45 protein-coding genes, 1 tRNA gene and 6 pseudogenes (2 of these 52 cut by a window edge) are annotated in these 57,671 nt (G+C 64.2%); 22 read left to right on the forward strand and 30 right to left on the reverse strand.

The window, feature by feature from the left end; genetic code table 11:
• From RGUI_RS18195 to RGUI_RS18210, 4 genes are all read right to left on the reverse strand, one after another.
• A protein-coding gene (locus RGUI_RS18195) for a DegT/DnrJ/EryC1/StrS aminotransferase family protein (RefSeq protein ID WP_081535485.1) crosses the window boundary here: on the reverse strand, nt 1-992 show its 5' portion. Its footprint begins 208 nt before the window's first position; only the first 992 of its 1,200 coding nucleotides appear in the window; its start codon is at nt 990-992; its stop codon lies beyond the left edge, outside the window.
• Nucleotides 993-1,079: 87 nt separating this feature from the next.
• Nucleotides 1,080-2,384, reverse strand: coding sequence for an FAD-binding oxidoreductase (locus tag RGUI_RS18200; protein WP_081535486.1), 1,305 nt, complete (start codon nt 2,382-2,384; stop codon nt 1,080-1,082).
• Nucleotides 2,381-3,736 (reverse strand): glutamine synthetase family protein, encoded by a 1,356-nt coding sequence (locus tag RGUI_RS18205; protein WP_081535488.1) that lies wholly within the window; start codon nt 3,734-3,736, stop codon nt 2,381-2,383. Before RGUI_RS18205 ends, RGUI_RS18200 begins: the two co-directional genes overlap by 4 nt.
• Before the next feature lie 4 nt (nt 3,737-3,740).
• On the reverse strand, nt 3,741-4,418 hold the full coding sequence (locus tag RGUI_RS18210; RefSeq protein ID WP_081535490.1) for a type 1 glutamine amidotransferase: 678 nt from the start codon (nt 4,416-4,418) through the stop codon (nt 3,741-3,743).
• Between the two features lie 375 nt (nt 4,419-4,793).
• Here RGUI_RS18210 and RGUI_RS18215 point away from each other — a divergent pair, with 375 nt between their 5' ends.
• Nucleotides 4,794-5,546: a hypothetical protein gene (locus RGUI_RS18215; protein WP_081535492.1), complete on the forward strand. Its 753-nt coding sequence runs from the start codon at nt 4,794-4,796 to the stop codon at nt 5,544-5,546.
• Nucleotides 5,547-5,582: 36 nt separating this feature from the next.
• On the opposite strand, the pseudogene istB reads toward RGUI_RS18215, so the two are convergent.
• The 3 genes and pseudogenes from istB to RGUI_RS18230 all read right to left on the reverse strand — a co-directional run bounded on the left by istB (nt 5,583) and on the right by RGUI_RS18230 (nt 8,856).
• A pseudogene (istB, locus tag RGUI_RS22245) lies at nt 5,583-6,409 on the reverse strand (IS21-like element helper ATPase IstB).
• A pseudogene (locus RGUI_RS18225) lies at nt 6,342-7,130 on the reverse strand (hypothetical protein); the annotation flags it as partial. The pseudogenes RGUI_RS18225 and istB, both read right to left, overlap by 68 nt.
• A gap of 79 nt (nt 7,131-7,209) precedes the next feature.
• A complete protein-coding gene (locus RGUI_RS18230; protein WP_081532493.1) occupies nt 7,210-8,856 on the reverse strand; it encodes an IS1634 family transposase in 1,647 nt (548 codons plus the stop codon).
• A gap of 178 nt (nt 8,857-9,034) precedes the next feature.
• Between RGUI_RS18230 and RGUI_RS21950 the strand changes: the two genes are divergently transcribed.
• Complete coding sequence (locus RGUI_RS21950) at nt 9,035-9,520, forward strand: hypothetical protein (RefSeq protein ID WP_216640144.1); 486 nt, start codon at nt 9,035-9,037, stop codon at nt 9,518-9,520.
• An 11-nt stretch (nt 9,521-9,531) separates the two neighbouring features.
• Here the strand turns inward: RGUI_RS21950 and RGUI_RS18240 are convergent, their stop codons facing one another.
• The 4 genes from RGUI_RS18240 to RGUI_RS18250 form a co-directional block, all read right to left on the reverse strand.
• Nucleotides 9,532-10,005: a HEPN domain-containing protein gene (locus tag RGUI_RS18240; RefSeq protein ID WP_081535494.1), complete on the reverse strand. Its 474-nt coding sequence runs from the start codon at nt 10,003-10,005 to the stop codon at nt 9,532-9,534.
• Nucleotides 9,980-11,083, reverse strand: coding sequence for a DUF262 domain-containing protein (locus tag RGUI_RS18245; protein WP_081535496.1), 1,104 nt, complete (start codon nt 11,081-11,083; stop codon nt 9,980-9,982). The genes RGUI_RS18240 and RGUI_RS18245 overlap by 26 nt, the downstream gene beginning before the upstream one ends.
• 129 nt (nt 11,084-11,212) lie before the next feature.
• The gene (locus tag RGUI_RS21565) at nt 11,213-11,380 is read right to left on the reverse strand and encodes a hypothetical protein (protein WP_156883025.1); all 168 of its coding nucleotides are present in this window, start codon (nt 11,378-11,380) and stop codon (nt 11,213-11,215) included.
• 238 nt (nt 11,381-11,618) lie between these two features.
• A tRNA-Ser gene (locus tag RGUI_RS18250) sits at nt 11,619-11,708 on the reverse strand.
• A 554-nt stretch (nt 11,709-12,262) separates the two neighbouring features.
• Here RGUI_RS18250 and RGUI_RS18255 point away from each other — a divergent pair.
• Entirely contained in the window at nt 12,263-12,520 is a 258-nt protein-coding gene (locus RGUI_RS18255) for a hypothetical protein (RefSeq protein ID WP_081535498.1), read from the forward strand.
• A gap of 17 nt (nt 12,521-12,537) precedes the next feature.
• Here the strand turns inward: RGUI_RS18255 and RGUI_RS18260 are convergent.
• Nucleotides 12,538-12,759: pseudogene (locus tag RGUI_RS18260) on the reverse strand (ATP-binding protein); the annotation flags it as partial.
• 92 nt (nt 12,760-12,851) lie between these two features.
• Between RGUI_RS18260 and RGUI_RS18265 the strand changes: the two are divergent.
• Nucleotides 12,852-13,868 carry an IS110 family transposase gene (locus RGUI_RS18265; protein ID WP_081535500.1) on the forward strand — a complete coding sequence of 339 codons (1,017 nt, stop codon included), beginning with the start codon at nt 12,852-12,854 and terminating at the stop codon, nt 13,866-13,868.
• A 251-nt stretch (nt 13,869-14,119) separates the two neighbouring features.
• Here RGUI_RS18265 and RGUI_RS22555 read toward each other — a convergent pair whose 3' ends face one another.
• Both RGUI_RS22555 and istA read right to left on the reverse strand, forming a co-directional pair.
• Nucleotides 14,120-14,779, reverse strand: coding sequence for a hypothetical protein (locus RGUI_RS22555; protein ID WP_371587439.1), 660 nt, complete (start codon nt 14,777-14,779; stop codon nt 14,120-14,122).
• Nucleotides 14,759-15,178 (reverse strand): annotated as a pseudogene (gene istA / locus RGUI_RS22560) (IS21 family transposase); the annotation flags it as partial. The gene RGUI_RS22555 and the pseudogene istA, both read right to left, overlap by 21 nt.
• Before the next feature lie 105 nt (nt 15,179-15,283).
• Between istA and RGUI_RS18275 the strand changes: the two are divergent.
• The 9 genes and pseudogenes from RGUI_RS18275 to RGUI_RS18315 all read left to right on the forward strand — a co-directional run bounded on the left by RGUI_RS18275 (nt 15,284) and on the right by RGUI_RS18315 (nt 22,218).
• Entirely contained in the window at nt 15,284-15,655 is a 372-nt protein-coding gene (locus RGUI_RS18275) for a transposase (RefSeq protein ID WP_156883026.1), read from the forward strand.
• A 90-nt stretch (nt 15,656-15,745) separates the two neighbouring features.
• Entirely contained in the window at nt 15,746-15,928 is a 183-nt protein-coding gene (locus tag RGUI_RS22250) for a hypothetical protein (RefSeq protein WP_253799270.1), read from the forward strand.
• 292 nt (nt 15,929-16,220) lie between these two features.
• Nucleotides 16,221-16,845 (forward strand): annotated as a pseudogene (locus tag RGUI_RS18285) (IS66 family transposase zinc-finger binding domain-containing protein); the annotation flags it as partial.
• Nucleotides 16,846-17,383: 538 nt separating this feature from the next.
• Nucleotides 17,384-17,776 (forward strand): hypothetical protein, encoded by a 393-nt coding sequence (locus RGUI_RS21955; RefSeq protein ID WP_216640085.1) that lies wholly within the window; start codon nt 17,384-17,386, stop codon nt 17,774-17,776.
• 89 nt (nt 17,777-17,865) lie between these two features.
• Nucleotides 17,866-17,988 (forward strand): annotated as a pseudogene (locus RGUI_RS21570) (transposase); the annotation flags it as partial.
• A gap of 112 nt (nt 17,989-18,100) precedes the next feature.
• Nucleotides 18,101-18,526, forward strand: a complete 426-nt coding sequence (locus tag RGUI_RS18300; RefSeq protein WP_081535508.1) for a hypothetical protein — start codon at nt 18,101-18,103, stop codon at nt 18,524-18,526.
• 62 nt (nt 18,527-18,588) lie between these two features.
• Nucleotides 18,589-19,059 (forward strand): DUF2271 domain-containing protein, encoded by a 471-nt coding sequence (locus RGUI_RS18305; RefSeq protein ID WP_081535510.1) that lies wholly within the window; start codon nt 18,589-18,591, stop codon nt 19,057-19,059.
• Nucleotides 19,060-19,070: 11 nt separating this feature from the next.
• A complete protein-coding gene (locus RGUI_RS18310; RefSeq protein ID WP_081535512.1) occupies nt 19,071-21,272 on the forward strand; it encodes a PepSY domain-containing protein in 2,202 nt (733 codons plus the stop codon).
• Complete coding sequence (locus RGUI_RS18315; protein WP_081535514.1) at nt 21,253-22,218, forward strand: FAD:protein FMN transferase; 966 nt, start codon at nt 21,253-21,255, stop codon at nt 22,216-22,218. The genes RGUI_RS18310 and RGUI_RS18315 overlap by 20 nt, the downstream gene beginning before the upstream one ends.
• An 84-nt stretch (nt 22,219-22,302) precedes the next feature.
• Here RGUI_RS18315 and RGUI_RS18320 read toward each other — a convergent pair whose 3' ends face one another.
• From RGUI_RS18320 to RGUI_RS18335, 4 genes are all read right to left on the reverse strand, one after another.
• A complete protein-coding gene (locus RGUI_RS18320; protein ID WP_081535516.1) occupies nt 22,303-22,800 on the reverse strand; it encodes a DUF4405 domain-containing protein in 498 nt (165 codons plus the stop codon).
• Nucleotides 22,801-23,068: 268 nt separating this feature from the next.
• Nucleotides 23,069-23,515, reverse strand: coding sequence for a DsrE family protein (locus tag RGUI_RS18325; RefSeq protein WP_253798615.1), 447 nt, complete (start codon nt 23,513-23,515; stop codon nt 23,069-23,071).
• A 63-nt stretch (nt 23,516-23,578) separates the two neighbouring features.
• Nucleotides 23,579-26,722 carry an efflux RND transporter permease subunit gene (locus RGUI_RS18330; RefSeq protein WP_081535520.1) on the reverse strand — a complete coding sequence of 1,048 codons (3,144 nt, stop codon included), beginning with the start codon at nt 26,720-26,722 and terminating at the stop codon, nt 23,579-23,581.
• Nucleotides 26,719-28,065 carry an efflux RND transporter periplasmic adaptor subunit gene (locus tag RGUI_RS18335; RefSeq protein ID WP_081535522.1) on the reverse strand — a complete coding sequence of 449 codons (1,347 nt, stop codon included), beginning with the start codon at nt 28,063-28,065 and terminating at the stop codon, nt 26,719-26,721. Before RGUI_RS18335 ends, RGUI_RS18330 begins: the two co-directional genes overlap by 4 nt.
• A gap of 582 nt (nt 28,066-28,647) precedes the next feature.
• On the opposite strand from RGUI_RS18335, the gene RGUI_RS18340 reads away from it, so the two are divergent.
• Nucleotides 28,648-31,146 (forward strand): EAL domain-containing protein, encoded by a 2,499-nt coding sequence (locus tag RGUI_RS18340; protein WP_172841193.1) that lies wholly within the window; start codon nt 28,648-28,650, stop codon nt 31,144-31,146.
• A gap of 32 nt (nt 31,147-31,178) precedes the next feature.
• Here RGUI_RS18340 and RGUI_RS18345 read toward each other — a convergent pair whose 3' ends face one another.
• The 4 genes from RGUI_RS18345 to RGUI_RS18360 form a co-directional block, all read right to left on the reverse strand.
• Nucleotides 31,179-31,733 carry a hypothetical protein gene (locus RGUI_RS18345; RefSeq protein WP_156883027.1) on the reverse strand — a complete coding sequence of 185 codons (555 nt, stop codon included), beginning with the start codon at nt 31,731-31,733 and terminating at the stop codon, nt 31,179-31,181.
• On the reverse strand, nt 31,730-34,372 hold the full coding sequence (locus tag RGUI_RS18350) for an HWE histidine kinase domain-containing protein (protein WP_081535528.1): 2,643 nt from the start codon (nt 34,370-34,372) through the stop codon (nt 31,730-31,732). Before RGUI_RS18350 ends, RGUI_RS18345 begins: the two co-directional genes overlap by 4 nt.
• A 286-nt stretch (nt 34,373-34,658) precedes the next feature.
• A complete protein-coding gene (locus RGUI_RS18355; RefSeq protein WP_081535530.1) occupies nt 34,659-35,039 on the reverse strand; it encodes a response regulator in 381 nt (126 codons plus the stop codon).
• A 61-nt stretch (nt 35,040-35,100) separates the two neighbouring features.
• Nucleotides 35,101-35,478, reverse strand: coding sequence for a response regulator (locus RGUI_RS18360; RefSeq protein WP_172841194.1), 378 nt, complete (start codon nt 35,476-35,478; stop codon nt 35,101-35,103).
• A gap of 375 nt (nt 35,479-35,853) precedes the next feature.
• On the opposite strand from RGUI_RS18360, the gene ugpB reads away from it, so the two are divergent.
• The 5 genes from ugpB (at nt 35,854) to amt (ending at nt 42,874) form a co-directional block, all read left to right on the forward strand.
• Entirely contained in the window at nt 35,854-37,164 is a 1,311-nt protein-coding gene (ugpB, locus tag RGUI_RS18365; protein WP_081536169.1) for a sn-glycerol-3-phosphate ABC transporter substrate-binding protein UgpB, read from the forward strand.
• A gap of 42 nt (nt 37,165-37,206) precedes the next feature.
• Nucleotides 37,207-38,088: a sn-glycerol-3-phosphate ABC transporter permease UgpA gene (gene ugpA / locus RGUI_RS18370; protein WP_081535534.1), complete on the forward strand. Its 882-nt coding sequence runs from the start codon at nt 37,207-37,209 to the stop codon at nt 38,086-38,088.
• Nucleotides 38,089-38,111: 23 nt separating this feature from the next.
• Entirely contained in the window at nt 38,112-38,948 is an 837-nt protein-coding gene (ugpE, locus tag RGUI_RS18375; protein ID WP_081535536.1) for a sn-glycerol-3-phosphate ABC transporter permease UgpE, read from the forward strand.
• The gene (gene ugpC, locus RGUI_RS18380; protein ID WP_081535538.1) at nt 38,949-39,956 is read left to right on the forward strand and encodes a sn-glycerol-3-phosphate ABC transporter ATP-binding protein UgpC; all 1,008 of its coding nucleotides are present in this window, start codon (nt 38,949-38,951) and stop codon (nt 39,954-39,956) included. It abuts the gene before it with no gap.
• 176 nt (nt 39,957-40,132) lie between these two features.
• On the forward strand, nt 40,133-42,874 hold the full coding sequence (gene amt / locus RGUI_RS18385; RefSeq protein ID WP_081535540.1) for an ammonium transporter: 2,742 nt from the start codon (nt 40,133-40,135) through the stop codon (nt 42,872-42,874).
• A gap of 60 nt (nt 42,875-42,934) precedes the next feature.
• Here amt and RGUI_RS18390 read toward each other — a convergent pair whose 3' ends face one another.
• The 6 genes from RGUI_RS18390 to RGUI_RS18415 all read right to left on the reverse strand — a co-directional run bounded on the left by RGUI_RS18390 (nt 42,935) and on the right by RGUI_RS18415 (nt 52,464).
• Nucleotides 42,935-43,624 carry an ABC transporter ATP-binding protein gene (locus RGUI_RS18390; RefSeq protein ID WP_081535542.1) on the reverse strand — a complete coding sequence of 230 codons (690 nt, stop codon included), beginning with the start codon at nt 43,622-43,624 and terminating at the stop codon, nt 42,935-42,937.
• On the reverse strand, nt 43,621-44,397 hold the full coding sequence (locus RGUI_RS18395) for an ABC transporter permease (protein ID WP_081535544.1): 777 nt from the start codon (nt 44,395-44,397) through the stop codon (nt 43,621-43,623). The genes RGUI_RS18390 and RGUI_RS18395 overlap by 4 nt, the downstream gene beginning before the upstream one ends.
• A 6-nt stretch (nt 44,398-44,403) precedes the next feature.
• Nucleotides 44,404-45,390 (reverse strand): ABC transporter substrate-binding protein, encoded by a 987-nt coding sequence (locus RGUI_RS18400; RefSeq protein WP_081535546.1) that lies wholly within the window; start codon nt 45,388-45,390, stop codon nt 44,404-44,406.
• A gap of 34 nt (nt 45,391-45,424) precedes the next feature.
• Complete coding sequence (locus tag RGUI_RS18405; RefSeq protein ID WP_081535548.1) at nt 45,425-47,275, reverse strand: [FeFe] hydrogenase, group A; 1,851 nt, start codon at nt 47,273-47,275, stop codon at nt 45,425-45,427.
• Nucleotides 47,275-49,266 (reverse strand): FAD-dependent oxidoreductase, encoded by a 1,992-nt coding sequence (locus tag RGUI_RS18410; RefSeq protein ID WP_081535550.1) that lies wholly within the window; start codon nt 49,264-49,266, stop codon nt 47,275-47,277. Before RGUI_RS18410 ends, RGUI_RS18405 begins: the two co-directional genes overlap by 1 nt.
• A gap of 144 nt (nt 49,267-49,410) precedes the next feature.
• Nucleotides 49,411-52,464, reverse strand: coding sequence for an EAL domain-containing protein (locus RGUI_RS18415; protein WP_081535552.1), 3,054 nt, complete (start codon nt 52,462-52,464; stop codon nt 49,411-49,413).
• A 366-nt stretch (nt 52,465-52,830) separates the two neighbouring features.
• On the opposite strand from RGUI_RS18415, the gene RGUI_RS18420 reads away from it, so the two are divergent.
• Nucleotides 52,831-53,067, forward strand: coding sequence for an EF-hand domain-containing protein (locus tag RGUI_RS18420; protein WP_172841195.1), 237 nt, complete (start codon nt 52,831-52,833; stop codon nt 53,065-53,067).
• Between the two features lie 122 nt (nt 53,068-53,189).
• On the opposite strand, the gene ilvN is transcribed toward RGUI_RS18420, so the two are convergent.
• Nucleotides 53,190-53,753: an acetolactate synthase small subunit gene (gene ilvN, locus RGUI_RS18425; RefSeq protein WP_081535556.1), complete on the reverse strand. Its 564-nt coding sequence runs from the start codon at nt 53,751-53,753 to the stop codon at nt 53,190-53,192.
• Between the two features lie 80 nt (nt 53,754-53,833).
• Nucleotides 53,834-55,588, reverse strand: coding sequence for an acetolactate synthase 3 large subunit (locus tag RGUI_RS18430; protein ID WP_081535558.1), 1,755 nt, complete (start codon nt 55,586-55,588; stop codon nt 53,834-53,836).
• Nucleotides 55,589-56,218: 630 nt separating this feature from the next.
• On the opposite strand from RGUI_RS18430, the gene RGUI_RS18435 reads away from it, so the two are divergent.
• Both RGUI_RS18435 and RGUI_RS18440 read left to right on the forward strand, forming a co-directional pair.
• Nucleotides 56,219-57,304: a TRAP transporter substrate-binding protein gene (locus RGUI_RS18435; RefSeq protein WP_081535560.1), complete on the forward strand. Its 1,086-nt coding sequence runs from the start codon at nt 56,219-56,221 to the stop codon at nt 57,302-57,304.
• A 175-nt stretch (nt 57,305-57,479) separates the two neighbouring features.
• Nucleotides 57,480-57,671 carry the start of a TRAP transporter small permease subunit gene (locus RGUI_RS18440; RefSeq protein ID WP_081535562.1) on the forward strand. It continues 702 nt past the right edge of the window, so the window shows 192 of its 894 coding nt (coding positions 1-192); the start codon lies at nt 57,480-57,482; its stop codon lies off the right edge, out of view.

A 57,671-nucleotide genomic window follows, 5' to 3' on the forward strand; every position in this document is an offset into this window, starting at 1 on the left:
AGGCCGAAGACCTGCACGGAAACACCCCGGGCCTTGGCCTCTGCCTGAAAGGCGATGGCCTCTTCATCCGTATCGAAACCGACCAGGTTGAACTGCAGCGAATCGGGGGCCCGTTCTTCCGGGCCCAGCGGCGGGGGCACATCCATCCACGGCGAGGTGTTCAGCCGGTCCGCGACATAGTCGTGATTGGCCAGACCATCGCGCACACGGCGCTCCACCTCGGCCAATTGCGGGCGGATGACGACGGCAGAGAGGTTCTGCATGCGCAGATTGTAAAGCGGCAGCTTGTTCTGCCAGCGGGCAAAGCTGTTTTGCAGCCCGTCATGTTTCTTCCAGTTATGTTCGTACGCGCCGGACATGATGACGGCCCGGGCCGCCAGATCGGCGTCATCGGTGATCAGCACGCCGCCTTCGCCGGCATTGACCATCTTGTAGGACTGGAAGGAAAAGCAGCCGATCTTGCCCAGCGTGCCGATATTACGGCCGTGCCAGCGGGTGCCGAGCGAATGTGCGGCATCCTCGATCACCGGAACATCGCGCTCGGCACACAACGCCATGATCGCGTCCATGTCGGAGGTATGGCCGCGCATGTGGCTGATGATGACGGCGGAAATATCCTGATCCAGCTTGGCGGCGAAATCGTCCATATCCAGCCGGTAATTCGTGCCGACCTCTGCCAGCACGGGGTGGCAATCGGCATGCACAACGGCCGAAGGCACCGCGGCGAACGTGAAGGCCGGGATCAGAACGCGCGCGCCCCGCGGCAGGTCCAGCGCCTTCAGCGACAGAAACAACGCGGCCGAACAGGAAGAGACGCAGACCGCGTAACGGGCGCCCATGAATTCGGCAAACTCCCGCTCCAGCACGGTCACCGGCGCGTCCTTGGGGGCGGTATAGCGGAACAGATCGCCCGACTGCAGCAGGCGTTCGATTTCCGCGCAGGCGGCCTCGGGGATCGGCTCGGCATCGTAGACATTGGGGGCGAGGGGCATGCTTTCACCTTTCCTGCAGGCGGCTTTCAGAAAACCTGTAGGGCAGGCGCATAGCGAAAGGCCATGACAAAAACATGACAGCGACGATCAGACGCCCAATCTGTCGCGCAGGGCGTACCAAGTCATGGCCAGGGCCATCAGTGGCGTGCGCAACGCGTTGCCACCGGGGAAGGGCGGGCAGGGCAGTTTCGCGAAGGTTTCGAAATCCGCGCTGTCGCCGCGGCAGGCGTCGGCCAGAACGCGGCCGGCGAGCGTCGCAAGCGCAACCCCATGCCCCGAATAGCCCGCGGCCGAGAAGACACCCGGCATCGGGGCCGCGATATGGGGCAGGCGATTGCGCGTGATGGCCAGCGTGCCGCCCCAGGCATGGGTCAGGGCAACATCGGCCAGATGCGGGAAGACCTGCGCCAGCGGCTTGCGCACCACCGCGCGGATGTCGGAGGGGAAGGCGTAGCCGTAATTCTCCCCCCCGCCGAACAGCAGGCGACCATCGGGGGACAGGCGGAAATAGTTGATGACGAACTTGCTGTCTGCGACGGCGACGTCTTTTGCAAGGACAGCGGCAGCCCGGTCGCCCAACGGTTCCGTTGCGACGATGAAATTGTTGATCGGCATCACCCGGGCCGCGACCTTGGGCGACAAGTCGCCAAGATAGCCGTTGGCGGCAAGGATCACCCGGTCGGCGGTCACCCGGCCCCGGTCGGTTGTCACAACGGGCAGGGCGCCCGGTTCCATCCGCTCGACAAGGGTGGTTTCATGGATATGGGCCCCCGCCGCGCGGGCGGCCTGCGCAAGGCCGAAGGCGAAGGACAGCGGGTTCAGATGCCCCGCGCCCCAGTCGACTGCACCGCCCTGATAGACCGGGGAGCCCACCAGCGCCTGCATCTCGTCCCGGGTCAGCGGCTCCATCAGGTCGTATTCATAGTCGCGGAGAAGTTTTTCGACATAGGCATGTACGGCCTTGGTGCCCCGCGCGCTCCATTCGGCGTGGACGACGCCGGGGCGATAGTCGCAGGCGATGCCGTGGGTCGCGATCAGGTTGGCGACCAGGGCCTTGGAATCTTCTGCCAGATGCCAGAGCCGCGCGGCATTTGCATCGCCCAGCATGCGTTCCAGCGCCCATTGGTCCAGCCGCTGGCCGCTGCCCACCTGCCCGCCGTTCCGCCCCGAGGCGCCGAAACCAACCCGGTGCGCCTCGACCAGAACGACATCGGCCCCCGCCTGCGCCAAGTGAAGCGCGGCCGACAGCCCCGTATATCCACCGCCGATGACGCAGACATCGGCGCGTGTATCGCCCGACAGCGGCGGGAAGGGATCGAGCGGCGGCGTGACCTCCGCATACCAGCTTGCGGGATAGGACCCGCGTTCATCATTCGCGAAAAGCAGGTTCATACGTTCAACAGCAGATGTTCGCGCTCCCACGGGCTGATGACCTGAAGGAACTCTTTATACTCCAGCGCTTTCAGGGCGGAGTAGACGACGCAGAACTCCTCTCCCAGAACCTGACGGATGGCGGTGGACCGGTCGAAGACATCCAGCGCCTCGCCTACGTTGCGGGGAATGGATTCATCCCCCGAATAGGCATCGCCGGTGAATTCGGCCTTTGGCTGGGCGGCCTCGACCAGACCAAGATAGCCGCAGGCCAGCGATGCGGCGATGCCCAGATAGGGGTTGCAATCCATGCCGGCCAGACGGTTTTCCACCCGTCGCGCCTCTGCCCCAGAAACCGGGACCCGCAGGCCGGTGGTGCGGTTGTCGCGGCCCCATTCAAGGTTGATCGGCGCGGCGAAGTCGGGAACGTAGCGGCGATAGCTGTTCACGTAAGGCGCCAGAAGTGCCACGACCGATGGCATATGGGTCTGAAGCCCGGCAATGAAATGCATGAAGGTCGGAGTTTCCGCGCCGTCGGGGGCCGAGAAGATGTTCTGCCCGGTCTCAATTTCCACCACCGAGTGATGGATGTGCATCGCCGATCCGGGCTCGTTCTCGATGGGCTTGGCCATGAAGGTGGCATAGCATTCGTGGCGGAGCGCGGCTTCCCGGATCAATCGTTTGAAGAAAAATATCTCGTCGGCGAGTTTCACCGGGTCGCCATGGCGCAGGTTCATCTCGATCTGCCCGGCGCCACCTTCGTGCAGGATGCCGTCGATTTCCAACCCCTGCGCCTCGGCGAAATCGTAGATGTCGTCGATGACCGGGCCGTATTCGTCGACCGCGCTCATCGAATAGGCTTGCCGTGCGGCAGCCTTGCGCCCCGACCGGCCGATCGGCGGCTCCACCGGCTGGGCGGGGTCGGTGTTGCGGGCGACAAGGAAGAACTCCATCTCCGGCGCCACGATCGGTTGCCAGCCGCGGTCGTTGTAAAGCTGCACGACGCGTCTCAGCACATTGCGCGGCGCGATGGGGATCGGGTTGCCCTGCTGGTCGGAGATGTCGTGGATCACCTGAATCGTCCAGTCACCTGTCCAGGGGGCCGCCGTGGCGGTCGAGAAATCCGGCGTCAGAATCATGTCGGGTTCGGTAAAGGCCTGATCCTCCAGCACGGCCCAGTCGCCGGTGATGGTCTGAAGGAAGATCGAATTCGGCAGGTAGAACTGCGTCTGCTGGGCGAACTTGGTGGCGGGCATCGCCTTGCCGCGGGCGATCCCGGCGATGTCGGACACGATGCACTCGACCTCGTCCAGCCTGTGGCCGGCAAGATAGGTGCGGGTTCCCTCCGGAATCTGATCCATCCAGTTGGACATGGGGCTAGTGCCTTTCGGTCAGGAAACGTGCGATCCGCGCGGCGATGGACGCACTGTCAAGCGGGGTGCCCTGCCGGGTGCGCGACGCTGCCAGCACGGTATCGGGGACAAGCCCCGGCCCGCGGATCGTCAGCATGTCGTCCAGAAAGGCGCGGTCGAATTCCGGATGCGGCTGGACGGAATAGGCCTGCCGGCCATAACGCAGCGCCGCATGGGCGCAGAAGGGGCTGTGCCCCACGGTTTCGGCCCCCTCGGGCGGGCGGACAACCTGATCCCGGTGCCACGCGTTCAGCGTGATCGTCTCGCCCTCGATCTCGTATGCGGTCGCACCGACAGACCAGCCGCCCGCGAATTTCTCGACAGCGCCGCCCAGCGCCTGGGCCATGATCTGGTGTCCGAAACAGATGCCGACCATCGGAACATCTGCCGCAAGGGCGTCGCGGATGAACGCCTCCAGCGGGGGGATGAAGGCGTGATCCTCATACGCGCCGTGGCGTGATCCGGAAATCAGCCAGCCTTCAGCGTCGTGGACACTGGCGGGAAATTCCATGCCTTCCACGTCGTAGATGCGAAAGCTCAGCCCGTGACCGCGGAACAGCCGTTCGAACATGTCGCCATAATCGCCATGGGTCGGCCGCAGCGCATCATGGGCATGTCCGGTTTGCAGGATTCCGATTTTCATTCAGTCGCCCGTGGATTCGAGCTTCACCCTAGGCGTGCGTCTCGCGCGCGGCAAGCCTGTCCCGCAGCCCATGGGCGGCGTGTGGCGACGCGGCATGGAAGGCCCCGTTCGAACGGATGAAGCACGTCGATCCGATGGATGTCGGATGGTCGGGTGCGTGCGGGCCGCGCACGGTCTTGGCCTGAGTAGCCAACCGGAGACGTACATGATGACGCGGTCTTGCAAAGACGACTCGAGCGGACGCCTTGGCCGAATGGCCAGCGACGACGGCCTGTCGAACGGTGATGAACAGGCCGGGCAACCCGCCCTCACGCGGGCGGCAGACGGCCGGGCCGTGCAGGCCATGGCAGGATGGTCTTGTCCGGGCGGTTCGCAATGAACGTGCTGCAGGGCGGACTTGCCGCGCGGGAGGATTTCGCGACCTGCTCGCTTGCCGGCAGCGGTCTGGCGCGCCGTTCGCGCATCGCGGAACGGTACCGCCCCGAGGGCTACGACCGCGATTTCGACGCCGACACCCTTTGGGTCGATGCGATCCATGTGCCGCCGCGGGTCGTGCTTGTCTGTCCGCGCCTGAACAATCTGCGCGGCGTGTTGGAGGCGGCGCAATTCACGGCCGACGGCAGGCCGGTGACCCCGCGGTTTCGCGAGTACAAGCGTCACGCGATCATCGAATTCGATGCGCCCGTCGCGACGGCCCGCCTGTCGATCCGGATCGGTGAGTGGAGCGCTGAAACCCCCGTGCACGCGATGGACCGGGACACGTTTCGCGACCGCGATGTCCTCGTCACCGTCTCAAGGGATAATGACTTGCGCTGGATCCACGACTTCGCACGCTTTCATGTCCGGCATCAGGGGATCGATGCGATGTTGTTCATCGACAACGGGTCGGCCGCCTATGGGCCGCTTGAGATACAGGCGACGTTGCGGCGGGCCGGGGTTGCGCAGCCTGTCGTCCTGTCTACCACGCTCAAATACGGCCCGCGTGGCCGCAAACCCCACGCCAACAGCGAATTGTTCCTGCAGACCTGCCCAGTTTGTCAATCGGCATTGGATCGTGACCCCCTATCGGCGCCGAAAATTGACCCCCTTGGAGCTGAGCTGGCCCGGCGCTGCGTAGTCCCCATGTAACGCAGCGGCGGCGGGCCAGCGTGGTGGGCCATTTCGCTATGCTCGGTTCTTGAAGCGCCAGCTTTCGTTTCCGGTCTCGACGATCTCGCAGTGGTGGGTCAGGCGGTCGAGCAGAGCGGTGGTCATCTTCGCGTCGCCGAAGACGGTGGGCCATTCGCCGAACGCGAGGTTGGTTGTCACGATGATCGAGGTCCGCTCGTAGAGCTTGCTGATCAGGTGGAACAGGAGCTGGCCGCCGGTCTGGGCGAAGGGGAGATAGCCGAGTTCGTCCAGGAGTGAGCCATCGCGTCGCCATGCGTTCGAGACCGATGGCGAACAAGTCCAGACGAGAGATCAGGTCCGCTGTCCGGCCCTGTCGTTCGGCCCGGGCTTCGGCGTCGAGCTTGTTCACCAGATCGACGACGTTGAAGAACCGGCCCCGGCGGCCGCGTCGGATACAGGCGCGTGCAATGCCGACCGCGAGATGGGTCTTTCCTGTGCCGGTGCCGCCGATCAGCACGAGGTTGCGTTGATGATCGAGGAAGTCTCCGGCGGCGAGATCACGGATCAGGGTCTCGTTGACCTCGGCGGTCTCGAAGTCGAACTCGTCGATTTCCTTGGCCAGCGGCAGCTTGGCGATGGTCATCTGGTATTTGATCGAGCGCGCGCTCGCCATTGTTCTTGAACCAATGGCGCTCAATGGCTCGCTCTCACTGATCTCGGCGGTCAGGAGGTCGCCAATGATCTGATGCGGCTCGTGCTGTCGCTTGACCGTCACGCTGGAAGCGTGCCTCCGGCGCGACGGCGATGATCTCGTCGTAGGCTGTCCTCATGCCGTAAAGCTTCAGTTGGCCCATGGCGGCCAGCACCTGTGATCGTTCCATTCGTTGTTCTCCTGAGACTGTCATAGCGATCGCAATTGGCGGCAGGCTCGCAGGCCAGCTTCAGCGCATCCGGCGTCGTGATTGTCAGCGGCGGTGGCGGTTCGCGGTGACGGGCCAGGCTGTTCAGCACCACCCCTGCGGAGTGGACATTGTGAGACAGGGCCTCGGCGCAGGCGGCTTCGACAGCTTCCAGCCCATCGGTGAGCACGGCACCGAGGATATCGACCATTTGCCGGTCGCCGCCGGGCTGACGTTCGAGCTTGCGCTGCACACGGCGCAGGGCTGGCGGCAGGTCCCAGTCCTTGAAGGGCGCGTTCGCCATTGGTCTCGAACACATGGCGACACAATGGCTCACTGCGCAAGGCGCCTGGCTTGCGCGCCAGAACCGGGATGTAATGGAGTGGATCGTAGATCGTCTTGCCGCGACCGAAAGTCCGTTCATGCCGCCCCACGACCTGACCGTCCTGCCAGCATTCCAGGCGATCGGCATAGGCGCGGATCTCGACGGGCCGCCCGACCGCGCGGGCATCGACCGAGTAGCGGTTCTTGTCGAACCGCACGAGGCAGGGTGAAGGGTGTCTCGGAATTGGTCCGGTGGACCAATTCAGCCCTGAACGGGCGGAGCCCCGGACTTGGATACCGCGGCCGGGACGGCGTGGAATCCATCGAACGCACCGACATAGGGCACCAGGCTCGACCGTTCCTCTTCGAACACTTCCCACTCAAGTTCACCAGTAAAACGCGTAAGTGATTGATATCGTTATGGCGAGATTGGCCAAAATGTAACTACGCGAGGGTGATCAGGCGGGTTTTGGCAGGTTCAGGGTGTCGAAGAGGTCCAGTTGTTCGGGGGTCGGGGTGGTGAGGCCGTCGAGCTTTCGGTCGGCGATCCGGGCTTCGTGGCGGTGGATGCGCGCGAGCATGTCGAGGGCGGTTCGTGGGCTGGCGTCATGTCCTTTTGCCTTCAGCCGCATGCGCATGACGCGGTAGAGGACGAGGGCGAGAAAGCAGATCAGCGCGTGGGCGCGGATGCGGTCGGGCAGCCGATGGTGGACGGGGGCGATCTCGATATCGGATTTCAGGACGCGGAAGCCGCGTTCGATATCGGCCAGCGACTTGTAGCGGGTCACGGTTGCGGTCGGCGTCAGGTCGGGGGCATTGGTCAGCAGGGCGAGCTTGCCGTCGAAGAGTTCGGCTCGGGCGACGGCGTCTTCGTCGATGCTGTAGCTGAACCGGTCGGCCTGCAGGTCTGCCTTGAGGAACCGGGTCAGTTCGGCCTCGGCCACGGCGCGCGTGAAGCGGCTATAGGCGCCGCGGTCGGAGGCGCGGCGGCCCCGCGCCGTCTGGCCGTCGTCTTGCGCATCGAGCTTGGCGACCATCTTTTCGGCCTGGGCTTCAAGTTCGGCGATGCGGGCGCGACGTCGTTCGGATTGGTCGGCGGCTCGAACGGGATCATGGGCGACGATCAGGCGATGGCCGGCAAAATTGCTTTCCGCCAGGCCGCCTTCGTCGAAGGCAAGGCCCCGAAAGGTCTCGACCAGATCGGCATAGCGACGGGCGGGGACGGCGAGGATGAACTCCAGCTTGCGGTCGTCCTGATCGGCCAGGGCGGTCAGTTCGTCGATGTTTTCAAGGCTGAGCAGGCCACGGTCGGCGACCAGGATGACACGCTGCACGGGAAACCGCTGCAACACCGTCTGCAGCATGCCCTGCAGGGTTTTCGTCTCCCCGACATTGCCGGGGTGGACCGTGTGCATGAGCGGCAGGCCGTCGGCGGTTTGCACGACGCCGAGCACGAATTGCCGGGCGATGCCACCGGTTTCCTTGTTCATGCCATAGGCGCGGAGGTCGTCGTCAACCTCTCCGTCGCCATGGATGCGCACCGTGGTCAGGTCGTAGAAGACCACGGCCAGGTCCCGATCGACCAGCGGACGGATTTGTCTGGCCAGTTCCATCTCGACCCGCTCGGCATGGTCCATCAGCGCATCCATGGCGCGGAGCAGATGTTGATGCGTGACGGTGTCCGGCATCGCGGGCATCGCGACCGTTTCCAGCCAGCGCAGGCAGCCAAGCTTGCTTGTGGGGTCGCACAACCGATTGAACACCATGGCGCGGACCAGCGCCTCCACGTCGACTTTCCGCTTGCCGGAACGCAGCGCACGGCCGAGGGCATGATCGAAACCAAGGTCCTTCCACAACTCGTGCAGGGCAAAGACGTCGCCATAGCTGCGCGCCGCCTCGTAGGTGATCTCGGCCTTCTCGGGCTCGACCCGACCCGCGGCGCGACTGAGCCCCCGGATCAGCGCATCGAGCTGGCCATCCTTCATCCCGTCCACGCGCCCCAGATTGGCCACGACGCGCAGCCGGGGCTTGCCCGCCTCGTTACGGAAGGACTCGACAATCTGCAGATAGCGACGCCCGCCGCTCTCGGTGATGCGCGTGAACATGGCATGCAGGATATCGCACGTTTGGGCGCATTCATAGGGTCTTAAACATCATAACGTGTAACTACACGACTTCGGCCGAACTGCCCACCTCGCGCGCCTTAAGCTATTGAAATCCCATACCTGCGCTGAACGCGCTCACGCAGATTCCCCCGGATTTTGTCGAAGTTCGGCGTGGCGCATGTCGATCATCGCGGTGAGCCGCGGGCGCAGCAGATCGTCCTGTTCGGGAGCGCGGGACTTCGGCTTCATGGGGCATCCGGGATTGCAGGGTTCTGACCAGAATCGTAGCAAACCCTGCAGTTCAGAAATAGCTCGAACGCCCTCTCAGCCAGCCAAATCAGAGGCTTGGGGGTTGTTCAGGACCGACTACTTCGCCGTTCACTTCAAGATTGACTATGTGAACGCCGATGGAAGCATCTCGAATTATTACCCGGATTTCATCGTCAAACTGAAAGATGGCCGCGTTTCCATCGTTGAAACCAAGGGCCAGGAAGACCTGGATGTACCATTAAAGATGGAGCGCCTGCGGCAGTGGTGCGAAGACACAAACTCTGCGCAATCTGAAACTACCTTCGATTTCGTGTATGTCCACGAAGAGAGCTTCGACCGGTACAAACCCAGCACCTTCACTCAACTTGAAGGGGGGGTTCTTGAATGCAAGTGAGGTGATTATTTTCAGTCCCCAAGCACCACGGCACTAAATGCGCGAACAAATGACTTCGAGCTTTTGTAATAGCCTTCAACGATGGAAAAGCCTGTTCCGTTCTTCTTGCCGTGGGCAATCTGGTCCCTCAGGGTTTTCAAACTATCTACCGCGTCCCGGTCAACCTCTGAGGTAGCAGCTTCAATATGAGGCCACCAGTCTGAGTCAAATTGGTCGGTAACGGTTTTTATCTTTTCACAATTCAAAGAATTATTGCGCGCTATGGTTTTCTCTATAAATCGGCTAATCTTTGGGTTGCCGTTGCGGCGGCCATATTCCGACAAGATATTGATAACGGAACGCTCCACATGACCAGCGCCAGCTAGGACCAGGTGGCTCGAAAACACATGCTGTAACGCCAGGTCGGCATCATCGACGGCTCCGCGCAAATCAGCCGACAGTTTATCCAATCGCTGTTCTTCACGCGTTATTAGCAACGGCGGCATCCAACACTTCCTTTGCCTTCTCTATCCTTCCTAGCACGTTGGATTCGTTCGATGTCGCTTCTCCGGCGAGTTGAATGAAGCTATCATCCTTGGCAAGTGCTTCGCTTGCCGTGGCAATCGCGTCAGCGTCAGCATCTGGGTTTTCCGAAATTGCCACCATAAGCGCATCAAAGAAAGCAACGTTCATTGAGCGGGTGAGGCGAAATGCTTGCTTGCCAAGAGCTTGATAGCTTCTTTCAATAGCGCTGGAAAATGCCGAAATAAATTCTCCCAGTTCATCCTCGGGTTTATTGCGGTTACTGGCCATGAAAGTGTTCAAAAAACCTTTCATTGGGCGAGAGTAGGTGTCTCGGGAGAACCTCAGGGCCAAGAAACGAAGAATTAGTTCTTGGTCTTTTGCACGCTTGTGCTTAGGTCCAAAAATCTCACGCCAAGCCTTGTTTCCATTCGCGGTGCCGAGCATCGTTTGAAAGCTGCCATGATACACGGCGGCTCGCATTTCTTGCGGCTGCAATGGCGTCCCGTTGGAGTTAAGTCTTTCGAAAATATGGAAAACCGAACTATTGCTATCGTCCGGGGCCATCTGCTGAATTATCATTGCATGGATGATTGAATCCTCGAAACGCCGCTGGTCTTCCTCTTCCAAGTCTTCCAGCGTTTTGCCCTCAAAACGCGGCTTCACATCTTTGAGCTTGAAAACTCTATCGTTGTGCGGGAGCCTCCCCTTCTTGAAGGCATGGAGCGTTGTTAGCCGCTGCAAACCATCCACAATTAGGAGCTTCTGAGTTTCTTCCTCTCGAAAAAGAAACACACTGGGGATAGGCAAGCCCAAAAGAATTGACTCAATAAACTTTGATGCCTGTGGCCAGGTCCACACGAAGTTTCTTTGAAATTCCGGGCGATAAATTGACCCTCGGTCGAAGCGCTTGACCAGGCCATCAACATCAAAGTCAGCGCCAGATGTGGTTATCTGATATACGACATCGTCGTCATCAAGTTCCTCATCATTCTCATCTCCATCTAATGACGGTTCTGAATATTCGACTTCAATATCGGCATCTGCCTCGTCTTGTGTCATTCTTGACCTCTGTTCCGCGCGAATTTACTCTTTCAGATAGCCAAGGAACTCACGGAGTTCACGAAAGAGTCTCAAAGATTCTTACAAAAGCCGGACAAGAGCACGATTCTTTTCCAGACGGCACATGACTCACTCACCCTTAATATTCTTGTAAAACTCAAGAATAGATGGGTCGAGCGGCGGACGCTCATAGAATTTCACTTCAAACACATCCCTGTCAAAGTGGATGATGATGCCGTCATCAAGTTCTTCTGCCCTGGTGCTCACTGGGTCGCGCATAAGACCGCGCTGTGCCATGTGCCTTGGAGCTCAACAAACACGGCGTAGTCCTCAACAAACGCTCGCCTGTCGCCCAGAAACTTACCCATGCCAGCGTCGCGGACGGCTTCTTCAAGTGTGACTTGTTGTGGCATGACAGCTCCGATTCCGTGCAAATGCCGAGCAAAAATAGAGCAGATTTTCGCTTGTGTCCACCGACCTGCACGCCCAACTTATTGAAAAGCTTCGATAAGTTTCACTTAACGGGCACCAAAAATGGCGGAGACGAAGGGATTCGAACCCTCGAGACGGTTTCCCGCCTACTCCCTTAGCAGGGGAGCGCCTTCGACCACTCGGCCACGTCTCCACCGATGCGTATAGCTGCCCAAATGGCTGGAAACAAGGCCATTATCCAGATGTTTCCAGAAAACCGCGATCTGGGGTGTCTTGCCCCACAAGGCTGAACAAAGCAGGAAGACGCGGTTGGAAGTGGCGAGAATCTGGCAACATTTGTTCCCGCTGTGTTCGAAACAACCGACGATGCCAGACCACCAAAAAAGAAACCGCCGGGAGATCTGGCGCTCTTGCCGACAGCAACTTTGAGTTCGTAGCTACTGCGAGAAACTACACCGCAAGAGTTCTGCTATCAACCGTTTCCGTCGCTTCCGCGCGGAGGTGGGTGTCATGAGCGTGATGTACAGCGACATGCGAAAGACGAGCTAAGGCGACAGCCAGTTCTACGGGCTGCCGCCTCCGGCCACGAAGTCCCTGACCAGAAGATCCTAGGGGCAGGAAATGGGCCGGCTGAACGAAGAGGCTCGTATGACGATCAAGGTTCTGGATGAGCGGTGAGCGGCGGGTGCCGAGATCGCCCGACTGCTGGGTGTTAGCGAGGGCGCGGTTCGGTATCACGTGCGGCGTATGAAGGTCGGGGCCGCTGATGGGCGCGGCGCGCGGTCGCAGAAGGCGGCGGCCTTTGCGGAAGCGATCGAGCACTGGCGGCAATCGACGTCGGATGCCGGGCTGAACCTGGAGGCGCTGCATTCCTGGCTGGTGCGCGAGAACGGCTACGACGGCAGCCTGCGCTCGGTGACCATTCCGGCTGATCCGCCCATCTGTTCCGCTAGCAGCCGCCCACCTGAACCGGGTTATCCGCCCAGCAGTGGTGCGCCGCGTTGAGGCGTAGGTCTCGGGTATCAGGTTTCGTCACCGTTGGCCTTGGTTTTTCTCAGCGATGGGCCGCTGAGTTCGAGGCGGTAGGCATTGTGGACGATCCGGTCGAGAATGGCGTCTGCGAAAGTGGGTTTACCTATGACGTCGTGCCAGGTGTTCAATGGCAACTGACTGGTGATCAGGGTCGAGCCGGTGCCGTAGCGATCCTCGACGATTTCCATGAGGTCCCGGCGCTGGCTGGCGGTCAGGCGATCTGAACTGATGCGGTGGATGCCCCCACCCAGCGGCATCTCGTATGCCATGATGGTTTCAAAGGAACCAAGTGGAGGGCGCACCGATGACGACGAAGATCAACATGCTGGCGATCGACCTGGCGAAGGGCAGCTTCCAGGTCTGCGCCGTGGGGCCGGAGGGGACGGTTCTATACAACCGGGCTCTGTCGCGGACGCGGCTGGCGGCGCTTGTTGCCGATCAGCCAGCGTGCATCGTGGCGATGGAGGCCTGCGCCACGTCGCACCATTGGGGCCGGGTGGCGGAACGGCACGGCCACGAGGTACGGCTGGTCCCCGCGGCCTACGTGAAGCCGTTCGTGAAGCGCCAGAAGAATGACCGCGCGGACGCGGAAGCTATCGCGGAGGCGGCCTTGCGCCCGAACATGCGCTTCGTAGCGGTGAAGAGCGCGGAGACCCAAGGACGCGCGGTGGCATTCCGAACGCACCAATGCCTTGTCCGGCAACGCACGCAGCTTATCAACGCGCTTCGGGGGCACCTCGCCGAGTTCGGGCTGGTGGCGCCGAAGGGGCCGGCGAGCCTTAAAGTCCTCGAGATCGCGCTGGCCGAAGAGACCACTGCCGTGCCCGGCGCGGTCCGGGAGATGGGGGCGATTTACCTTGAGCAGATCGCGCAGCTGACTGAGATTATCGAGCGGCTGGCGGACGAACTCGAGGCGGCGTCGAGGACCGATGCACAGCTGCGTCGGCTCTGCACCATTCCGGGGATCGGTCCTGTCACCGCAGGCGCGGTCGCGGCGTTCGCACCGGATCTCGATACGTTCGACAGCGGGCGTAACTTCGCAGCCTGGCTCGGCCTAGTGCCACGACAGAGATCCACCGGCGGCAAAACCAGGCTGGGTTCGGTCAGCAAGATGGGTCAAACCGACATCCGTCGCCTGCTGATCGTCGGCGCCATGAGCGTTATCCGCTGGGTGGTCCGTAAGGGCGGCAGTACAAACCGCTGGCTGGCCGCGCTGGTGGCGCGCAAGCCCAGGATGGTCGCGGCCGTCGCGCTGGCGAACAAGATGGCTCGCATGATCTGGGCCATGACAACGAAGCAGGAGGATTACCGGATGGCGTGACCCAAGCCCCGAAGAAAGGGCAAAGGCACGGCATGGCCGCAAGGCCGGGGCGAGCGATCGACGAGGAGTAGGCGACACGGACTTCGAAGTTCAAGGCGGGAGATTCAGTCCCGGGGCTCGAGCGCTTGCAGCTCTCTGAACCGATGTGAACCCGGCCTTCCGAACAGCATACCGGCCCGTGGCGTCATCGAAGGCCACACTCAGAGGCCTGACACACGTCCGATCGAAGACCCCGCCGAAAACCTAAGAAATCACTTGCCAAGCAGGGGGCATCCACACACGCTGCGTCTCGCCGGAGGCGGGCCATTCATACGCGGCGCCCCTTTGGGGCGACGGATGTTGGGGTGGGTGATCGCGGGCTCGTCCGTGGCGGGGGTGCGAGGCACGCGATCCAGCCCGTTCTTGAGAATGGACTGCAACGAGGAATAGGATCGGGCGTTGATCGCCAGCGCCCGATCGCAGGCGGCCTCCAGCCGATCCCGACCGAAGGTCTTGGCCAGCCGGATGACGCCCAGACAGGTTCGGAAGCCTTGCTCGGGATGTTTGCGTTCCCTCATGACCACCTCGACGAAGGCCTCGGTGCTGGGGCCGATCCGGGCTGCCAGGCGCCGGATGCGTTCCGGGGTCCAGTCGGTGCGGAACCGGTGGTTCGGCGGCATGTGATTACGATGGGTGGAGTGCTGGCGGTTTCCGGATGTGCGGGCATGGGCCGCGACACGCTTGCCTTCAAAGAAGATTTCCACGGTGCGAGCGGTGATCCGGACCCAGAGCTTCTGCTTCAGAAGCTGGTGCGGCACGGAGTAATAATGCCGGCCGACATCGACGTGGTAGTCGAGCCCGACACGGCACTGCTTCCAGTCGGCATAGACGTAGGGCTCGGCGGGTAACGGCTTCAGGGCCGGCTTGTCCAGCCGCTCGAACAGATCGCGGCGGCTGGCGCCAAGATGGCGGGAGAGCTTGCCGTTGAGCTGGTCCAGCAACGGCCGGATCGCCGCGTTCAACGCGTCGAGCCCGAAGAATTGCCGGTTGCGCAGGCGGGCCAGGATCCAGCGTTCCGCCAGCAGGACCGCGGCCTCCACCTTGGCCTTGTCGCGGGGTTTGCGTGGTCGCGCCGGCACGACAGCGGTGGCGTAATGGGCCGCCATGTCGGCATAGGTGCGGTTGATCGCCGGATCGTAGAAGCAGGCCCGGGTCACCCCGGCCTTGAGATTGTCGGACACGACCTGCGCCGGGACCCCGCCGAAAAAGGCGAATGCGCGGGTATGGCTGGCGATCCAGTCCGGCAGTTTCTGCGACCAGCTCGCTTCGACATAGGGTAATCGCCCGGTTTAGACCGCCTTCTTGGATCTGCGTTCAGCTCTTAACCTACGTCGTTATTGACGTCGTTTACGACGTCGTATTGGGCGGAGGTTGGGATGAAGCACGAGGTCCTTCCGGGCAAGGAGCGTCGGCGGCGGTGGTCTGACGAAGAGAAGTTGACGATCGTGGCGGAGGTGGGTCGGAACGGCTGGACCGTGGCCGATGTTGCGCGGCGTCATGATCTGACGCGCCAGCACATCTACCAGTGGCGGCGGGAGTTGCGGCGCCAGTTTCTCTATCCTCAGAGCGATGAGACGATCTTTCTACCGGTCGAGATGGCGGACTCCGCCGAGGTCAAGGATCCTGTGTTCGGCCCGGGCGGATCGGAGGTCACCGTCATTCTTCGCAACGGGCGCCAGATCCGGTGCCGTGACGGGATTGGCGAGGATGTTCTTGCGCGCCTGATCCGTTTGGTCGAGGCGGCATGATCGGGCCCGGGACCGGCGTCCGGGTCTATCTTGCCTGCGGGGTGACAGACATGCGCAAAGGGATCGCGGGGCTTTCCGTAATCGCTCAGGATGTGCTGCGCCAGAACCCGGCGAGCGGGGCGGCGGGGAGAGCCGGGCGAGGACTGGCTGTGGAAGATCATACAGCGGACCAAGCCGAAACAGGCCGCCATCGCGCTGGCTAACCGCACGGCCCGAACGGCCTATGCGCTTCTGAAAAACGGAACCGAGTATCGGGCGGCCCGTCCCGCCTGACCGCAACCGGGGCATCTGCTCCGAACGAAAGGCAAGTGCATCGTGAGATTATGGCAATTGGCGGAGATATCGCAAAGGACACCCTGTTCGGACCGGAGCGCCCGAGAACGCGCGCCATTGATTGGGGCCAGAGCGACCGCGGACATTCATCAGGGCGCGCAGCCCATGTGCTGCATATCAAACGCCGTATACATGGCCGCAACCGACCAGATGCCAACATCACCGAAACGCCCTTGCCCCGCGGGCGCCATCCATACATGATTTGCCCGATGATCCCGCCATCCTGAAGGCGATGATCGCCGCCCTGCGGGCGGAAAACGCGCAGATGACGTTCGCCGGTTCACTCAGACCAGTGGCGTGAACTGGCTCACCGCTGTGCGCCCATGACCTGCTGGTCCAGGCGTCGTGCTGGAAGCACGCCTCCGGCGTGACGGGTGCGGATTGCCAAGCTCAAGAAGCAGGCCTTCGGGAAGAGTTCCGTGAAGATCGAACGCGAGATCGAACAACTGGAACTGGCGCTTGAGGGTTTGCAGGTGGCAATGGCCGAGGCCGAGACCACACCGGCCGAGGACAATGCCCCTGGCAAGGACGACACAGCCGCGGAGGAGGAGGACGGCAAGACACCCCGCCGCCGCCCGCGCGTTTCCGACACGACCCCGCGCGAGCGCCGCGAGCTTGACCCCGGCGACACCTGCCCGGACTGTAGCGGTGAATTGCGGGTGGTGGGCGAGGATGTCAGCGAACTGCTCGATATGATCGCCGCACGGCTGAAGGTGATCGAGATCGCGCGGATCAAGAAATCCTGTCGACGCTGTGAAACGATGGTGCAGGAGCCAGCGCCCAGCCGGCCGATCCCGCGCAGTATGGCCGCGCCTTCCCTGCTGGCCTTCATTCTTGTCTCGAAATTCGACGACCACCGTGTGTTCTCAGTAGCGACATGGAAAGGAGGTACTTAACTGCAAGAGGGATGAGGGTCGGCCCCTCGGGTTCGGCGATCAGGAGCCGATCCCAAACCGCCACAAGCTGCTGTCGTAAAGAGCGATGGTGGTGAGCGTTGTGGAAACGGCGGGGCATGATCCCGTCAGGTAAGGTCCTGAGAGACGAGCGAAAGCGAACCGTCGATGAACTGCCGAAAGCGTATGGTCGATATCAGAACCGGGGGTGTTGGTCACCTCGGGATGAGTATGGGCGGTGCCCTGAAGTCCGGCCCATGCGGCATCCGGCTCGAATGCGGCGTGACTCTGGATCAGGCTCTTTTGCGAAACAGAAGAACCTGTCGTCCCGATGCCAAGGGAGACGACCGATCGGGAAGCCCCCGAAAGGTCCAGAGTACCAATGCGGGGCACAGGGGCAGAACAGCCCGTAGTAGGAATGAAGGCGCTGTAATGGCGCTGGACCAAAGGGGCTGTGGTGTTCAGCCGCTGCCGCTGGCCAACTGGTGACAGGACGAGCCGGATGACAGAGGCAAAGCCGTTTACGATTGAGATGAGAGATGTCTGGGACGCGTTCCAACATATGGACGCCAACCAGGGTGCAGCTGGTGTAGACGGGCAAACGCTTGAAAGCTTCGGGGAGCGGCTCGGTCCGAACCTCTACACGCTTTGGAACCGGATGTCCTCAGGCAGCTACATGCCATCGCCGGTACGCCGGGTAATGATCCCCAAGGCGGATGCGGGCGAACGACCGTTGGGTATCCCGACGGTCGACGCTCATTTGGTCCGATGGGCGATGCGGAAGTATAATCGCTTCGGGCAGCGGCCCCGGCAAGCGCGGCTCTGGCTGGCCAGAATTGCGAAATCCACGCCGGGGTTGTTCGCTCATTGGGGTCTTCTTTACGCAAGAGGCTGAATGTCGGGAGCCGTATGAACTGAGAGGTTCACGTACGGTTCTGGGAGCGCACGAGGGTGAAATCCCCTCGTGCGACTCGCTTTCTATTGTACCGCCAGGCGGACATCTACCGCCGGCAGAGCCTCGATCTCGACCCGACGATGCTGGCCAACGGGGCCGGGCGGGCGGCGCAGCTGTTGCAGCCGGTGATCGATGCCATGATCGCCGAGCTCTACTGCGCCCGTTTCCTGACGGGAAGCTGAAGCAGATTTTGCACCGCCGTCAGGAAGCGATCAGGCGCAGGCGCGAGTCCTTGGGGCATCCGATGACCCCAAGGAGAGTCACATGACCACCATTTCGAAAACCATCCTCGCCGGCGCCGCTCTGGCGGTCGCGCTGTCGTCTGCCGCCTTTGCGCAAGAGGCCCAGACCCCGACGGACCAACCCGCGGCCAGCGCCGAGGCCCAACCGCCGATCCTGCCGCGCAAACCTGCGGCAACGGCGGGCCAGACCGACCAGAGCCGGCAATTCGGCGACCGGCGCGAACATCACGAGCGCCACGCCCGCAATGACCGCCATCATGACGACGGCTGGTTCTTCTTCGGGCGCCATGGCGACCGGGATCGCGGCCATGACCGGGATCGGGACCGCGATTGCGACGACCGCGGCTGTGCCCGCGGCAGCCAGCAACCCGCCGCCCCCGGTTCGGTCGCGCCGCCTGCCAACGGGCTCTTCAACAACGGCGCCGCACCCAAGGTGCAGTCGAACTGAGCCGGCCCTAGCGGGCCGGGTCCCGGCCCGCTGCCTTCCCTTTGATTTCAGGAACCAGACACATGAAAAAGCTTCTGATCGCCCTTGCGCTGACCACCTCGCTGACCGCGCCCGGCATGGCGCTCGCCAAGGAGGTCACCTTTACCACCACGCTGACGAATTACGGCGGCGACGGCGCGTATCTCGCCTACTACGTCACGGATGCGAACGGCGCCTATGTCGGCTCGCTCTGGATGGCGGGCGGCAAGACCAAATACTATGACAGCCTTTCCGATTGGTATCGCGCCACGGGCGGCAATACCGCCGAGGTGGCGGGGATCACCGGCGCCAGCGTCGGCGCGGGCAAGACCCTGACCGTCAGCTTCGACCTGGCCGATGCGCTGTTCGATGCAGGCTATGAACTGCATATCGACGCCTCGGTCGAGGACATGCGCGACAGCCCGTCCGAGATCGTCGTGCCGCTGACGAGTGAGGGCGCAGGCCAGCCCGTGCAGGGCCGCGCCTATATCGCCCAGTTCACTTACGACATGTGAGGGAGGGGCCGATGATCCGTTCCGTGCACCGTTGGGCGGGGCTTGGCGCCGCCCTGATCGTCAGCACCGTTGCCGTCAGCGGCGCGGTCCTGGCCGTCTATCCCGTGGTTGAGGCGCTGAACACCGCGGCGCTGCCCGCCAGTGATGTGGGCAGCTTCGCGGGTAAGGTGCAGGAGGCCATTCCGGGTCTGGAACAGATCCGGGTGGCGGCCTCGGGGCGGATCACGGCCTATGCGTGGGAGGCCGGTCAGGCCTCTCAATGGATCATCGACCCCGCGACGGGGGCGGCGCTCGCCCCCGTCACGCCGTCGCCGGTGGAGCTTTGGGTCACCAACCTGCACCGGGCGTTTCTGGCCGGCGATGCGGGCCGGGTGGTCGCGGGGCTGGCCAGCCTTGCGATGCTGGTCCTCACGATCTCCGGCTTTGCGCTGGCCGCACGGCGCATGGGCGGCTGGCACCGCCTGTTCGGCCCGCTCAAGGGGCCATGGCCGCAGCGGCTGCATATGGAGCTGGCGCGCTTTGCCGGGGTCGGGCTGTTTCTGTCCTCCCTCACCGGGCTGTGGCTGTTTGCGCTGACCTTCGGCCTGATCCCCGAGGGCAGCCCGATGCCCGCCTTTCCGGCTGTCAGCGGTCTGGGCGGTCTGTCCCCCTCTGCACTGACAGCCCTGCGCGACATTCCCCTGTCGGAGCTGCGCGAACTGACCTTTCCGCGCGAGGGCAACCTGCGCGATGTCTTCACGGTGCAGACCGATGCGGGGCTTGGCTATATCGACCAGGGCACGGGCGAGATGCTGGCCTTTGCCGCGCGCACAGGGCTGGACCATGTCTCTGACGTGATCCAGATGCTGCATACCGGGCAGGGGGCCGCGGCGCTTGGCCTGATCCTCGGCCTTGCCGCGCTGACCGTGCCGGTGCTGTCGCTGACCGGGCTGATGCAACAGGCGGGGCGCGTTCGTGGCTCTGGCCGTCGGGCGGCCAAGGTCGCGGCAGACGCTGCCGATACCATCCTCCTTGTCGGCTCCGAAGGGGGCATGACATGGAAATGCGCCGAAACCCTGCGCGCGGCGCTGACCCGGGCGGGCAGTGCCACCCATGTGGCCGCGATGTCGGATTTCGCGCCGGAAACCTATACCCGCGCCGCGCGTATCCTGATTTTGGTCGCGACGTCCGGCGATGGCGATGCACCGGGCTCGGCCCGCGGCTTCCTCGATAAACTGGCCGCCCTGCCGACGCCGCCCGCGGCCCCGTTTGCCGTGCTCGGTTTCGGCGACAGCGCCTTTCCGAAGTTCTGCGGCTATGCCGCGCGGGTGGAGGAGGCGGCGCTTGCCGCGGGCTGGCCCAGGCTGATGCCCATGGCCAAGGTCGACCGGCAGTCGCAGCAGGATTTCACCCGCTGGGGCGCGGCGCTGGCCGAAACGATGGGCGTGACGCTCGATCTGGACTCCGCCACCCGCCTGCAGGAAACGGCCGATCTGCGCCTGATCTCGCGCCGGGACTATGGCGCCGAGGTGCAGGCGCCCACCGCCATCCTGCGCTTTGCCCTGCCGCGGCGCGGGCTCTGGGCGCGCCTGACCGGACAGGGCTTTGCCCGGTTCCAGGCGGGCGATCTGATCGGGGTGGTGCCGCAGGGCGACACCCGCCCGCGCTACTACTCGCTGGCCTCCGGGGCGCGCGACGGGTTCGTCGAGATCTGCGTGAAGAAACATCCGGGCGGCCTGTGTTCCGGGCAGTTGATGGAGCTGCAGCCGGGCGACACCATGCATGCCTTCCTGCGCCGCAACCCGGCCTTCCATGCGCCCGCCGACGCCAAACCGCTGATCCTGATCGGCGCGGGCACCGGCATCGGGCCGCTGGCGGGGTTCGTGCGGGCCAACCGCGCCCGGCGGCCGATCCACCTCTATTTCGGCGCGCGCTCGCCTGAAAGCGACCTGCTTTACGATGTGGAAATGGCGCGCTGGCAGAAGGAACGGCGCCTGACCGCTGTCACCACCGCCTTTTCGCGCAGCGCCGACCGCGCCTATGTGCAGGACGCCCTGCGAAACGACGCCGAGGCGGTACGCGGCCTAATCGAACAAGGCGCGCGGATCATGGTCTGCGGCGGGCGCGGCATGGCGCAAGGCGTGGCCGCGGCGCTGGACGATATCCTGAGCCCCGCGGGCCTCTGCCCCGTCACCCTGAAAGCGGAGGGACGCTATGTCGAGGACGTATACTGACATGATCCGCCACGCGCTGAACGGCCCCACCATGGGCACGCGCTGGTCGGCCATTCTATACACCGCGCCGGGGTTCGACCCGGCGCCCTTGCATGCCGCGCTGGCACAGACGGTGGCCGAGATCGACGACCAGATGTCGACCTGGAAGCCCGAGAGCGACCTGATGCGCCTGAACCGCGCGCCGGCCGACACATGGGTCGCGGTGCCGGCGCATCTGATGGCGGTGCTGGAGGCGGGGCTGGCCATCGGGCGGGCCTCTGACGGGGCGTTCGACATCGCCATGGGCGATGCGGTCTCGGCCTGGGGGTTTTGCGCAGCCGAGGCGAGCGAGGAGGGCATCCGGGCCGCCCTGTCCGTCCCGCGCCGCCCGGCACATGAGGTGCTGGAACTGGACCGCGCGGGCCTGCGGGTGCGCAAGCACGGCCCGGTTGCGCTCGATCTCTGCGGCATCGCCAAGGGCTATGGCGTGGATCGTCTGGCCGAGACGGTGAAAGGCTTCGGCATCACCTCCGCGCTTCTGTCCATCGACGGGGAACTCCGCGCCATCGGCACCCAGCCGGACGGGCAGCCCTGGGCGGTCGCGGTGGAACGCCCCGATCACGCCCACCGCGCCGCGCAGTCGGTCCTGGCGCTGACGGGTGCCGCTGTCGCAACCTCGGGCGACTATCGCCACTGGGTGGAGGTGGGCCGGGCGCGCCTGTCCCACACGATGGACCCGACCCGCGGCGCGCCGCTGGCCCAGAGCCCCGCTTCTGTCACGGTGGTGGCGCCGAACTGCATGCTGGCCGATGGCTGGGCCACCGCGATGATGGTGCTGGGGCGTGACAAGGGCCGCCCGCTTGCGCGCAAGATCGGCCTGTCGGTGCTGTTTCTGGAACGCGCGGGGGAGGGCGTGACCTCCGCCGCCGTGGGCCCGGTCTTCGAGACGGAAGAGGCCGCGCGCTGACCTCTCCCCAGCACGCGGCCTCTTGCGACCCTCAGGCGGGCTCTGCCCTCCGCCGGACTTATCCACCGGCGGAGGGCGTTTTCGTCAGTGCCCGCGTCCGACCAGCACGCCGGCGATCTCCATCATCGATTTGCCGGAACCTTTCGCGATGGCAGTCAGCGACTGGTCCGGCGCCACGGTATAGCCCGCCGCCGCAAGCTTGGCGGTCAGTGCCTCTTCGGTCATCCCCAAAGCCGGGGCGACCTCGGCCGGGGTGTGCTGCAGGACCTGCTGGCTCAGCGCAAAGACCGGCGGGCGGCCACCGCCTTCACCGCCCATGGGCAGGAAGAAGACGGCACAGGCCAGCACCGACACCACCGCGGAAATCAACAGCGGCCGGCCGGTCATGTATTTCGTCATCGGCTTCCAGTTGCGCCAGACATGCAGGACGAACGGCAGGATCAGCACCATCGACAGCCATTCATGGATGCCGTGAAAGGCACCCGGGCCGACATGGAAGAACAGCGCGATCCCGGAGACCAGGGAAACGAGGAAGAGGGCGATGATTGCCGGCGTGGCATAACGCATCAGGGTATTCGACATCAGATATTTTCCTTCGGACGTGAGACCGGCAATCCGCCGGTTCGGTATGCGGTCAGAGGCATGGGCAAGGATACGACTCGCGCATGTCCGACCTTGGCACTCGGCCTATGCCTCCTGCCTTACAGGAAACTGAACGATTGAACCGTGTGACTCCGTCGGAGGTTCACCAAAGAAAACGCCAGCCTGTCACGGCCGGCGGTTCGTTGCTTGCGAGGTGCGCGTTGACCGATCGATCAACGGGCAATTCGGGGCGCGACAAGCGCCGCGCCTACCATGACAGGGTCTTGACGTTTGGATCGAACAGCCAGCTTTCGATCACCGGGAAACTCCCCATCTGGACGCCGTCGATATAGTCGGCCTCGGTCAGCCCGGCAGCCTGGGAACAAGCCTGGCACATGATGACCACGCCGCCATCGGCCATGAATGCGGTCAACATGCCCTGAATGGATGTTCCGCTTTCCGCCAGCAGACCGTGAATATGGCTCGGCCGTTTCTTGTCAGCCAGATAGACGGCGCGCACATTCATCCAGATCGCCGTCTTGTGCCCGGTCTTGAGTGACTTTTCGTGGGCGAACATGATCGCCTTGGCCGCGGCCCATGTGTCATCGGTGGTCAGGTTGATGAACAGGCCGGGCTTTTCGTCCTGCGCCATCGCGCCGAGCGGGGCGGTCAGCATCGCGACCACAAACATGAGTTTCAAAATCAGGAATCGCATCATGTCCTCCTTGGATTGCCCGGTAAGGCTGTGACGGCGCCGAAGGGACGGACATGATATCGATCAAATTCGGCTTCCCGTGACCGGATTTGCCCTATCCGTCGCGGCCTTCGGGTCTTCGGCGTGGCGGGTCACCAGCCCCAGATCGCACAGGATCAGATAGACCGCGGGCGTGACGAACAGGGCCAGAAGCGTCGCGCTTGTCAGCCCGAAGGCAAGGCTAGCCACGATGGGGCGCAGAAACTGGGCCTGTGTGCTTTGCTCCAGCAGCAGCGGCGCCAGGCCCACAACGGTGGTCAGCGAGGTCAGGATAATGGCGCGAAACCGGTCGCGCACGGCTTCGCGGGCCGCCGCCAGATCATCATGCCCTGCGGCCTGCCGTTCCTTGATGAACGCCACCAGAAGGATCGAGCCATTGACGACCACGCCGGCCAGCGTCGCCAGCCCCACGAGGCTTGGCAGCGATATCTGCAGCCCCAGCGCCATATGCCCCCAGATCACCCCCACCAGCGACAACGGGATCGCGGCAAACACCACCACCGGCTGCAGGAAGCTGCCGAACTGAAAGGCGAGGATCAGGTAGACCCCGATCAGCCCCAGCCCCAGATTGCGGATCAGCGAGGCGCCTGTGGTCGCGGTGTCCTTGGCCTCGCCCACGATCACGACCTGCACATCGGGGCGTTTATCGGCAAGTTTCGGCAGGAACTCTGCTTTCAGGGCCTGGATCAATTCGCGGGCATTGGCGATGTCGGGGTTGATCGCGCCCTGAACCGAAACCGTGCGCTGACCGTCGATCCGCTGGATCGTGGCATAGCCGCGCGCCTCGCGAATATCGGCAACGGCGGTCAGCGGGATCAGCGCGCCGCCTGGGCCGGGGACGCGGATCTCCTCCAGATCCGCAGCCGTGGCCCGGTCTGCCGCCGCCAGCCGTGCCACGATGTCGAGACTGCCCAGATCGTCGCGCACCTCCAGCCCCGTGTCGCCGCGAAAGCTCGCCCGCAACTGTCCCGCGACGTCCTGCGCGGTCACCCCCAGTGCCGCGGCGGCCGCGGGTTTCAGCGTAACGATATATTCCGGCTTGCCCGGTTGCAGGTCGATGGTGACATCGCGCACACCGTCAAAACCGCGGAAGAATTTGCGCATCTCCTTTGCCGTGGCCTCAAGCGCGGCCAAGTCGCGCCCCCGAAGCCTAACGTCGATCGGTTTGCCGCCCGCGCCCCGTTCCTTGTCGGTGATGCGAAAGGCGGCCATGTCGGGCATGGGGCCCGTCAGTTTTTTCCAGCGGTCCAGGACCTCGGTCACCTCGGTCGTGCGGACACCCGCGGGCAAGAGGCGCGCACTGACCGTGGCCATATGCGCGCCGATCTCTGGCGTATCGGCGTTGGTGCCGAAAGACACGGTGTAGCTTTGCACCAGCGGCTGGCCCTTGGGCTGTTCTGGCGTCATCTCGGCATTCATCTGCTCCAGCGCGGCCACGACCTTGGCAACGCGTTGTTCGGTGCGTTCAAGCGGCGCGCCCTGAACCAGCAAAAGCCGCGCCTCGACCGTGTCGCTTTCAAGCCGCGGGAAGCTTTGATACTTGATCAGCCCGCCTGTGAAGGGCGCGACGGACACCAGAACCAGAAACCCGGCCAACCCCAGCGTCAGGTAGCGGTAGCGCAGGGCCGCGCCTGCGACCGGCACCACGACCCGGTCGCGCAGGGCGTCGAACGCCCCGTTGACGACACGGCTGAGACGGTTCTGGGCAAGCGGCCGGTCCAGCGCGCCTTTCATGTGATGCGGCAGGATCAGGAACGCCTCGACCAGGCTGACGATCAGGGTGATGACCAGAACGGCCGGGATGTATTTCAGAACCGCCCCGATATTGCCCGTCATGAACCCCAAGGGGCCGACGACCATCACCGTCGTCAGGAACGAGGCGATCACGCCGGGGGCCACCTGCGTGGCGCCGTTCACGGCAGCGGCGGCCGCGCTTTCGCCCGCTTGCCTGCGGCGCACGATGTTCTCGGCAATGACAATGGCGTCATCCATCAACAGGCCCACCGCGACCAGCAGGGCGACCATGGTCATCATGTTGATCGTGAACCCGAAAAGCTGCATCGCGAAGACCGCGCCCAGGAACGACACCGGCAGCCCCATCGCTACCCAGAACGAGATCCTTGCCCCGAAGAACAGCCCCATGGCCACCAGCACAAGCACGAGGCCCTGCACACCGTTCACCCCGATGATCCGCAACCGTTCGCGGATATTCGAGGTGGTGTCCTGCGAGATCGCCAACCGGATATTGCCCGGTGCGTCGGCCTGCGCGATCTTCATCAGGCGCTCGACCGCTGCCATCACCGTCAGCGCGTCCTGCGTGGCCGTTTTCGAAACGGTCAGGATCGCCGCGCGCTTCCCGTTGAAATACGCCGCCTGTGCCGCGTCGGAAAACGCCACCTCGATCCGGGCAAGATCGCCCAGCCGGACCTCCGCCCCCGCCTGTGTGCCCGTAACCGGGATCGCGGCCAGATCGTCGGGAGAGCGCCGCGCGCCCAGAAAGCGGATCGCGGCATCGCCCTCTGCGCCCTCCAGCGTGCCCGCGGGCAGGTCGAGCGAGGTTCGTGCAAGCGCCGCGGAAATATCGGCCAGCGACAAGCCGCGGGCGTGCAGGGCGGCCGCGTCGATCTCGACCGTGATCTCGCGATCCGAAAAGCCGCCGATGTCGACTTGCGAAATGTCGGGGTCGGATTTCAGCCGGTCGGCCAGATGGTCGGCATAGGCCAGCAACACGGCCGGATCGTCGGGGCCGGTCACGGCGATGGAGGCGACGGTTGCGACGCGCTCGACAATCCGCGTGACGGGCTCCTCCGCCTTTTCGGGAAAGGTCGAAATGCCATCGACCGCGGCGGCCACGTCATCGTTGAACCGGCGCATGTCGGCGCCTTCGACGATCTCGGCGGTGACGACCGCCACGCCCTCGCGCGCGAGACAGCGCAGTTCGGCCAGATTGTCGACGGCGCCGATAGGGTCTTCGACGTCGCGGCAGATATCCTGCTCGACCTCGGCCGGGGTGGCGCCGGGATACGGGATGCGCAGCTCGACCTCGCTGGGCGGCACCAGCGGGAAGGTATCGCGCTGCAGGGTGGGCGCCGCCACCAGCCCAAGGACCAGAAAGGCCAGCATCAGAATGTTGGCCGCGGTCGGGTGCGTGGCGAACAGCCGGATCATGGCCGTTGTCCCTTGCCCTGGCCGCCGCCTTGCCCTGTACCCTGGCCGCTCCCCGCAGAGGGCTTGCCGGTGGCCAGCGCCGTGAGACGGGCAAGCGTCGCCTTGTCCTCGACCGGCTTCACGGTCATGCCCGGAACGGCGATGGCGGGGTCGGTGACAACCAGCTTGTCGCCCGGGGCCAGCCCCTCGGCCAGCAAGGCGATGCCGTCCATGGTATAGCGGATCGCGACGGCACGCCGTTCCAGCGTGTTTTGGCTCGTGGCGACCAGCGCGGTGCCGCCGCGCACGGCCTCGGCCGGGGCGACCAGCGCCTCTCGCGTGGGGGCGCTCAGGATCACCTCCACATAGGTATTGCGCCTCAGCGGCGGGCGCGCGCCAGCCTGGGCTTGGCCCAGCGGATCGTCAACGCGAACGATCAGCGCGGTGCTTTGCGTGGTCGGGTCGATCGCTTCGCCCACGCGCACAAGTTCGGCCTTCCAGATGACGTCATGGCCCTCGACCGGCAACCGGACCCGCGCCTTCAGATCGGTCACAGTCCCGCCGTCTGGCAGCATCCGCACCAGAGGCCCGATCTTGCCGAGGGCGAACTGCGCGGCAATCTCCACCGCCTCGGTCCCCTCGGCCGACATCAGCACCTGGCCCCGGCTGACCACCTGGCCCAGTTCGGCCGACACGTCGGTCAACCGCATGTCATAGGGCGCCCGGATCGACGTGAAATCGAGATTGCGCTCGGCCAGCTTGCGTTGGGTTTGCAGGACCTCGCGTTCTGCGCGGTTCAGGGCCAACTGGTTCTCGATCTCGGTCAACCTTGCCCGGGCAGACAGCTCCTGCCGGCGCGATTGGTCCAACGCGGCCCGGGTGGCGACGCCCTGTGCGGCAAGGTCCTCCTGCCGGCGCAACTCCGCACGGCTGAGCGTGAGGTCGGCGCGGCTGATCTCAAGGCTCGCCGTCAGGGTCTCGTCCTTGACGTCGAGCGCGGCAAGCTGGGCGTCGATCTGGGCAAGCGATAGTCTCAGGTCTGTATCGTCGAGCCGGAGGAGTTCCGTCCCCGCCGCCACGATCTCTCCGGGGGCGAGGCGATCATCCGTCGCGGCCACCTCAGCCTCGATCCGGGCCACGGCCCGCCATTCCCGTGCAGGGGCGACGACGCCATAGCCGGTGATCCGTGGTGTGACCGTCATCGGGGCCAGCGTGATGACGCGCACGGGTGTCGGTTTCGGGCTCCTTTGTTGGGCGGAGGGCGGGTCCTTCAATGCCCCGGCAAAGGAAATCGCGAGAACCCCAAGCCCGAGTGGCACGGACAGGGCGGCGATGCGGGACAGGCTCCGGAACAGACGCGACATCGGATTCTCCAGACATGGTCGCCATCAGGTTTCGGCAAGGCGTGCCGCCCGGGCAAGGGGAATCGTCCGTCCCGTGCGCGGGTCGCAGCGTCTTGCCGCTCTCGGTCGTGCGGAGGGAGCGGCGGTCTATGGCGTTTCCTGCTGCATGCGGCAGCTTCGGCAAAGCGTGCCCGCCTTTGCCGCGATGCGCCGGGTGCCTGACCCTCTGGCGCGCCCGGTTGGTTCCGTACCACCGGCGGTGCGATTTTGGCCCAATAGTTAACCGTTTATAAGGCATGTTTCCTGACTATTGCCGGGGGCATTCCGACTCCGTGGAATTGGCGGGTACATGTGCAAATCGAGGAACATAGGCAAAGCCACCGGGTCGCCCGGCATCACTTGGCGCCTTTGGCCCTCGGAATCGGGGTTTGCGCTGGCGGCACTTGCCTCGCCAGGGGCGAAGGGGCCGACCTGTGACGCGCCGTCGCTTTGCTGCGGCGGATATCCCGTGCCTTTGGGTCAGTCCATTGCGGGGGCGTCCTGCCCTGCCACTCCGCTTGCGGGTAAACGACGATGATGTCTTTGCCGGACCAATTCCACGCGATGATGGGACGCGCAGAGACTGCCGCCTGGCTGATCGATCCGGAAGGCTGCGTGATCTGTGCAAACGCCGCCGCCGAACACCTGCTGGGGCAGGGGACGCAATCGCTTGTCGGTCGGGACATCTCTGAAATGCTGTGGGCTGAAGATCCCGCCCATTTCCGTTCAGTGCTGTGCGACGTGCTTCAGACACAGCAGCAGAGCGGCACAATCGAAGGTGCGTTTTGCCGGGATGACGGGATGGCGGAAAAGGTCTGTTGCAAGCTGAACGCGGTGCCCCCCGACGGAAAGACACGTGCCGTGCTGGTTCTGGCACAGGCGTCAGACGACTCTGAGGCGGGTCAGTCCGCACGGGTCGCAAACAAGCGTCTGGAAACCGTCGCGGCGAATATCCCCGGCGGGCTGTTCGAATACCGATGGACCCCGGACAGGCGCACGTCCTTTTCCTATTTCTCGGACAAGTTCGCGGAACTGCTGGGCGTATCGGCCGAGGCCCTTGAACAGGGCGGCGAGGCGGTCTTCGCCAATATTCCGGCCGAGGATGCCGAAGCGATCCAAGCGGGCCTTGCGACGTCGCGCAAGACCCTCTCCCTTTTCGAGCTTCGCCATCGTGTGATGCATCCCAGGAAGGGGCTGTGCTGGCTGAACGTCTGGGCGTCGCCGGTGAGGGAGCCGGACGGCAGCGTCGTCTGGTTCGGCAAGTCGGTGGACATTACCGACCGGCTGCATATGGAGCGCCGGGTGGCGGAGGCCGCGGCTGAGGTCGCGCGAGCCCACCGTCAACTCACCACGATCTCGAACATGGTCGAGGTCGGGCTCTTCGAGTTCCGGGAGCTTTCGGACGGCACGACGGATTTCGCCTTTGCCAATGACCATTTCTGCGACCTGATCGGTGTCGAGCGACACGCGATCAACGGGTTGAAAGACGGATTGCGGCCGCTTGTCGTTGCGGACGATGCGCAGGATTTCGCGGCTGGCAAAGAGGTCAGCGCGCGCGACCTGTCGCCCTGGACCATGCGGTTTCGAATCCACCATCCGTCCCGCGGGGAAATCTGGCTTTCGGGTTCCTCGGTTCCGCGGCGAGAGGACGATGGCACGCTGATCTGGGCCGGGGCCCTGTCGGATGTGACAGAGCATGTGCGCCGAGAGGAAGACCTGCAGCGGGCACATGCCAGATCGGAAGAGAAGCGGGCCGACAATGAACAACTGGCGCTTCACGATGAACTGACGGGCCTTCCCAACCGGCGCTACTACGAAAGGGAAGTCGCGAAACGGGCGAAGGACGGCGGCAGCGGCGTCGGTGAGCAGTGTTCCGCCGTCATTCGCATCGATCTCGACCATTTCAAACAGATCAACGATACGCTGGGCCACGAGGCCGGGGATCAGGTGCTGCAGCACGTCGCGGAAATCTTGCGCGGCAGCATGCGGTTGGTCGATTTTGCCGCCCGCATCGGCGGGGATGAGTTTTCGGTTCTCGTCGGGCCGTCCACGGCCGGAGACGACGCCCGAAAGATCGCTGAGCAGGTTCGGGCCAGGCTGGGTGAACCCTTCGCCTGCCAGGGCTTTCCGATCAGTCTGTCGGCGAGTTTCGGTATCGCCCATGATGCAGAGATGAGCGACCCGAACGACGACCTTCAGACATGCGCCGATGTGGCGCTGTACCACGCCAAGGAAACCGGCCGGAACCGGATCGAGAGCCATTCCGAGCGCCTCAGGTCCGGCCTTCGGTTCTCGCGCAGGGTGGCCGCGGAACTGGAGCATGCGCTGGAACAGGGCGAGTTCGTGCCGTATTTTCTGCCCCAGCTCCGGGCAGAGGATGGCAGCCTGGCTGGGGTCGAGATCGTGACCCGATGGCGCCATCCCATCAAGGGGCTTACGGCCTGGTGCGATTTCGCAAGCGCGGCCGAGCAGCTTGGCATCCGGGCAGACATCGACCGGATGATGATCGACAAAGCCATGTCGGCACTGGCCTATTGGCGGCAAACCGGTCTTTGCGTTCCGAGGATCAGCCTGAATGTCGGTAGTGCGACCCTGAACAGGCCCGAGATCGTATCCGCGGCCGGGCACCTTGCGACGGGAAGCACGGAGGTGAGTTTCGGCCTTGCCGAGTCGGTTCTGGTGGGCGACACGAGAGAGGTCTTCAAGAGCCACCTGAACAAGGTGCATGCCGCCGGGCTGGGCCTTGAGATCGACGATTTCGGTTCGGGCTATGCGTCGATCCTGGCGGTGATGGAAATCGCGCCGTCGGTGTTGAAGATCGACGAAAAGATCGTGGCGTCGGTCGCAGAGGATCAAAAGGCGCGGGAAACTGTCCATCGCATCATCGATCTTGCCAACACGCTGGGCATTCGGGCCTTGGCCAAGGGGGTCGAGACCAAGCCGCAGGCCAGTACGCTGTCGGCGATCGGGTGCCACGAATTTCAGGGCGGCCTGTTTGCGCAGGCCCTCAGCGAAACGGAACTGCCGGCCTTCTGTCGCGGGAGAGAACGCATTACCGCGTGATGTCGCGATCTCGGCCGTCAGCCGCGGGTGATTCAAACCGTCTGTTCGGATCCGCTTGTCATGCGGGACACATGCGCAAAGGCCGTGACCGCCCCGCGTTCGATCATGGGCGCATGACCGGCAATCGACGCTTCGCGGTCGAGCGTTTCGACCAAGGCGCGCCAGATTTCCGGGGCCGTCTTCATCTCGATGAACCGACGCCGTGCATCGGGCAGGGCAACCGAGACGGTCTTTCGAAATTGCGAGCGTCCGTAATTGGCGCCATGCGCGACATAAAGGGCGCCAAGCACATCCTCTGGCGTTGGATAGCTGGGCAGTTCACCCTTCGGCGATGGGGCGCTGCACTCTGCCGTATCGAAACGCAGGGCTGCCACCTCTTGGGACAGGGCGAAATCCGGCCAGCATTGGAGCGTTCTGCGCGCCGTTTCCACCGCATCATAGAACCGCGCAAAGACCTGCAAGGCGCAGCAGTACTGCGTTGCCGTAACGTCGGGATGGATGAGCCGCGACAAGAGCGGATCGTGATGCAGGGACTCGTGTATATCGCCTGTCAGCGCCTTGAGCCGCGTCCGCATCCCCCCGGTCACGACGTCATCTCCAGAATGGCCTCACTGATCTGGTCGCTGCGCAAGGGTTTCTTGAGTGTCGGGACAGTCTTGAACCTTTCACCGATGGGTGAGGCGCTGCCATAGCCGGAAACGAAGACGAAGGGGATGTTCCGGTCTTTCAGGATATCGGCAATTTCGGCCGATGTGGCACCTTCGCCCAGATTGATGTCGAGAACCGCAAAGCTCGGGGTGATCCGCGTCAGCTTGGCCAGCGCATCGGCGGTGCTTGGAACGGTCTCGACCCTTTCAAAGCCGATGTCCTTGAGCACCCGCGTGGTATCGAGCGACACGATGAAGTTATCCTCGACCAGCAGGCAGACACCGTTTGTGACCGGCAGACCCTTGACCGAAAGCGGCGGTGCGCTGTGGGGCTCGACGGTCTTGCCGCGGCCGAGTGCGGTTCGGCTCAGCAGCGTCGATTGCGGCAAATGGATATCCGCAACCAGCCCGCTTTCATGAAACTCCAGCCCGACATGGCCGCCAAGTTCATACGGAACCGACGTTTCGATCAGCGTCGTCCCAAATCCCTTTCGCCGCCCGGGCTTGATCGGCGGGCCACCCGTCTCGACCCATTTCAGGGAAAGTCCTTCGGAGTCGAGTTTCAACCGCACCGTCACGATGCCCGTCGCGACCGACAGGGCGCCATACTTGGCCGCGTTGGTCATGAGTTCGTGGACCACAAGGGCGAAGAGCGGTGCCATGTCGTTGCGAATGCCGACATCGTCGCCCTTGACGATGATCCGGTCGTCGCCTTCGTTGAACGGTGCGGCTTCGACCGCGATGATCTGCCCGGCCGTTGCGCCGGACTCGTTCTGTTCCGCACCCAGATTGTGGGCCGAGGCAACCGCCGCGATCCGTGCTTCAAGTGCCCGGACATAGCTTTGGATCGATCCGTTATGGGTCAGCGTTTGTTGCGACAGGGACCGGATCAGCGCGAGGATATTGCGCACACGGTGGTTGAGTTCATTGATCAGGATCTGTTGCTGCCGGTTGGTCCGTTCGATCAGGACGCGGCGTTCGGCCGTGACCAGCATGGCCCACAGATCGTCCGCAAGGCGCAGCTCGCTATCGCCCCAGGGTTCGGCCGTGCCCTCCACAAGGGCGCGATAGGTTTCGAACGACCCGCGCGGGCGCAGTCTGGCGCGCCCCTCCACCCATTCGATCGACTTCTCGGGTGCGCCCGCCCACGACACCTTGCGTTCGCGGCCCTTCCTGAAAAAGGCGAAGGTCGTGTTTTCCGGCAGCGGAACCAGCAAAAGCCCCGAAAACGCACTGCCGCAGATCTCCGACAGCTTGGGTTCGTCCGCAGAGAGGGCCGAGGACACAAGAACGCCCTCCTCGGGCAGGTCCGAGTGGAACAGGGTCTTCAGGTTGGCCTGTGTCGGTGTCTCTCCGGTGGTGACAAGGTTGTCGTGATGCACGACAGCCGCCCCGTCGGCCCGCATGGCATCGCAAAGCTCGCGCAGAAGCTGCACCTCGAACACGTCGCCAAAGCCCGGCTCCGACGCGGCTTGCGCGATGGATTTCTTCAGCGCATCGGCCCGTTGCAGCCGTGCAAGGCGTTCGGTGACCAGCAACTGGTTCAGCTTGACCGAGAACATGCGCATGAAATGGTTGCAGACCTGCCGCACACGGTGACCGGGGCGGCGCGGAAGGCAATGCATGAGGGAAATCACCCCCCAGACCTGACCTTCGACCATCACATGCAGGGTCATCGTGCCCAGATGGCCCATGTTCCGCAGGTATTCCAGATGGATTTCGGACACGCCGCGCAGGCTGGCCGCCGTCATGTCAAGCTCGGGCAGCGCCGGGTCCGATTTCAGCAGCGCGGAGGCCGTGGCCCCGGCATCGGCAATATAGCGCATCGGGATCTTTTCCATGATCGCGCGCGCCTGCGCCGGGACATCCCATTTCGGAAAGCTCAGCCCCAGATAGGGTTCAAGCTCGGCCGAGGCTTCCTCGGCCAGGACCGTCCCGTTGCCATCGGGGTCGAACTTGTAGACCAGCACACGGTCGTATCCCGTCAGCATCCGCAGCATCTGGACCGACCTGTCGAGAAGGTCCTTGGTGTCGGTCAGCGTCTGGATTTGCGCTGTCAGATGTGACAGGTCGCGCAGCGCCGTGTCCATCTTGGCGCCGCCGGCGTCGTCCAATGGTTCGAATTGAATGATCGCATAGGGGCCACCCGGACAGGTCGTGGCCCAGACCTCGCAGGTGCCGACTTGCAAGATGCCGACTTCCGTCGGATCACCCGCGGGCGGACCGTCGTGCAGGGCGTTGATCAGGTCGTGCTTGACCTTGCCGTCGACATGCGCTGACAGATCGGTCCCCAGAAGCGCCTCTGCCGCGATACCGATCACCTCGGCACAGCTTTCGCTTGCATAGCAGATCTTCAGGGTCCGGGGATCGACAGCAATCAGCGCGCCGTGGGGCTGGATCCGACCGGGTATGTGAACCGGCTCGGCCGCACATTCGGCAAGCGCCGCGTCAAGCTCTGCATCGGTCAAACCATCAGTCACGATCAGCTCCTGTGTGATGTCGCGAAGGATCGCGGCATGGTGTTCCCCGGGATGATAGTCGCCACCGATACCCTTGAAAATAGTGGTGTCGCGCGTCACATTCCCGCCAAAGATGTGAGGCCTGACCGCGTGGTTTCAATGTTCTCCCTTTTGACAACGCGCACGCGGCCGCACGACGCGACTGCACAGGCCGGAAACGGGGCGGTTCATAATGACGCCCATTCGGGACCGCTCGATTTAGAGGATTGCGCCCGGTCGTAACCTCGCGCGTCACCATGAAGCGGTCTTCACATGGCGCGACCCGGCGCGTGCGTCGCAGCTCTTGTCCGGGCCAGCCGATTGCGCCGCCCGTCCTGCGCATGGTGGACCCGCCCCCGAAACGCGGTCATGCGCAGTGCCCGCGCGGCCGATCTCCGCACAGCAAACTGGCCAGCCGGGCGAGCTCTCCCATCGCGACCGGTTTGCGAAGCAGGAAGTCGGTCCGCATCATGGTCGGATAGCGGTTCCCCCATGCGAATACATCCGTTGCGGTGATCGAGATGATGGGCGTCTGCGGATGTCGCAGCTTGATGTCGTGCGAGAGCGCGACGGTGTCGCCGTCGGGCAGGAAGAGATCGAGAACCACAAGATCAAAGCGTTTTCGCATGATCCTTGCCCTTGCGTCGGCCAGCGTCACGGCCACTTCGCAGCCGTCAAGACTGTCTTTCAGGGCACCCACATACGCGCCTGCCTGCCGAAGGTCGTCTTCGACAATCAATACGGGCATCCTTGACCTCCACCCGACTGTTCCTGCTACGGAATCTGGGCCGGGCGTGGTTAATTTTCTCTTACTCCGGGGCCCGTCGCCGCTGCGATGCGAGATAACACGCACGCGCCGTAAACTCTCCCATCGGAACGGGTTTGCGCAGGAAGTGGTCGGAACTCATGACATAGGGGTAGAAATCGACCTGCTCGGTCGGGTCGGCGACACTGACCGACAGGATCGCCGTGGTCGCGTTCCGCAACCGGATTTGGTGCGCCAGGGCGACGCTGGTCCCGTCAGGAAGAAACAGGTCCAGCACCACCAGATCGAACTGCCGCTGCGTGACCTTCTCGGTTGCATCCTCGATGGTCAGGGCGACCTCGCAGGAGTCGAAATGCGCTTCAAGCGCTTTCACATAGGCGTTTGCTTGCTCAAGATCGTCTTCGACAATCAGTACCTTCATTCCCGCCCCCTTTTGCGCACCGGCCATCCTCGCCCGTCTTTGGCCAGTGCCTCGCGTGGTCGCGCCGCATTGTGGGTGCCGGGCCAGGGCCAAAGGCGGCCACACTTGTGGCAGAAAGCGCAGGCTAGGGGCGCCAAGTCAACCGCACGAAACGCCCTTGAACGGCGGCGCGGTTCCACGGGGCCGCAACGTCACCGAAGGAGACGGGCACCGTGACGACCGGCAGGATGTCGTGGAACGGGACCGCAAGGCCCCGGGGCCGTGCCCGAACCAGCACAAGTGGCTCAAGCGCATTTCGGCGATTGATCCGCCGGGCGCATGCGCCTTAGTGTGGCGCCACCAGAAACAATTCTTGCCCAACAGGGAGCAATGGACATGAAAGCGGGTACCTTCCCGGCACTTCTGGGCCTCGGCGTCCTTTCTTCGACACCGGCGCTGGCGCAAACCGAAATCGAGTTCTGGCACGCCTTTTCCGGGCGGCTGGGCGAGTTGGTGGCAGAGCAGGTCGAGACCTTCAATAACAGCCAATCCGATTACCACGTCACCGCAACCCATAAGGGGAATTACTCCGAAACGCTGAACGCCGGCATCGCCGCGTTCCGGGCCGGCGAACAGCCCGACATCCTGATGGTGTTCGAGGTCGGCACCGCCACGATGATGGCGGCCGAAGGCGCGGTCTACCCCGTGTACCAGTTGATGGAAGACACCGGCACGCCGTTCGACCCCGATGCTTTCATCGGCTCGGTCAAGGGCTATTACACCACCACCGACGGCAAGATGCTGTCGATGCCCTTCAACTCCTCCACGCCCGTCTTGTGGGTGAACCGCGACGCGCTGACGGCCGCAGGGATCGACGCCGATGTCGACCTGTCGACATGGCAGGCGGTGGGCACCGTGCTGGACGAGTTGAAAGCGGCCGGCAATGCCTGCCCGCTGACCACCGCATGGCAAAGCTGGGTGCATCTGGAAAACCTGTCCGCCTATCACAACGTGCCCTTCGCCACGAAGGAGAACGGGTTTGCCGGGCTCGACACCGAACTGAGCTTGAACGGGCCGGTGCAGGTCAAGCACATCCAGACGATGGGCGACTGGGCCAAGGACGGCAAGTTCATCTATGCGGGCCGCCGGAACGAGGGCGGCGCGAATTTCCGCGCCGGGGAATGTGCGCTCTTCACCGAAAGCTCTGCCGGTTATGCGGGTATCAAGTCCGAAGCCCAGTTCGAGTTCGAGGTCCGGCCGCTGCCCTATTGGGACGGTGTCGAAGGCGCGCCGCAGAACACCATCATCGGGGGGGCCTCGCTCTGGGTCATGGCCGGCCAGCCGGCGGACGACTACAAGGGCGTCGCGGCGTTCCTGAACTTCCTCTCCTCGCCGGAAATCCAGGCCAAGTGGCATCAGGACACCGGATATCTGCCGATCACCACGGCGGCGGGCGATCTGACCCGGGAACAGGGCTTCTACGACGCCAACCCGGGCACCGACATCGCGGTCAAGCAGATGACCGCCAAGGCGCCGACCGCGAACTCCAAGGGGCTGCGCTTGGGCTATTTCGACCAGATCCGCGGCATCATCGACGAAGAGCTTGAGGCCGTCTGGGCCGGCGACAAGTCCGCGCAAGAGGCGCTCGACAGCGCGGTGGAGCGGGGCAACCAGTTGCTGCGCCGCTTCGAGAAGGCGAACGGCTAAGACAGGCATCGCGCCCCGGTTCGCCGGGGCGCGTTCCCCCGCATGGAAAAGCGCGTCCTCTTCAAGGGCCTCTGGCTGCCGATGCTGCTGGTGATGCCCCAGTTGCTGATCACGGCCGTCTTCTTCTTCTATCCGGCGGGGCAGGCGATCTGGCAGTCGCTGTTCATCCCCGATCCGTTCGGTCTGTCGAAACAGTTCGTCGGGCTTGAGAACTTCGAATTCCTTCTGTCGGACCGGTATTACCGGGCGTCGTTCCTGACCACGGCGTTTTTCTCTACCCTCGTGACGGTCGTCTCTATGGGCGTGGCGCTGTATCTTGCCGTGCTGGCCGACCGGCTGATCAAGGGGGCGGGCACCTACCGGACGCTTCTGATCTGGCCCTATGCGGTGGCACCGGCCGTGGCCGGTGTGCTGTGGATGTTCATGTTCAACACGCGCGTGGGCGTGGTGACGTGGTATCTGGGCCTTCTGGGCTATGACTGGAACCACGTCTTGAACGAGGGGCAGGCGATGGGGCTGGTCGTCGTCGCGTCCTCCTGGGGGCGGATCAGCTATAACTTCCTGTTCTTCCTGGCCGGGCTGCAAGCCATCCCCCGCAGCGTGATCGAGGCCGCGGCCATCGACGGCGCGCGGTTCTGGACGCGGTTTCGCACCATCGTCTTTCCGCTCTTGTCGCCCACCACCTTTTTCCTGCTGGTGGTCAACATCGTCTACGCGTTCTTCGAAACCTTCGGCGTGATCCATACGATCACCAGCGGCGGGCCGCAGCAGGCCACCACGATCCTTGTCTACAAGGTCTATGCAGACGGGTTCGTGGGGCAGGATCTGGGCTCGTCCGCGGCGCAGTCGGTGATCCTGCTGGTGGTGGTGTCGATCCTGACGATCATCCAGTTCAAGTATATCGAGCGGAGGGTGCACTATTGAGCCGCAAACCCCCGCCCCCCGGCATGGTCGAACATCGCGGCATCGGCCTGTGGCTGACCCATGCCGGGCTGATCGCCGGCATCCTGTTCATCTTCTTCCCGATCTGGCTGGCCTTTGTCGCGTCGACCGTCGATCAACAGCAGATCGTGCATCCGCCGATGCCGCTCTTGCCGGGCGACAAGTTTGTCGAGAACTACGGCAAGGCGCTGGTCTCTGGCATCAACGCGCCGGTGGCGGTGATGCTGATGAACTCCGCGATCATGGCCATCGGTATCGCGGTGGGAAAGATCGCCATCTCGATCCTGTCGGCCTTTGCCATCGTCTATTTCCGCTTCCCGTTGCGGCGGGTGTTTTTCTGGCTGATCTTCCTGACCCTGATGCTGCCGGTTGAGGTGCGGATCGTGCCCACCTATGAGGTCGTGGCGGGCTTCGGCATGCTCAACAGCTATTCCGGTCTGATCCTGCCGCTGATCGCATCGGCCACCGCCACCTTCCTGTTCCGGCAGTTCTTCATGACGGTGCCGGACGAGTTGGCCGAGGCCGCGCGGGTCGACGGTGCCCGCCCGATGCGGTTTTTCTGGGATATCCTGTTGCCGATGAGCCGGACGAACATGGCGGCCCTGTTCGTCATCCTCTTCATCTACGGCTGGAACCAGTATCTCTGGCCGCTTCTGATCACGACGGACCCGTCGATGAACACCATCGTCATGGGCATCAAGCAGATGTTCCCCAGTGGTGACGACATCGCCGACTGGCCGGTGATAATGGCGACCTCGATCCTGGCGATGCTGCCCCCGGTGATCGTGGTGGTGGGGATGCAGCGGCTGTTCATCCGCGGGCTTGTGGAAAGCGAGAAATAGATGGCGACCGTCACGCTGAAGAACCTGAAAAAGAGCTTCGGCAAGACCGAGGTGATCCACGGTGTGGACATGGACGTCGCCGATGGCGAGTTCATCGTGATCGTCGGGCCGTCGGGCTGCGGAAAGTCGACGCTTCTGCGGATGGTGGCGGGGCTGGAGACCGTGACCTCGGGCGAGGTGCAGATCGGCGGCGCGCGGGTGAACGAGAAGGAACCGATGGACCGCGACATCGCGATGGTGTTCCAGAACTACGCGCTTTACCCGCATATGTCGGTCTTCGATAACATGGCCTACGGGCTGAAGATCGCGAAGACCCCGAAAGAAGAGATCCGCGCGCGCGTACACAATGCTGCGGAGCTTTTGCAGCTGGAACCCTACCTGTCCCGCAAGCCGCGTGAGTTGTCGGGCGGCCAGCGCCAGCGGGTCGCCATGGGCCGCGCCATCGTGCGCAAACCGGCGGTGTTCCTGTTCGACGAACCGCTTTCGAACCTCGATGCGAAGCTGCGCGTGCAGATGCGCCTTGAGATCAAGCAGCTTCAGCGGGAGCTTGGCGTGACCGCGCTTTACGTCACCCATGATCAGGTGGAGGCGATGACGCTGGCCGACCGGATGATCGTGATGAATGCCGGACAGGCCGATCAGATCGGTGCGCCGCTTGATGTCTATGCCCATCCCCGGACGACCTTTGTGGCCGGTTTCATCGGATCGCCCCCGACCAATTTTCTGAATGCCCGTCTGGCCCGGGCGACTGGCGCGCATCAGGTCGGCATCCGGCCCGAGAATATCCGCCTGACCGATGCTGCCAGCGGCCGGATCGCGGGCACCGTGCTATATTCCGAACCCTTGGGCGCGGAAACCCTTGTCCATGTCCGGCTGGAAGATGGCAGGCTGGTCACCGTGCGCCTGAACGGCATTCCGCCCGAACACCCCGAGGGTACGACGCTTGGCCTGATCTGGGACGCCGCGGACGAGATGCACTTCGCGGCGGACGGCACGCGCGCGGGCTGAGGCACGGGCCTTCCCAGCCAGACACCGCCGACTGAAACCCGGCCGGTTCCGGGGGTGTGGCTGTCCCGCCGGTCTTCCTTGTCCCTCGAATGCGCCGCATTTCCTGCGCCCGTTGCAGGACTTCGTTCAACCTTTTCCCGCAAGAGGCGGCAAAGATCGAACGAAGGGATGATCCCATGTCGATGATCGACGCCTTCTGGGTTGTCCTGTGCGCCCTGATCGTGCTGGACATGCAGGCCGGGTTCCTGTGCCTTGAGGCCGGAACCGTGCGCGAAAAGAACGCCGCAAACGTCGCCCTGAAAAACCTCAGCGACGTCTGTTTCGTCAGCCTGCTGTTCTGGGCCGTCGGCTTTGGCCTGATGTATGGCCCCAGCGTCGGCGGGCTGTTCGGCACCGGTCCGTTCTTCCCCGATATGCGCTTTCCCGAACAGATGGAGAATGCGGGCTTCCTGCTGTTCCAGATGGCCTTTGCTGCCACGGCGGCGACCATCGTGTCCGGCGCCGTGGCAGAGCGCGAACGGTATGAGGGCTATATCCTGCTGTCGATCATCCTTGGCGGCTTCGTCTATCCCGTTGTGGGCCACTGGATCTGGGGGGCCAATCTGGGCGGGTCCGGTGGGTGGCTTCAGGCGCTGGGGTTTCACGACTTCGCCGGGGCAACGGTCGTACATTCGCTGGGCGGTTGGGCGGCGCTGTGTGCGGTGATCGTTCTTGGCCCGCGGCTGGGGCGGTTCGGCGGCAAGAACCGGCATTTCGAAGAGAACTCCATCGCGCTGGCTGCCCTTGGCACCATCCTTCTGTGGATCGGCTGGGGCGCGTTCAACGGGGGCAGCGCGCTGGCCTTCAGCGTTTCGGTGCCGCGGATCGTGATCCACACCATGCTGACGGCGGCCTCGGGCGGGATCGCCGCGGTGGTCGTTTCCCGCATGATGTACGGCTTCGTCAGGATCGATCTTGTCCTGAACGGTGTGCTGGCCGGGCTGGTCGCCGGCACCGCCGGGGTGGACTATTACGGGCCGTTTCAGGCCATCGCCGTCGGCATGGCCGGTGCGATTGCAATGATCGCAACCGATGCGCTGTTGCAGGTGGGCCGGATCGATGACGTGGTGGGGGCCGTGCCCGTGCATCTGGGGGCCGGGATCGCCGGCACGCTGCTGGTCGCGCTTTTGGCCCCGGTGGACGTGTTGCCCGCTGGCGGCCGTCTTGCACAACTGGGCGTGCAGGCCTTGGGCGTGGCGGCGGTCGGGGCCTTCGTGATCGCCACCGTGCTGCCCGCGGCGCTGCTCTTGAACGCGCTGAACCTGCTTCGGGCGACGCGGCGGGGCGAAGTCGAGGGGCTGAACCTGACCGAAAACCGGCGGCACAATGCCTTCCTCGATCTGCTGCAGGAGATGAAGAAGCATAGCCGCAGCGCAGACTTCACCAAGCGGGCCCGCGTGGAGCGTTCGACCGAGGCCGGGGCGCTGGCCTCCCGCTACAATCAGGTGCTCGACCGGGTCGAGGATGAAATCGCCCGGCGGATGTCCGCGATGCGCAAAGAGCGGGAGATGCGCCTTGTGGTCGAGGAATCGTTCGAGGCCATGCGCAAGGCGCAGGAAGAAGCGGCCTGGGCGGCGCGGCATGACTCCCTGACCGGGCTGGGCAACCGGATGCTGCTTGACGAGATCATGAAAGCCCCCGCCGGCAATGCCGAGGACGACGCCTCCCTGCTGCTGGTGGCGCTCGACCTCGACCGGTTCAAGGACGTGAACGACACCCACGGCCACGAAGCGGGTGACATGGTCCTGACAGCCTGCGCCCGGCGCCTGCGCGAACGGACTAGGGGCGGCAAGGGTTTCGCTTTCCGCGTCGGCGGGGACGAATTCGCCATGCTGCTCGATTTCGGGGGCGACGAAGGGGCGGCGCAGTTCTTCTGCGACATGCTGCTGGACGAGTTGCTGGAGCCGACCCGCTACGCGTCCGGCGAATTGCGGGTGGGTGCGTCCATCGGTTTTGCGCGGCTGGAGCCGGGCGAGGCGCTGGCCGCGGCCTACAAGCGCGCCGATCTGGCATTGTGCGAGGCCAAGCGCAACGGCCGCAACCAGGCGATTGCCTATTCGGCCACCATCGGTGCGGCGCATGACCAGCATCTGGCGCTGATCAACGATTTCAAGGGGGCCATCGACCGCGGAGAGATCGCGATCCAGTTGCAGCCGCAGGTCGACGCCCGCACCCGCGCGCTCTCGGGGATCGAGGTCCTGGCCCGCTGGCGGCATCCCCATCGCGGTACGCTCTCCCCGGATGTGTTCATCCCGATTGCCGAGGAACTGAACCTGCTGGCCGATGTCGACCGCCGGGTGCTGGACCTTGCACTGGAGGCCCGCCTGCGCATCGCCGAGGCGCTGGGCGCCGCCCCGGAAATCGCGGTCAATGTCTCTGCGTTCCGGCTGGCCTCGCTCGACCTGATCGAGGAATTGCGCACCCGTCCCGATCTGCCGTCCGAGGGGCTGGCCTTCGAGATCCTTGAAACCGCCTTCCTCGACAGCCTGAGCGATGAGTTCGAGACCCGGATCGATGCCCTGCGCGCCATGGGCATCCGCATCGAGGTGGACGATTTCGGCACCGGCCATGCCAGTTTCGCCTCGGTTCTGGCGGTCAAGCCCGACCGGCTGAAGATCGACCGGATGTTTGTGGCAGATGTGGACAAGGACCCCGGCCGCCGCGACCTGATGAGGGGGCTGGTGGACATGGCCCGGAACGTGCGGGCCGAAACCGTTGTGGAAGGCGTCGAAACCATGTCAGAGGCGCAGGCCATCGCCGAGGTCGGCGCCGATCACCTGCAGGGGTTCGCCTTCGCGCGCCCGCTGGATCTGTCCGACTTCATCGAATGGGCCGTTGAACAGCGTGGACGGGCAGAGGCCCTTGCCAACGCGGGGTAGGGCGGATCCAGCCGCAGGCCGTCGCCGCGCGTTCCCCATCGCCGCCGGTCCCGATACGGATCAGCCGCCGATGAAGGCGCGGACAAAGGCGTTGGCGGGCCGTGCCCGGATGTCCGCGGGCGGGCCGATTTGCGTGATTCCCTTTGCCGACAGGATGACAAGGACATCGGCAAGCCGCATCGCCTCATCGACATCATGGGTGACGATCACCGTCGTCAGGCCCGCATGCTGACGGATGCCACGCAGGATCTGCCATAGTTCCTTCCGTACCGGGGTATCCAGCGCCCTGAACGGTTCGTCGCACAGCAGCAGATCGGGCTCCACCGCCAGCGCGCGGGCCAGCGCCACCCGCTGCCGCATCCCGCCGGACAATTGCCGGGGATACTTGTCCCAATCTTCGGGGGAAAGGCCAACGGATCGCAGCATTCGCCGCGCGCGCCTCAGACGTTCGCGGCGGGACAGGCCAAGCGCAACCAGGGCGAAGCTGACATTGCCCAGCGCCGTTCGCCACGGCAAAAGCGCAGGGTCCTGAAACACGACCCCAAGGCGGGTGCTGTGGCTTTCCACCCGGCCCTTGTCGGGACGCAACAGTCCGGCGGCGAGGGCAAGAAGCGTGGTCTTCCCGCATCCCGACGGCCCCATGACTGCGGTGATCCGTCCTTCGGGAATCTCAAGGTCGATCCCGGACAGCACCGGCGTGCCGTCATAGGCAAAGTCGACACCTTCGAATTGCACCATCGCCCCGGTCATGACCGGCCGCTTCGCCCATCATCGCGCCAGACCCAAAGCCGCCGCTGCAAAGGTTGCAGAAGGGCAAGGTCCAGCCCGATCATCACCGCCACGATGACAAGAACCCAGGCAATCGTCGCCGCCGTATCCACATGCGCCCGCGCCATGGCCAGCCCGTCGCCGATGCCGCCCGCGCCGGCAAGCAGTTCGGCCATGACCGAGACTTTCCACGACATCGCCAGCGTGGTGGCCAGCGCAGGGAACAGGTGGCTTGCCATATGGGGCCCATGCATTTGGATCAGCCGTGCGGCGAGCGGCACGCGAAACACCTGCGCCATGCGGATCAGCCCGCCATCAAGGCTTTGCACCCCCTCGACCGCCGCCGCGAACACCAGCGGCCCCGTGGCGACCGCGACGGTGAAGACCACCGCCCAGGAGCCGCCGAACCACAACAGCGCCATCACCACCCACGCAATCGCCGGAATGCCAAGCAGGATGACGGCAACCGGTTGCAGTGCGCGCTGGACTTCTTCCCTCAGGCCAGCCAGCGTTCCGGCGGTGCCGCCGATGGTCACGCCCGCAGCCCAGCCAAGAGAGGCATGCCCGGCGGTTTCCATGAGGGCCGGGGCGACAACGCCGTCCACGATCAGCCGCCACAGCGTCGCGGCGGTCTCTGCCAGACCCGGCAGCACCAGCGCCCCATAGGCCCGGTGACCCCATTCCCAAAGGATCAGAAGCAGTGCGATGCCGACCCCGCCCCACAGCCGGGATATCCGGGGTTTCTTCTCTGCCATCTCGGCTTACCCCCAGTAGAAACCGTCCTCCGGCAATCTGCCCCCGACAATGCCGGGCGCGAGCGCCATGAGGTTGTTCAGATAGGCTGCGATATCCTCCTGTGCCTCCCGCGCCGAGACCACGTCGAGATGAACGAAGGGCAGGGAGCGGGCGATGACCGGGGCAGGTAGGCCAAGCAGGGGGGCGGTGGCCGCGCCGGCCACATCCGGATGGGCCAGCACCCAGGCGCCGGCGTCCACGCAGGCGTGGTGCGCGGCCGCGACGATCTCGGGCGCGGTGTCGAGCAGGTCTGAACTTGCGGCCAGCCCCACCTGCGGAATTCGCGGCCCGCGCCCGGTGTGGTGGCCATAGACCTCGGTGATGTCGATGGCGCGGAACAGGGGCAAGCCCGCCCTTTCGGCCCGGATCAGCGCGGCGGTGGCGGCCGGTTCGTGCATCACAGCCACATCGCCCCGGCCCGACAGGAACAGCGGCACCGCCTCTCCGGGCGAGCCGACATAGTCCAGCGTGACGTCGCGCCCGGCCTCAAGCCCCGCCCAGCCAAGTGCGAGGCGGAACAGCAGATCCGGCGCCTCGTGCCGGTTGGACAGAAGAACCTTCTTCCCGGCCAAGTCGTCGATCCGCCGGATGCTATCGTCGCGCGCCATGACGTAGAGCACGCCCCATGTTACGACATTGACCATCCGCACCCCCGCGCCGCGGTTGAAGAACCCCGCCGCGGCATAGGTGGAGGTCGCGAACAGACGGAACCTGCCCGAGGCGATGCCCGCCCGCATCTGGTCGGTGCTTTTCCACACATCGAACCGCGCGCCCGGGGCGTCGGTCTGAAAGCTGTCCGACGCCACGGCCCGCGCGAAAACGGCCGAGGGTGTCGCCGGGATGCCCCACAGGGTAAGCGGCTCCGCCCCCACGGCAGGCCCAGCCGCCGCCAATGCGGCAAGCCCGCCCATGACATCGCGGCGGGTGGGCATCGCGGCGCCTGTCCGGGTCATGCGCGGGCCTCCTTTGCGTCGGGGTGGGCTGGGTTCAGTAGACCATCGTGCTCATGGTGATGTCGTCCCAGATCTCCTTGACCGTATGCTGCAGATCGCGCCGCCGGGCCTCGTAATGGGTGTGCAGCAGGTGATGTGCCTTTTCCGAATTCGGCGCGTCAAGGAAATCGCGATAAAGCGCCTGCACCTGCGTGTTCTTGTGGGACTGTCGCACCTTGGCCACCCGGTCGACCTTATAGATCGTCTCTCGCCGTTTCATGGCCAACGGCAGATAGGCCTTTTTCGACCGCAGCGACCCGCCGCCATCGACGCAGCCGCCGGGGCAGGCCATAACCTCGATGAAATCATAGTCGGCCTCGCCCGCCAGAACCTTTTCGACCAGCGCGCGGGTATCGCCCAGCCCGTGGACCATCGCCACCTTCACCTCCCCCACCGGGCCGCCCAGATCGACGCGGGCCTCGCGCACGCCTTCGAAGCCGCGCAACTGGGTCAGTTCTAGACGCTCCAACTCCCGCCCGTTGACCACGGCATAGATGGTGCGCACCGCGGCCTCCATCACGCCGCCGGTCGTGCCGAAGATGGCGCCGGCACCGGAATATTCGCTCATATACGGATCGTCGAAGGCCGAGGGCTCCATATCCTTCAGGTCGATCCCCTCGCGCCGCAGAAGGCGCGCGAATTCGCGGGTGGTCAGAACCACATCGGTTTCCGGCTGCCCGTCTTGGATCATTTGCGGGCGCACGGCCTCATCCTTCTTGGCCACGCAGGGCATGATGGAGATCACGCGGACATTCTCTGCCGACACCCCCAGCTTTTCGGGCAGGTAGGTCTTGGCGATGGTCGACAGCACCTGTTGCGGCGATTTGGTGGAGGACAGATGCGGCAGCACCTCGGGGAAATGGATCTCGGCGAAATTGATCCAGGCCGGGCAGCAGGAGGTAAAGGTCGGCCGCCGCCCGTCCTTCAGGCGGGCCAGCAGTTCGGTGCCTTCCTCCATGATTACCACGTCGGCGGCGAAGTTGGTGTCCAGCACCACGTCGATGCCGATCTTGCGGGCCGCGGCGATGATCTGCCCCTCGACATTGGTGCCCGGTGCCATGCCGAATTCCTCGCCAAAGGCGACGCGCACGGCGGGGGCGAACTGCATCACCGTGATCAGGTCGGGGTCGCAGATCATGTCAAGCGCGCGGTCGGTCTCGTCCCGTTCCCCCAGCGCACCGGTGGGGCAGACCAGCACGCATTGCCCGCAAGAGACGCAGAGCGAGGAGGGGTAATCCTCCGCATCCCTCAGTGCCACCACGCGGTTCAGCCCGGTGCCTTCCAGCACCAGCGCGTCGACCTTCTGGTGGTGGCGGCAGATCGCAACGCAGCGCTGACAGCGCACGCAGCGCGTCATGTCGCGCACTATCGCGGGGGAGGACTGGTCGATGGGCCTTGCCTCGGTCCGGGTGCGGTCGAAGAAGCGGTTTTCCTTCAGCCCGACGAATTGCGCCAGATCCTGCAACTCGCAATTGCCGTGGCGGATGCAGGTGGCGCAGTCCTGCAGGTGGTCGGCCATCAACAACTCGACCTGCAACCGCTGCATGTCGCGGGCACGTTTGCTGCGTGTCGCAACCGCCATCCCCTCGCGCACCGGCGTGTTGCAGGCGGTCACGATCTGTGGTGCTTCATGCCCCTCTTGCACGATCTCCACCACGCAGACGCGGCAGGTGCCGGGGGTGTGGTCGATGTCGTCCAGTTCGCACAGCGTGGGGACATAGATGTCATGCCGCCGCGCGCAGGCCAGGATCGTCTCGTTCGGAAACGCGGTGCAGGGCGCGCCGTTGATGGTCAGCGAAACGGTCGCCTCTGACGGGTCGCGGGGGGGATGGTCGGTGGTGCACATCAGCTTGCGCCCTCCGGGATCGGATGTTGCGTCACGACGGAATAGACGCGGTAGCAGCGCATGCAGCGCTGGGCCTCGGCATAGGCCTCTTTCGCGCTGATCGTTTGCTCGACCTCCCGGAACATGCGCTTGCGCAATTCGGGGTCGAGTTCGGGGTTGTGGACGCGATAGGCATTGCGAACCGGGGTTTCGACCACGTCATTTGCCAGAAACCGGTTATCGGCGATCAGTCGGCGCATCCGCCCGCGCTTGAAGAAGCGGACCGATCCGCGCTGAATCCAGTCGTCGATATTGCGCGCGGCCTTCAGCCCCGCCGACATCGCATAGATCAGCGTCGAGGGGCCGGTCACGCAATCGCCGCCCGCAAAGACCCCGGGGCGCGAGGTCGCCAGCGTATCGTCGGCAGCGACGCAGCGCCAGCGGTCCATCTCGATCCCGTCCCCCTCGATCAGCGTGCCGTCCTCCACCTGCTGGCCGATGGCGGCGATGATGCTGTCGCAGGGCATGGTGAAGTCGCTGCCGGGGATCGGGCGCACCTTGCGCCGACCGCTTTCGCCCGGTTCGGTCTGTTCCATCCGGGTCAGTTCCACCCCGGTCACCCGGCCATCCTCTGTCAGGATGCGGGTGGGGTTGCACAGGGTGTGGAACACCACGCCCTCTTCGGTGGCATCCTCGATCTCATGGGGGTCGGCGGGCATGTCCTGCAGCGTCCGGCGATAGATCACATGCACCCTGTCGGCGCCCAGCCGGATGGCAGAGCGCACGCAATCCATCGCGACATTGCCGCCGCCGACCACCAGAACCTCGCCCGACAGGGAAAGCGGCGCTGTGCCATCGACATGGTCGTGCACCTTCAGCAGGAAATCGATGCCGCTGAAATACCCGTCCCGCGCTACGTCCTCGCCTTCCGTGCCAAGCCGCGACCCAGCCTGACAGCCCAGCCCGAGGAAAACGGCCTTGTAGCCCTGCGCAAACAGATCATCGACCGAGAAATCGCGCCCAAGCTGCTGGCCGAACAGGAACCGCCCGCCCAGATCGACGATGATGTCGGTTTCCATCGCCAGCGTGTCCTTGGGCAACCGGTAGGACGGGATCCCGATCTGCGCCATGCCGCCGGCCTGTGTCGATTTTTCGAAGACATCGACATGATAGCCCCGCAGCAAGAGGTGATAGGCGCAGGAAATGCCCGCGGGCCCGGCGCCCACCACGGCCACCCGCATGCCCGGCTCCAGCGGTTTGCGGATCATGTCGCGGGTGAATTTCAGCGCATGCGGGCCGCTTTGCTGATCGGCGACATAGCGTTTCAGGGTCTTGATGCCGACCGCCTCGTCCACGAACTTGCGGCGGCAGGCCTGTTCGCAATAGCGCACGCAGACCCGGCCGCAGGTCGCCGCCATCGGGTATTTCTGCAAGAGCACGCCAAGGGAGTTCTCCGGCTTGCCGTCGCGCACGTAATCGATATAGCGCGGCACGTTGATCTTCGATGGGCACGCCTCGATACAGGGTGCGGTGACATAGGCCATGCCGTGCTGGGCCTTGATCGGACGGCCTTCGCGGGTTTCGGCCTCCAGCCTGTCCCGGAAATGCCGCACGGCGCCGGTCAGCGCCACCGCGCAGGTTTGCCCAAGCCCGCAAAGCGAGGTGTCCCGCATCTGCGCGCCCAGCATCGCGATCTCGTCAAGGCCAAGGGCAGGGTCCAGACCCCGGCGCATCCGGTCCAGCGCATCGCGCACCAGAACCGTGCCCATCCGGCAGGGGGTGCAGACGCCGCAGGACTGTTCCGCCGCCTTCGTCATGTAGTGGTAGAGCGCATCGACAAGGCTGACCGTATCGTCCAGCACGAAAAAGCCGCGGTCGCCGATAAAGGCGCGGATCGCGTTGCCGTCATCGAAGTCGTCGAAATTCGTCAGGCCATAGGCGGGGGCGTCCGTATCGCCCGATCCGCCGCGATAGACGATGTCGTCCCAGATCCCGTAGGCAACCTGTGTCATCCGTGACCCCGTTCCTGCGGGGGCAGGCGCCGGCCACATGCCCCCGTGCAAGGTTGAGATCACGCTCGCGCGGCTGGCCCAAGCGGGCCTTGATCCAGCGCAAGAAGGACGACCGCGGCAACAAACAATCTTGCCGCAGGGCGCCTATGCCCGTTCTTGCCGGGCCCCGAGCGCGAATTGCAGCAGGTTGTCCTCGCTCAGCGGACGGGCGAACAGATAGCCTTGCAGAACATTGCAGCCGATGCCGCGCAGGATGGCCGCCTGGTCCTCGGTCTCCACGCCCTCGGCCACGGTGTTGATCCCAAGCGTCTCGGCGATTTCAACGATGGCCCGGACGAGGTTGCGTGCGCGCATGTCGTCTGCCACGGGCAGCACGATCCGCTTGTCGATCTTCAGTGCGGACGGGGCGATTTCCATCAAGCTGACGATAGAGGCATGGCCGGAGCCGAAATCGTCGATCTCGATCTCCACGCCCGCATCGCGCAACCGGTCGAGATGGAAACGGAACGCATCGCTTTCCTCCTCGACAAGGATCGATTCCAGCAACTCGAACGCCACGCGGGTCTCGCCCATTGCCATTTCGCGGGCCAGTGCCACGACATCGGGGTCGTGCATGCGCCCCGAAGACACGTTGAAACTGATTTTCGGCACGGTCAGCCCCTCGGCCTGCCAGCGGATCAGCGCGTCGCGGGATTTTTCCATCATCACGCGGTCGATCTCGGGCACAAGGCGCAGTTGCTCGGCCACATGCATGAAGCGGTCGGGGGCCAGCAGCCCGTCGGCGGGGTGCTGCCAGCGCAACAGCGTCTCGATCCCGACAAGGCTGCCATCCTCGGCGGAAACCTGGGGCTGGAAGAAGGGCACGAACTGGCCGGCGTCCAGTCCTTCGTGAATCTCGAAGGCAAAGCGGCGGTCGTGCTGGATTTCCCGATGAATCTCGGTGGTGAAGACCTCCACCCGGTTCCGGCCGCCATCCTTTGCCCGGTAAAGGGCGGCATCGGCAAAGATCTGGATGTCGTCGTCCATCGTGGCCAGATCGTCGGTCTGCACGATCCCGAAACTTGCGCCGAAGCGGCACTGCCGCCCCTCATGCATCAGCGGTTCGGCCAGTCCCTCGCGGATGCGGGCGACAAGCGCGTTTGCGGTGGCCTCGGACGTCCCGGGTGCCAGCAGGATGGAAAACTCGTCGCCGCCGATCCGGGCCGCGAAGTCGCTGGCACGCAGCTCTGCGCGCAGTACCTCGGCCACGCGCTCCAGCACCGCATCGCCCGCCGCATGGCCCAGCGTGTCGTTGACATATTTGAAGTGGTCGAGATCCAGCCGGATCAGCGTGCAGTCGCTTTGTTCCCCCTGGCGCGCCCGGGCCAGATGCGCGGCAAGCATCCGGTCATAGTAGCGCCGGTTCGGAAGGCCGGTCAGCCCGTCATGCAGCGCCCGGTGTTCGTTCTCGGCGCGCATCTCCTCGGCCAGCCGATGGGCCTTGCGCAATTCTTCCTCGCGTTCGACATCGGCGGTGACATCGGAAAGCGCACCGGTCCAGATCACGGTGCCGTCCTGCCGTTTTCGCGGCGTGGCCGCGGCCGACAGCCAGCGCAAGCCCCGGGTCGGATGAATGATCCGGACCCGCTTGTGGCGGGGTGTCATGGTGATCGAACTTTCGGCGATGCCTTCCACATAGCCTTGCAGGTCGTCGGGGTGGATGCGTTCGAAGATGCCCGCCTGCAGGTCGAGAATTTCCTCGCGCGTGTATCCCATCAGGGTTTCGAAATGCGCGCTGGTATAGGTGAATTCGATCTGTCCCGGGCCGTGCCACAGATACTCGTAAAGGCCCACCGGCGCGATTTCGGCAACCGAGGTCAGGCGCCCGTGGGCCGCGCGCAGTTCCTCGGCTGCTGCTGCGGCGCGTTTCTCGGCCTCCATCTGGTCGGTGATGTCGACGGTGTTGCCGTACCAGGAAATCGAGCCGTCCTTTCGCGGGGTGGGGTTGGCCGACACCAGAACCCAGCGCAGCCCCCGTTCGGGGTGGTTGACCCGGTGGCGGAATTCGAAATGCGTCATCCCCTCGGCGGCCTTCACGATCGCCACCTTCGTCGCCTGAATGTCCTCCTGCGGGATATGGGTGAAGACCGCGGTGCCGTTCGCCTCCAGCGCTTCCTGCGTGACGCCCAGAAGATCCGGCAGGCTTGCGCTGAAGAAGGCAAAGCTGACGGTATGATCGGGCTGCATGATCCATTCGAAGATGGCACCGGGCGTGTTCTCTGCCATCTTCGTCATCTGCACATTCGCAAGCCGTGCCTTCAACGACCACCACCACAGGCCGACAAGGGTCATAAAAATGGCGGTCGACAGGGCGAAGGCCGGGGCGCCAAGCCGGGCGGCGGCCGAACGCGCGGCCTGTTCCAGCGCTGTATGGGTTCGCACGACGACCACGTCGAACCGGTCGGACGGGCTGGGCCGGATGGCGGCGATGGCGTTCGGCAACTGCCAATCGGTCTTGTCCACATGCCGTGTGACGTTGTCGGCTGCAGCCGCCTCGAAATGCGCGGCGATCGTGTCGGACAGGTCCGGCATGTCCGGCGTATCGGCAAGGGGTAACACCGCGCCGTTCGATCGAACCCGCAGGAAGAACCGGCTGTCGATGGCCGTCAGAGTATGGCTGAGATGGGAAAAATAGCCGGGTTCCGCCCCGACGACGACGACACCGGCAAAGGCGCCGTCTTGCTTCTTGATCGGGACGCTGAGGGGCAGAACCCACGACCCGTCGACCCGGCTGCGGATCGGCGCGCTGAGAAAGGCGCCCCGCACGACCCCGTCGCGGTGTGCCCGGAAATAGGCCCGCGCCGACATGTCCAGCCCTTTGGTGCTGCCGCCGGTGTGAGCCTCGTCAACGACCCGGCCGGTCGCATCGACGACAAGCACCCCCTTGAGGCCGGAGTTCTCGCGCCAGACCTTCTCCAGTATGGGGCGACCGCTGGTGGCCAGCGCTTCGGGGTCCAGACCGTCTGCGACCGTTTCCGCCTCCAGCCGGAGGTTCCGGATCAGCAGTTCCACGTGATCGGTCACCGCATAGCTGTCGGTGCGCAGGGTCGATGCCGCGTCCCGCCACGACCGGTGATACTCCAGTGCCGCCAGACCCCCGCCGATGAGTGCGGCCAGTCCAAGGGCAAGGACGATATTCCGTTTCAGTTCCGACTTCATCGCAGGGCCGTGGCTCCGAAGGTGCAACGCCGGTTTGCGCGGAAAACTGAAAGGAAGGGTAAAACGTCGACTTTTACGAATCTGCGACGGCACCCGGCGCTGTTCCCAAAGCGGCGCCCATAGCGGCCCATTCGGCGGGGCCTTGCGCAAACCGTGCCCCGCCGCAGGAGGCTTCTTGCCGATGCGCGGCAGGGGGGTGGAACCCGGCAATCTCTTGCCCTGCCAAAGGCCCCGATCCGGCGGGCCACCGCGCAAATTCGGCCCGCCGGGCGCTGGGGGATCATCCTTGGTCTGCAAGGGGTTATGTCACTGTCGACCGCAGCAAGACGCGGTCAGGCAATGAAAACCTATGACAGGAGAAGACCCATGAAACGCATCATTCTTTCCGCCGCGATCCTCGGCCTTGGCACCGGCATGGCGCTGGCCGTCGAAACGCTCGACGCCGATGGCGACGGGGCGGTCAGCTTCGAGGAAATGCGCGCCGTCTATCCGGCCACGACGGAAGATCTGTTCGCCCAGATGGACAGCGACGGCAACGGCACCGTGTCCTCGGACGAACTGGCCGCGGCGATGGATGCCGGCATGATCCCCGCCGAGGGCTAAGGCGCATCTCGGGCGCCGGGATCACCCGGCAAAAAGGCCCCCGAACGCGGTTCGGGGGCCTTGATACGTCCAGCGGCGGCGGTCGTGCCCGGCAAATGCCCCCGGGGCACGTCCCGCAGCTGTTACGCCACCCCGCGGGCCAGGGCTGCAACCCCGGTTCTGGCCATCTCGCGCAGACCCAATGGGCGCATCAGTTCGCCGAAGGCGTCGATTTTCTGGGGTGTGCCGGTGATTTCGAAGACGAAGCTTTCCAGCGTGGAATCCACCACATTGGCGCGGAAGATGTCGGCGAGCCTCAGCGCCTCGACCCGCTTGTCGCCTTCGCCGGCCACCTTGAACAGGGCCAGTTCCCGTTCCACCGACGGGCCGTCGACGGTCAGGTCGTGCACCTCGTGCACCGGGACGATCCGGCCCAGTTGCGCCTTGATCTGCTCGATGACGCCGGGCGTGCCGGTGGTGACGATGGTGATCCGGCTGGTGTGGCCGGTATGGTCCACCTCGGCCACCGTCAGGCTGTCGATGTTATAGCCGCGCCCCGAGAACAGCCCGATCACGCGCGCCAGAACGCCCGGTTCGTTGTCCACGATAACCGCCAGCGTATGGCGCTCCTCGATCTCGGCATTGGGGTCGCGCAGATCATAGGCCGAATGCTGCGAGGTGCCTTTCTGGATTTTCAGTGCTGCCATGTCTCTTCTTCTCGGTTCAAATACCTTCGGGAACTTCCCGCTTGCGGCGACCGGGGGGCAAACCGCCCCCCGTGCTTCGGCTAGACCAGCACCGCGCCTTTCGATCCGATGGCGCCCTCGGTTTCCGCCTCTCCTAGCAACATGTCGTTGTGGGCGCGGCCCGACGGGATCATCGGGAAGCAGTTCTCGTGCTTCTCGACCAGACAGTCGAAGAGAACCGGGCCGTCATAGTCCAGCATCTCCTGGATTGCGTCATCGAGATCGGCCGGGTCTTCGCATTTGATGCCCTTCCAGCCGAACGACTCTGCCAGCTTGACGAAATCGGGCAGCGCCTCGGACCACGAATGCGAATAGCGCCCGCCGTGCAGCAGGGTTTGCCACTGGCGCACCATGCCCAGCCGTTCGTTGTTCAGGATGAACTGCTTGACCGGCAGGCGATACTGGGTCGCGGTGCCCATCTCCTGCATGTTCATCAGCCATGAGCCTTCGCCGGCCACGTTGATCACCAGCGCCTCGGGGTGGGCAATCTGCACGCCGATGGAGGCCGGGAAGCCGTAGCCCATCGTGCCCAGCCCGCCGGAGGTCATCCACAGGTTCGGCGCCTCGAAGCCCAGGAACTGCGCCGCCCACATCTGGTGCTGCCCGACCTCGGTGCAGATATAGCGGTCTTTGCGGTGCTTGGTCAGCGCCTCAAGCCGTTCCAGCGCATGCTGCGGTTTGATGATCTTGTCGGAGTTGGTGTAGCGCAGGCATTCGACCTTGCGCCATTCCCCGATCTGGGCCCACCACTTGGCCAGACCCTCCTTGTTGACCTTGCGGCCCCGGGATTTCCAGATCCGCAGCGCGTCTTCCAGCACATGGGCGACATCGCCGACGATGGGCATCTCGACCCGGATCGTCTTGTTGATCGAGGACGGGTCGATATCGATATGCGCCTTCAGGCTGTCGGGGCTGAAATCGGCGGTGCGGCCGGTGATCCGGTCGTCGAAGCGGGCACCGACCGCGATCATCAGGTCGCAGCCATGCATGGCCAGGTTCGCCTCATACAGCCCGTGCATCCCCAGCATGCCCAGCCACTTGTCACCCGACGCCGGATAGGCGCCCAGACCCATCAGGGTGGAGGTGATCGGAAAGCCGGTGGCATCCACCAGTTCGCGCAGCAGATGGGTTGCCGCATCGCCGGAATTGATGACGCCGCCGCCGGTGTAGAAGACCGGTCGTTCCGCGGTTTCCATCGCCTCGACCAGACGGGTGATCATCTCCTTGTCGCCCTTGACCTTGGGCGCGTAATGCCCGGTGCCGGCCGCGCGCGGGTCGGCATAGGTCCCTTCGGCGAACTGCACATCCTTTGGGATATCGACCAACACCGGACCGGGGCGGCCCGACGTCGCGACATGGAAGGCCTGATGGATCGTCGCGGCCAGCTTGTCGGTGTCCTTCACCAGCCAGTTGTGCTTGGTGCAGGGCCGCGTGATGCCGATGGTGTCAGCCTCCTGGAACGCGTCATTGCCGACCATGAAGGTCGGAACCTGGCCCGTCAGCACGACGAGCGGGATGGAATCCATCAGCGCATCGGTGATGCCGGTAACCGCGTTCGTCGCCCCGGGCCCGGAGGTCACCAGAACGACACCCGGCTTGCCGGTCGACCGGGCATAGCCCTCGGCCGCATGGACCGCGCCCTGTTCGTGGCGGACGAGGATGTGGCGGATGTCGTTTTGCTGGAAGATCTCGTCATAGATCGGAAGCACGGCGCCGCCCGGATAGCCGAAGATCACGTCCACACCCTGATCCTTCAGGGCCTGAACCACCATTTTCGCGCCGGTCATCTGTGTCATCTGTCTCTCCGTGCATTCCGCCCTTTGCGCACAAAAAAGCCCCCGGTGAAGCGGGGGCGCATGGAAGGAACCTTGGGTCCGCCGTTACCGGCCCATGCGCCTGTCATCCGTTACTACAAGTACCGACCGCATCCGTTTCGGGCTCCCTCAGCGTGCGTGCGCGGCAGATTAGGGGGAGGTCCCTGTCCGGTCAACCGGGAATCGCGATGCGAAACGGATCCTGCGGCAAAGCATCCTTTGCGAAACTTGCGTATGGACCCAGCGTCGGCGCACGAGTCTGAAAGACCTCCTGCAAGGCGGGTCTGCATCCACCGCAATGGCCGGGGCCTCGCATCGGTCGCGAAATTGCCGTAATCGCCGAACGCCCCGGCAGGTCACATGGCTGGCCTGTCGGCGCGGTGCCCGGCAGTCCCCCGGCCGGGCGCCGCGATTCGGTGCGAAACGGGGGGAATGCCTCAACTCATTGGCGAAACGCCCGATTTTCGGGCGTAATCGGTAAGTTCACCTTACGGATTTTTCGGATTTCCGGGGATCTCGCTATTTATCTGTGGGTGGCCTCTCGCTAGATTGCCGACACTCAAACGATCCGCCCGTCCACGAGGCGGGCATGATACCGGGAGGATTACCGACATGGATCGTCGTTCATTTCTGAAAAATTCTGCGCTGGGCGGCTCGGCGGCCGCTGCGGGCACGCTGGCCGCGCCCGCCTATGCGCAGGGCAAGCGTACCCTGACCATGGTCACCACATGGGGCCGCGGGCTGGCCGGTGTGCATGACGCGGCGCAATACTGCGCCGATGGCATCACCGCCGTGACCGACGGCCAACTGACCGTCGAACTCAAGGCCGCAGGCGAACTTGTGGGTGCCTTCGAAGTCTTCGACGCCGTGTCGTCGGGTCAGGCCGACATGTATCACGCGGTCGACTACTACTTCCTCGGCCAGCATCCGGCGCTGTCTTTCTTCAGCCAGATCCCGTTCGGCATGACCTTCCAGGAATATGCCAACTGGTTCTATCACGACGGCGGCCGCGATCTGGCCGACGAGCTTTACAGCATCTTCGGTCTGAAATGCTTCCCGGCCGGCAATACCGGCCCGCAGGCGGGCGGCTGGTTCGCTCGTGAAATCACCGGCCCGGAAGATTTCCAGGGCCTGAAGTTCCGGATGCCGGGGCAGGGTGGCAAGGTGCTGGGCAAGCTGGGCGCATCGGTCCAGAACCTGCCCGGTTCGGAAGTGTACCAGGCGCTGGCCTCCGGCGCGATCGAGGGGACCGAGTGGATCGGCCCCTGGGCCGACGAGAAGGCCGGTTTCCAGGAGATCACCAAGATCTACTACACCGCCGGTTTCCACGAGCCGGGTCCGAACCTCAACCTCACGCTCAACCTCGATGTCTGGGAAGACCTGACGCCCGCGCAGCAAGTCGCGGTGGAGCAGGTGTCGAGCGCCTGCAACGTCTGGAACATGTCGCAGTTCATGGCCAACAACTCGGCCGCGCTGCAACGTCTGCGGGCGGGTGGCGTCACCGTTCTGGAGTTCCCGGTGTCGGTCTGGGATGCGTTCGGCGTTGCCGCCAAGGAAGTGGCAGAGGAGCCGATGGACGACGACCTCTACAAGACGTGCTACGACAGCTACATGGCGTCGATGAAAAGCTCCGCCGGGTGGAACAGCCGGTCTCAGGCGATCTTCACCCAGCAGCGCGACCGTATCATGGGGCTGTAAGCACCGGATCGTAACAACAAGGATGCGCCCCCGCACAGGGCGCATCCCCCAGCCGGAACCTTTCGGCCGGACGCCATTTACCCACCGGGAGGAGGGGCGGCAGACCGGCAGACAGGTCCCCGCGACATGAAATCGCCGATCCTGCCCACCGGGGGCGGCGCAAGGGGGGAAAGGGATGCTCGACGGCATTCTGTGGGTCTTTCAGAATATCGGCCTGGCCTTCTACCACTTCGACTATGCGGTGACGCATCCCGGGCTGTGGCTGGATTGGTCCGACAAGCAGGCGATCATGCGCTTCGTCTATTACGGCGGCTCGACGGAGTTCTTCTTCGTCGTGTTCACCGCGTTCCTGATGCTGACGGCACTG

The sequence above is a fragment of the Rhodovulum sp. P5 genome (assembly GCF_002079305.1).
In the GTDB taxonomy this organism is placed as follows: domain Bacteria; phylum Pseudomonadota; class Alphaproteobacteria; order Rhodobacterales; family Rhodobacteraceae; genus Rhodovulum.

Bases quoted from the DNA above. Each gene is read 5' to 3' on its own strand.
- RGUI_RS18310 (WP_081535512.1), top strand. From the start codon at position 19,071: ATGATCCGTTCCGTGCACCGTTGGGCGGGGCTTGGCGCCGCCCTGATC.
- RGUI_RS18330 (WP_081535520.1), bottom strand. From the start codon at position 26,722: ATGATCCGGCTGTTCGCCACGCACCCGACCGCGGCCAACATTCTGATG.
- RGUI_RS21950 (WP_216640144.1), top strand. From the start codon at position 9,035: ATGTCGATCATCGCGGTGAGCCGCGGGCGCAGCAGATCGTCCTGTTCG.
- ugpB (WP_081536169.1), top strand. From the start codon at position 35,854: ATGAAAGCGGGTACCTTCCCGGCACTTCTGGGCCTCGGCGTCCTTTCT.
- RGUI_RS18360 (WP_172841194.1), bottom strand. From the start codon at position 35,478: ATGAAGGTACTGATTGTCGAAGACGATCTTGAGCAAGCAAACGCCTAT.
- RGUI_RS18315 (WP_081535514.1), top strand. From the start codon at position 21,253: ATGTCGAGGACGTATACTGACATGATCCGCCACGCGCTGAACGGCCCC.
- RGUI_RS21955 (WP_216640085.1), top strand. From the start codon at position 17,384: ATGACAGAGGCAAAGCCGTTTACGATTGAGATGAGAGATGTCTGGGAC.
- RGUI_RS18335 (WP_081535522.1), bottom strand. From the start codon at position 28,065: ATGTCGCGTCTGTTCCGGAGCCTGTCCCGCATCGCCGCCCTGTCCGTG.
- ugpC (WP_081535538.1), top strand. From the start codon at position 38,949: ATGGCGACCGTCACGCTGAAGAACCTGAAAAAGAGCTTCGGCAAGACC.
- RGUI_RS18205 (WP_081535488.1), bottom strand. From the start codon at position 3,736: ATGTCCAACTGGATGGATCAGATTCCGGAGGGAACCCGCACCTATCTT.
- RGUI_RS18275 (WP_156883026.1), top strand. From the start codon at position 15,284: ATGAAGCACGAGGTCCTTCCGGGCAAGGAGCGTCGGCGGCGGTGGTCT.
- RGUI_RS18400 (WP_081535546.1), bottom strand. From the start codon at position 45,390: ATGACCCGGACAGGCGCCGCGATGCCCACCCGCCGCGATGTCATGGGC.
- RGUI_RS18240 (WP_081535494.1), bottom strand. From the start codon at position 10,005: ATGCCGCCGTTGCTAATAACGCGTGAAGAACAGCGATTGGATAAACTG.
- RGUI_RS18210 (WP_081535490.1), bottom strand. From the start codon at position 4,418: ATGAAAATCGGAATCCTGCAAACCGGACATGCCCATGATGCGCTGCGG.
- RGUI_RS18300 (WP_081535508.1), top strand. From the start codon at position 18,101: ATGACCACCATTTCGAAAACCATCCTCGCCGGCGCCGCTCTGGCGGTC.
- RGUI_RS18320 (WP_081535516.1), bottom strand. From the start codon at position 22,800: ATGTCGAATACCCTGATGCGTTATGCCACGCCGGCAATCATCGCCCTC.
- RGUI_RS18430 (WP_081535558.1), bottom strand. From the start codon at position 55,588: ATGACACAGATGACCGGCGCGAAAATGGTGGTTCAGGCCCTGAAGGAT.
- RGUI_RS18435 (WP_081535560.1), top strand. From the start codon at position 56,219: ATGGATCGTCGTTCATTTCTGAAAAATTCTGCGCTGGGCGGCTCGGCG.
- RGUI_RS18340 (WP_172841193.1), top strand. From the start codon at position 28,648: ATGATGGGACGCGCAGAGACTGCCGCCTGGCTGATCGATCCGGAAGGC.
- amt (WP_081535540.1), top strand. From the start codon at position 40,133: ATGTCGATGATCGACGCCTTCTGGGTTGTCCTGTGCGCCCTGATCGTG.
- RGUI_RS18405 (WP_081535548.1), bottom strand. From the start codon at position 47,275: ATGTGCACCACCGACCATCCCCCCCGCGACCCGTCAGAGGCGACCGTT.
- RGUI_RS22250 (WP_253799270.1), top strand. From the start codon at position 15,746: ATGTGCTGCGCCAGAACCCGGCGAGCGGGGCGGCGGGGAGAGCCGGGC.
- RGUI_RS18255 (WP_081535498.1), top strand. From the start codon at position 12,263: ATGAAGGTCGGGGCCGCTGATGGGCGCGGCGCGCGGTCGCAGAAGGCG.
- RGUI_RS18265 (WP_081535500.1), top strand. From the start codon at position 12,852: ATGACGACGAAGATCAACATGCTGGCGATCGACCTGGCGAAGGGCAGC.
- RGUI_RS18410 (WP_081535550.1), bottom strand. From the start codon at position 49,266: ATGACACAGGTTGCCTACGGGATCTGGGACGACATCGTCTATCGCGGC.
- RGUI_RS18395 (WP_081535544.1), bottom strand. From the start codon at position 44,397: ATGGCAGAGAAGAAACCCCGGATATCCCGGCTGTGGGGCGGGGTCGGC.
- ugpA (WP_081535534.1), top strand. From the start codon at position 37,207: ATGGAAAAGCGCGTCCTCTTCAAGGGCCTCTGGCTGCCGATGCTGCTG.
- RGUI_RS21565 (WP_156883025.1), bottom strand. From the start codon at position 11,380: ATGGCACAGCGCGGTCTTATGCGCGACCCAGTGAGCACCAGGGCAGAA.
- RGUI_RS18245 (WP_081535496.1), bottom strand. From the start codon at position 11,083: ATGACACAAGACGAGGCAGATGCCGATATTGAAGTCGAATATTCAGAA.
- RGUI_RS18200 (WP_081535486.1), bottom strand. From the start codon at position 2,384: ATGAACCTGCTTTTCGCGAATGATGAACGCGGGTCCTATCCCGCAAGC.
- RGUI_RS18230 (WP_081532493.1), bottom strand. From the start codon at position 8,856: ATGTTCACGCGCATCACCGAGAGCGGCGGGCGTCGCTATCTGCAGATT.
- ilvN (WP_081535556.1), bottom strand. From the start codon at position 53,753: ATGGCAGCACTGAAAATCCAGAAAGGCACCTCGCAGCATTCGGCCTAT.
- RGUI_RS18325 (WP_253798615.1), bottom strand. From the start codon at position 23,515: ATGCGATTCCTGATTTTGAAACTCATGTTTGTGGTCGCGATGCTGACC.
- RGUI_RS18415 (WP_081535552.1), bottom strand. From the start codon at position 52,464: ATGAAGTCGGAACTGAAACGGAATATCGTCCTTGCCCTTGGACTGGCC.
- ugpE (WP_081535536.1), top strand. From the start codon at position 38,112: ATGGTCGAACATCGCGGCATCGGCCTGTGGCTGACCCATGCCGGGCTG.
- RGUI_RS18355 (WP_081535530.1), bottom strand. From the start codon at position 35,039: ATGCCCGTATTGATTGTCGAAGACGACCTTCGGCAGGCAGGCGCGTAT.
- RGUI_RS18420 (WP_172841195.1), top strand. From the start codon at position 52,831: ATGAAACGCATCATTCTTTCCGCCGCGATCCTCGGCCTTGGCACCGGC.
- RGUI_RS18215 (WP_081535492.1), top strand. From the start codon at position 4,794: ATGAACGTGCTGCAGGGCGGACTTGCCGCGCGGGAGGATTTCGCGACC.
- RGUI_RS18390 (WP_081535542.1), bottom strand. From the start codon at position 43,624: ATGACCGGGGCGATGGTGCAATTCGAAGGTGTCGACTTTGCCTATGAC.
- RGUI_RS18305 (WP_081535510.1), top strand. From the start codon at position 18,589: ATGAAAAAGCTTCTGATCGCCCTTGCGCTGACCACCTCGCTGACCGCG.